This window comes from Burkholderia sp. BCC0397, assembly GCF_902832865.1.
Taxonomy (GTDB): Bacteria; Pseudomonadota; Gammaproteobacteria; order Burkholderiales; family Burkholderiaceae; genus Burkholderia.
In genome coordinates this window covers 1-57,047 of the sequence record NZ_CADFDL010000021.1, presented here as the reverse complement: position 1 = coordinate 57,047, position 57,047 = coordinate 1, and the positions used below count along the sequence as shown (strand labels likewise).

Below are 57,047 nucleotides of genomic sequence, written 5' to 3'. Positions count from 1 at the left end.
ACGCTATGGGCGACGATCGCCGAGGAAATGGTGCTCGGCGCGCGCGCACTGACCGGCCGCACGCCGCGGCGCGGCGAATTCGAGGCCGCGACGTGGGCGATGGCCGTGGTCGGCCGCCGCCTCGCGCGCACACGGCTGCCCGACGTGCTCGAATGGCAGCGCCAGCTCACCGTGCAGGTCGCCGGTCTCGTGTCGCGCTACGACGCGATCCTGTGCGCGTCGCTCGCGGGGCCGCCGGTGAAGATCGGCGAATTGCAGCCGACGCCGTTCGAATCCGCGCAGATGAAGCTGGTCGCCGCGCTGCCGGTGAAGCCGCTGCTGAAGGAAATGCTCGCGAAATCGTCGGAGAAGGCGTTCGCGTGGGCCGGCTGCACCGAGCTGTTCAACCTGACCGGCCAGCCGGCGATGTCGGTGCCGCTGTACTGGAATGCGCGCGGGCTGCCGATTGGCGTGCAGTTCGCCGCGCGCCACGCCGACGAAGCGTTGCTGCTCAGGCTCGCGCGGCAGCTCGAACAGGCGCGGCCGTGGTTCGACCGCCGCCCGCCGCTGATGCAGGCGCAGCGCTGACGCGCGCGCACGTTTCCGCCACGCGTCACGCTTCACGCTTCAGGCTTCACGATAAAAAAGCCCCGCCGGCGCAAACCGGCGGGGCTTTCACGCATGCAACCGCGTGACGGCGCTTGCTTACATCGCGAGCCGTTCGCAGATCGTCCGCGTCGCGGTCGCTGCGTTCAGCGTGTAGAAGTGCAGCCCCGGCACGCCCGCGTCGATCAGGCGCTGGCACAGGCCCGTGACGACGTCCGCGCCGAACGCGCGGATCGACTCGCGATCGTCGCCGAAGCTCTCGAGACGGCGCGCGACCCAGCGCGGCACTTCGGCGCCGCACATCTCGGAGAAGCGCATCAGCTGCGAGAAGTTCGTGATCGGCATGATGCCCGGCACGATCGGCACGTCCACGCCCAGCTTGCGCGCATCGTCGACGAAGCGGAAATACGCATCCGCGTTGAAGAAGTACTGCGTGATCGCGGAATTCGCGCCGGCTTTCACCTTGCGCGCGAAATTCTCGAGATCGGCCTTCGGCGAGCGCGATTGCGGGTGGTACTCCGGGTAGCCCGCGACCTCGATGTGGAACCAGTCGCCATGCTCGGCGCGGATGAAGCTGACGAGCTCGGACGCATAGCGCAGCTCGCCGACCTCGCCCATCCCCGACGGCAGGTCGCCGCGCAGCGCGACGATGTGCCGGATGCCGTGCGAGCGATACTGGTCGAGAATCGCGCGCAGGCTGTCGCGCGACGAGCCGATGCACGACAGGTGCGGCGCGGCCTCGAGGCCGTCCTTCTGCATGTCGAGCACGGTATCGAGCGTGCCCTGCTGCGTCGAGCCGCCGGCGCCGAACGTCACGGAGACGAATTTCGGCTTCAGCGGCAGCAGCTGCGCGCGCGTGGCGCGCAGCTTTTCGACGCCGTCCGCCGTCTTCGGCGGGAAGAATTCAAACGAGAGTTCGATCGGTTTCATGATTCTGAAGAGAGGGCGCGGCCGTCAGCCGATGTCGCGCTGCCCGAAGATCAGCGCGGACAGCAGCCACGACACGATGCTGTACAGGATCGAACCGAAGAACGCGGACCAGAAACCCGACACCTCGAAGCCCTTCAGCAGCGACGACGCGAACCAGAAGCACAGCGCGTTCACGACGAGGATGAACACCCCGAGCGTGACGATCGTGACCGGCAGCGTCAGCAGGATCAGCACCGGGCGGATCACCGTATTGATCAGGCCGAGCACGACCGCGATGATCAGTGCGGTGCCGAAGCTCTTGATGTGGATCGACGGCACGAGGTAGGTGATGATCAGCAGCGCGAGGGCGTTGATGACCCAGGTGAGGATAAGGCTCATGGAGGGCTCCGGTTCGGTTGTCGATCTGCGCGGTCAGCGGTCGCCGCCGCCACGCGTGCCCGCGTGAACGCGGACATGGCGCGACGGCCGGCGATCCGGCACCGTGCCGCCGTGCCGCGCGCGCCCGCAGCGGGGCGCGGCGGCACGGCGGCGGCGACGCATCAGTAGCGGTAGTGGTTCGGCTTGAACGGGCCGTCCTTCTGCACGCCGATGTACGAAGCCTGCTCGTCCGACAGCACCGACAGGTTCGCGCCGATGCGTGCGAGGTGCAGGCGCGCGACCTTTTCGTCGAGATGCTTCGGCAGCACGTACACCTTGTTCTCGTACTCGCCACCGCGCACGAACAACTCGATCTGCGCGAGCGTCTGGTTCGCGAACGAGTTCGACATCACGAACGACGGGTGGCCGGTCGCGCAGCCGAGGTTCACGAGGCGGCCTTCGGCCAGCAGGATCACGCGCTTGCCGTCCGGGAAGATGATGTGGTCGACCTGCGGCTTGATGTTTTCCCACTGGTACTGGCGGGTCGACGCGACGTCGATTTCCGAGTCGAAGTGACCGATGTTGCAGACGATCGCGTTGTGGCGCATCGCCTTCATGTGATCGTGGTTGATCACGTGGTAGTTGCCGGTCGCCGTCACGAAGATGTCGGCCTTGTCGGCCGCGTATTCCATCGTCACGACGCGGTAGCCTTCCATCGCCGCCTGCAGCGCGCAGATCGGATCGATTTCGGTGATCCACACGGTCGCGCCCAGGCCGCGCAGCGACTGCGCGCAACCCTTGCCCACGTCGCCGTAGCCCGCGACGACCGCGACCTTGCCCGCGATCATCACGTCGGTCGCGCGCTTGATGCCGTCGACGAGCGACTCGCGGCAGCCGTACAGGTTGTCGAACTTCGACTTCGTGACCGAATCGTTCACGTTGAACGCCGGGAACGGCAGGCGGCCGTCCTTTTCCATCTGGTACAGGCGGTGCACGCCGGTCGTCGTCTCTTCGGTGACGCCCTTGATGTGCGCGAGGCGCTTCGAGTACCAGTTCGCGTCGACGTCGAGGTGCGCCGCGATCGACTTGTACAGCGCGACTTCTTCCTCGTTGGTCGGCTTCGCGATCACCGAACGGTCCTTCTCGGCCTTCGAGCCGAGGATCAGCAGCAGCGTTGCGTCGCCGCCGTCGTCCAGGATCATGTTCGCGAATTCGCCGTTCGGCCATTCGAAGATGCGGTGCGAGAACTCCCAGTATTCGTCGAGCGACTCGCCCTTGAACGCGAACACCGGCGTGCCGGCTTCGACGATCGCGGCAGCGGCGTGGTCCTGGGTCGAGAAGATGTTGCACGATGCCCAGCGGACGTCCGCGCCGAGCGCCTTCAGCGTCTCGATCAGCACGCCCGTCTGGATCGTCATGTGCAAGGAACCGGCAATGCGCGCACCCTTCAGCGGCTGCTGCGCCTTGTATTCGTCGCGGATCTGCACGAGGCCCGGCATTTCGGTCTCGGCGATGTTCAGTTCCTTGCGGCCCCAGCCGGCCAGCGCCATGTCGGCGACGACGTAATCGTGGGAAGCCTTGGAATCGATAATGGCGTTCATCACGCCCTCCTTTCTAAAAAGTTTCTAGATTGGTGACGTGAGCGCCGTTCAGGAAGCGGGGCCGGCGCGAAAAAATCGCCGCACGGCTGCTTGGTGAAGCTTTCCGAGCCTGGCGGACGCAGATGGTCCGTCGCAACGCTCCTCGGAAAACGGAGGGGATTGTAGCAAATCGGCGCGCGAAATGCGCAAGCACCGAACAACCGCGGCACGGGCGCGCGGCCGTCGGCAAAGGGTCAGGACTCGGCGCCCACCCACGCCTGTTCGCGCAGCCGCGCGCGCAGGCGCGCGACGGCCTGGCTGTGCAGCTGGCACACGCGCGATTCGCTCACCTCGAGCACCGCGCCGATCTCGCGCAGATTCAGACCCCGTTCGTAGTACAGCGACATCAGCAGCTTCTCGCGCTCCGGGAGCCGCTCGATCGCCTCGACGAGCGCCTCGCGCAGATGGTCGTCGAGCAGCGCCGACAACGGATCGGCGTGATCGACGCGATAGCGGTCGAGGAACGGCTCGTCGTCGGCGGCGCGGTCGAAATCCTCGTAGTAGATGAGCTGGCTGCCGTGCAGGTCCTGCAGCATCCCCTGGTATTCGTCGAGCGGCATCTTCAGGTGCTCGGCGATCTCGGTCTCGCTCGCCGAGCGGCCGAGATGCTGCTCGACCTGGTGCACCGCGTGCTCGACCTCGCGCGACGTCTTGCGCAGGCTGCGCGGCAGCCAGTCGTTGCTGCGCAGCTCGTCGAGCATCGCGCCGCGGATGCGCTGCGTCGCGTAGGTCTCGAACTGCGCGCCCTGGTCTTCCTTGTAGCGGCCGGCGGCGTCCATCAGGCCGATCATGCCGGCCTGGATCAGGTCGTCGAGATCGACGCTCGCCGGCATCTTCGCGACGAGCTGCAGCCCGAGGCGGCGCACGAGCGGCGCGTATTGCGCGAGCACGTCGGCCTGGGACATCTTTCCTTGAGCGTTGTACATCATGGCTCCCTCCTTCGGGTGGCGCTCACGCGGCGTGTGCCGCGCCCGCCTCATACGACGGCTTGCCGCCGGCGTGGACCGCGCGGCCCGCACCCGGACGCGGGCGCATCGGCCAGTACAACAGGTCGGCGGCAATCTGCCGGTAGTCGCGCGCGGCGGCCGACGACGGGAACGCGTCGACCACCGCATGCATCAGTTCGCGGGCGTGCTCGACGAGCGGATCGGCGCTCACGCAGCCCGCGTCGGCGATCGACACGGTCAGGTAGCGGCTCGCGACGCCCGCGAGGTTGTCGAAGGCCGTCTTCGCATCCGCGTGGCTGCCGACCTGATTGGTCAGCACGCGGAACTGCGCGAACGCGTGCGCGAAATGCAGCCGCTTCATGCACGCATACGCCTCGGTGATCGCCTGCGCGGCGACCCGCGTGACGACCAGCACGTCGTGGGCTTCGCGCGCGAGCGCCGAGAACGACCCATCGGCGCCGAGCTGCGCGTCGACGAGCACGATATCGGCCGGGCCGTCGATGAAGTCGCTCAGTTGCGCGTCGCTGTAGCCGTCGCGCGCGAGCCGCGCGGCGCCGCACAGGCCGAAGCCGGCCGCCACCCGCGTGCGTTCGCCGTCGCGCAGCCACGCGCCGGCGAGCGTCGCGCTGGCCGAATGAACGTCGGCGCGTTCGTCGACGACGAGCACGTCCTTGCCGAGCGACGCGAGCGCCGCCGCGAGGTTCACCACGGTCGCCGTGCAGCCGACGCCCGCCGGCCCGCCCGTCACCGCGACGATGCGCGACGCGCGCCCGGCCAGCAGGCGCCGCAGCCCTTCGGCCTGATCGATGATCCGTTTATCCAAATCGCACCTCGTGCAGCTCGGCGGTGGAACGTGCGGTCAGTGCGGAAAGCAGCGTCGGCATGTCCTCGTCTTGCGGCACGAAGGGCGAGCCGTCGCGCGGCACACAGAACGCGCTCTTCAGCAGGAATTTGGTCGACGCGACGTACAGGTTCTCCGGCACCTTCTGGCCGGTCGACACGTAATGGACCGGCAGCTTGTAGCGGATCACCGTGTCGAGCACGCCGCCGAGGTGGGTCGCCTCGTCGAGCTTCGTGAGGATGCAGCCGGCCAGGTCAGGCCCGGCCAGGTCAGGATGTTCGCCCGCGCTGCGGTACGCCTGTACGACTTCGTTCAGCGTGTCGCCGTGGCTCGTCGCGTTGAGCAGCAGCAGGCGCTGCACCGGCGCGTTCGCGCCGTGCAGCATCGCGATCTGGTCGGACACCGCGCGGTCGCGCTGGCTCATGCCGATCGTGTCAATCAGCACGATGTGCTTGTTGCGCAGCTCGGACAGCGCGAGCGCGAGGTCGCCCGCATCCTTCACCGCGTGAACCGGCACGCCGAGGATCTTGCCGAAGATGCGCAGTTGCTCGTGGCCGCCGATCCGGTAGCTGTCGGTGGTCAGCAGCGCGACCTTGCTCGCACCGAAGCGCATCACGCAGCGCGCGGCCAGCTTCGCGGTGGTGGTCGTCTTGCCGACGCCCGTCGGCCCCATCAGCGCGAACACGCCGCCGCGCTCCATCAGCGCGTCCTCGCTGTCGAGCACCGGCAGGTTCGACGCGAGCACCGACTGCGCCCATTCGGCGGCCTGCTCGAAGGTCTGCGCGCCGTCGCCGGACGGCAGGTTGTCGACCAGCATCCGCACGAGCTGCGCGGAGAAGCCGGCTGCGAACAGGTGCTTCGTCAGCGCGCCGTGGACGGCGCTGCGACGCTGGCGGTCGTGCCACATCAGGCTGTCGAACTGCTCTTCCATCCTCCCGCGCAGCTCGCCGAGCTCCTGCATCACGGTGTCGTTGACGATCCGCTCGAGGCGCGACTTCACCGCATCGGCCACCGCGGCGGCCGCGTCGGCGGACAGGCGCGTGCGCTCCGTCGCCTTGGCGGCGTACGCGGCGCCCATGTCGGGGGCGCGCTTCGCGGCGGCCGGCGATCCGGCGGCCGGCGACCCGGTGGCCGGCAATCCGGCGGCCGGCATCCGGCGTTCGGCGTCGCGCACGATGTCGCGCGCCCAGTCGGGCGACGTCGCGCTGGCCGCGGCTTGCGGCGCGCTCGCCTGCGGCTCGGCAGGCGCCTGCGCACGGGCCATCAGCGCGTCGCGCTGCTGCGTCAGGCGTTTCGCGTGCTCGACCAGCCACGGCGCGGGTTCGGAAGTGGCGGCCGGCGATCCGGGGGCAGGCCATCCTGAGGCCGGCGTACCGGCGGCCGGCGCGGCGATCGACGGCGCTGCCGGTGCGGGCTCGTCTGCATCGATCGACGAAGCATGCACGTCGGCCTCTTGCGCGTCGGCGCTCGCGCCGAACACGGACGAGAACACGTCCGGCAGCCCACCCGCACCCGCCGCATACGGATTGACGGCCGGGCGCGGCGCAATGCCCGGGCGCGACACGATGCCCGGCATGGCGGCGGCCGGCACGGATTCCGGCAGGCGCGACGTCGCGAGGCGCGGACGCGCGGCCGGCGGCGCCACCGCGGCGAGATCCGAATCGGCGAGTGCAACGATTTCGACACTGCCGTCATCGAGCGTACGGTTCGACAGCACGACCGCGTCGGCGCCGAGCGCCTCGCGCACGAGACGAAGTGCGTCGCGGCTCGTTGCGCCGGTGAATTTGCGAATGTTCAAGCGGAACCCCCGATGACGTTAACGACTTTGATCGTGCGTGTGTCCGGCACTTCGGCATACGACAGCACTTTCAATTGCGGCAGGCTGCGGCGCAGGAAACGCGCGAGCATCGCGCGCAGCGCGTGCTGCACGAGCAGCACGGGCGGCAGCCCGAGATTCTGTTGACGCAGCATCGCTTGCTGCGTACCGGTCAGAAGGTTGTGCGCGAGGCCGGGTTCGAGGCCCGGGTTCGCGCCGGTGGCGAGCGCCTGCGACAGCACGCGCTCCAGATTCGCGTCGAGGCCCATCACCTGCATCTCGCCGGCGCCCGGATACCACTGCTGCGTGATCGCGCGGCCGAGCGAGAGCCGCACCGCGGCCGTGATCTCGAACGCGTCGCCGCGGCCTGCATGCTCGGACACGGCCTCGAGGATCGTGCGCATGTCGCGGATCGGCACGCCTTCCTCGAGCAGGTTCTGCAGCACCTTCTGCAGCGTGGTGAGCGAGATCGTCTTCGGCACGAGGTCCTCGACGAGCGACGGCGCGTCCTTGCCGGTGCGCTCGACGAGCGCCTGCACTTCCTGGCGGCCGAGCAGCTCGGCCGCGTGCTGGACGACGAGATGGTTCAGGTGCGTCGCGACGACCGTGCTCGCGTCGACCACCGTGTAGCCGTACACCTGCGCCTGCTCGCGCAGCGCGACGTCGATCCACACAGCCGGCAGCCCGAACGCCGGATCCTGCGTGACGGCGCCCGGCAGCGCGGCCGTCACCTGGCCCGGGTTGATCGCGAGCCACTGGCCCGGGAACACTTCGCCGAAGCCGATCTCGACGCCCTTCAGCGCGATCCGGTACGCGTTCGGCCGCAGTTCGAGGTTGTCGCGGATATGGATCACCGGCGGCAGGAAGCCGATTTCCTGCGCGAATTTCTTGCGGATGCTCTTGATGCGCTTGAGCAGCTCGCCGTCGCTGTTCTTGTCGACGAGCGGGATCAGCCGGTAGCCGACCTCGAGGCCGAGCGGGTCGATCAGCTGCACGTCGTCCCAGGTCGCTTCGTGGCTGTCGGCCGGCAGCACCGCGGGCGGGGCGATGTCGGTCACGTCGCCGGCCGCCTTGCGGGCCGCCGCGCGCTTGGTCAGCGTGCGCGCCAGCCAGATCGCGCCGCCGCCGAGCGCGAGGAACGCGAAGTGCGGCATGCCCGGGATCAGCCCCATCAGCACGATGATCGCGCCGGTGATGTTCAGCACGCGCGGGTTCGTGAACAGCTGGCCGGTGATCTGCGTGCCGATGTCCTCGTCGGTCGCGACGCGCGACACGATCACGCCGGCCGCGGTCGAGATCACGAGCGACGGGATCTGCGCGACGAGGCCGTCGCCGATCGTCAGCAGCGTGTAGTTGGTGCCGGCCGCGGCGAACGACATGTCGTGCTGGACCATCCCGACGATCAGCCCGCCGATCACGTTGATCGCCATGATGATCAGGCCGGCGATCGCGTCGCCGCGCACGAACTTCGACGCGCCGTCCATCGACCCGTAGAACTCGGCTTCCTGCGAGACGGCCAGCCGGCGCTTTCTCGCCTGATCTTCGTTGATGAGGCCCGCGTTCAGATCGGCGTCGATCGCCATCTGCTTGCCGGGCATCGCGTCGAGCGTGAAGCGCGCGGACACTTCGGCGATCCGCCCCGCGCCCTTCGTGATCACCATGAAGTTGATGATCATCAGGATCACGAACACGACGATGCCGACCGCGAAGTTGCCGCCGACGAGGAAGTGGCCGAACGCCTCGATCACCTGGCCGGCCGCGTCCGGCCCGGTATGGCCTTCGAGCAGCACGACGCGGGTCGACGCGACGTTCAGCGACAGGCGCAACAGCGTCGAGAACAGCAGCACGCTCGGGAACGCCGCGAAGTCGAGCGGCTTCATCGTGTACATGCTGACGAGCAGCACCATCACGGACAGCGCGATGTTGAACGTGAACAGCAGATCCAGCAGCATCGGCGGCAGCGGCAGGATCATCATCCCCAGGATCATGCAGATGAGGATCGGGCCCGCGAGCGAGCGCAGGTTCGTGCCGGCGAACGGGTTCCCGCGCTTCGCGAACAGGCCGGTGGTCGGGGTGCTCATGCTGCGTTCCCTTGCTTGCCGAGGGTGTCTTCGGCTTCTTCACGTTCGTCGTCGGCGGACACCGACGCGCCCTTGTCGAGTTCGACCGGCACCTCGAGATCGACCGGCACCGCCGGGAACGCGCCGCCTTCCGAACGGAAGCGCTTGAGCTGATAGACCCACGCGAGCACTTCGGCGACCGCCGAGTACAGCGAACCGGGAATCTCGCGCTCGATTTCGACGTTGTGATACAGCGCCCGCGCGAGCGGCGGCGCTTCGAGCAGCGGCACGTTGTGTTCGGCCGCGAGATCGCGGATGCGCGCGGCGACGAGGTTCACGCCCTTCGCGACGACCTTCGGCGCGCGCATCTCGCCATCCGTGTATTGCAGCGCGACCGCGAAGTGCGTCGGGTTCGTGACGACCACGTCGGCCTTCGGCACGGCCGCCATCATCCGGCGGCGCGCGATCGCGCGCTGCTGCTGGCGGATCCGCCCCTTCACGTGCGGATCGCCTTCGTTCTCGCGATGCTCGCGCTTCACTTCTTCCTTCGTCATGCGCAACTTCTTGTTGTACTGCCAGATTTGGTAAGGCACATCGAGCCCGGCGACCACCAGCATCCCGGCGACCGTCGTACCGCAGCACACGGCGACCAGATGCAGCGCATCGGGCAGCGCGGCGCCGAGCGGCTGCGTCGCGAGGCCGAGCAGTTCGTCCTTGCTGCGCCAGATCGCGATGCCGCCGATCCCGCCGACGACCAGCGTCTTCGCGACCGACATCCCGAGCTGGATCGGCCCCTGGATCGAGAAGATCCGGCCGAGGCCCGAGATCGGGTTCAGGCGGTCGAACTTCAGCTCGAACGTCTTTTGCGAAATCAGCCAGCCGCCGAGCGCCATCGGCGCGAGCAGCGCGGCGACGCCGGTGAGCGCGAGAAGCGGCAGCAGCGCGGCGAAGCCTTCGAGGCTCGCGCTGCCGGCCGCCGACAGCATCCGGTTGGTGTCGAACGCGGTCGCGCGATCGAACGCGAACGCGCCGCGCAGCATCGCCTGCAGATGCGCGCCCGACGGGCCCGCGAGCAGCCATGCGCCGTAGAACCCCGCCGCGAGCAGTGCGAACGAAGCCAGTTCGCGCGAACGCGCGACCTGCCCCTCCTCGCGCGCCTTCTCGCGGCGCCTGGGAGTGGCGGCTTCGGTCTTGTCGAGATCGCTCTCGTCTGCCACGGGGCCTCCAGTCGGGTACGGCGGAATGCCGCTTTCCAGTGACACCGATTATTCATGGAGGCGTCAAACGCCGATCGGTCGAGCAAAGCCGGGAAAGGGGGGTATTTCGGGGAATCGGGCGAGCCGCCGCGAACACGGCTGGATCGGGGGCGGAACGACGCGCGGCGCGGCGGAAAAACGGGGCGGCAGGCGCATGGGGGAAGCGGCGGCTGCAAGCGGGACGGCAGCGGTGTAATGCGGGGGAACGGTGAAACGACGGGCGGGAAAGACGCGGGGGAAAGGCGGGGGAACGACGAAGCGACAGCGGGAAAGACGAGGGGGAAAGGCGGGGAAATCGGGCCCCGACGCCACGGCGTCGTGCGTCGGGGCAGGCGTCGGTCAGACCGCCGGGATCGGGTCCGCGCCGAAACGGTTCGGGCCTTCAGTGCCGCGCGAGCACATCCACACGAGCAGCAGGATGCTGCCGACGATCGGAATCAGCGCGAGCAGCAGGAACCAGCCCGAGCGGCCAGTATCGTGCAGGCGGCGCACGCTGACCGCGATGCCCGGAATGATCAGCGCGAGCGACACCAGGAAGATCACGCCGAGCAGCAGCAGCGTGATCAACCCCGCATCGCGGCCCGCCGCGCCGATGATCTGGCCGACGACCGACAGCACGCAGCTCAGCAGCGCGAAATACCAGTATTCGGCGCGACGCGCACGGCCTTCGAATGTCGCGTATTTATTCAGTGCGGTACGAACGGCTTCGGAAAAATTCATTTTATTACCCTCCTGTTTTATATTGGCACCCCGGAAACAACGCCGGCATTATAGGTTTGAATGTCGGCGGATTCCATCTCTTTTCGCAGGTCGGGCAATACATACCGCTGCATCGCATGCCCATCGGGCACGGGAATGGCTGCAATAGCGCGTTCCGGCCCGCCGGGCTTGCATGTCGCGTCATTTTAATAATCCTGAAGACCTGACAAAAATGACAGCCGCGGATAATCCAGTATTTTGATTACAGCTCAATGAAACCACACACGCCCGATAATCGATGCGAGTATCCGGCATTCGATTAACCGGCCGGCCGGCAATACTCAGGCGCGCCGGTCGCGGTACCCGTCGCGATTGCCCGTCCGGCCCGAATCGCCCCATACGACGGCGGTACGAGACAGCCGGCCCCGGCCTGAACGGCCGACCGAAGCGACCTAGCCGGCCGCCGCCCGCTGCAGCGCGTCGAGATCGAGCTTCTTCATCGTCATCACCTGCGCCATCACGCGCTCGGCGCGGGCCGGGTCGCCCGCCATCAGTTCGGCCATCTGCACGGGCACGACCTGCCACGACACGCCGAAGCGGTCGCGCAGCCAGCCGCATTGCTGCGCGCGCGCGTCGCCGCCTTCGGACAGGCGCGCCCAGTAATGGTCGATCTCGTCCTGGTCGCGGCAGTTGACGACGAACGACACGGCCGGCGTCATCTGGAACACCGGGCCGCCGTTCAGCGCGACGAACGCCTGCCCGTCGAGTTCGAACGCAACGGTCATCACCGCGCCCTCGGCGTTGCCGGACGCATGCGCGCCGGCCTTGCCGTAGCGCGCGACGTGCACGATGCGCGCGTTGTCGAACACCGATACGTAGAAACCGGCCGCCGCCTCGGCGTCGCGGTCGAACCACAGGAACGGCGTGATGCGCTGGATACGCGAATTCATGGCGCTGTCTCCTCGATGTCGTGCCGGCACCGGTGCCGGTCTTACATCGTAGGCGCTATGCCGGCGCCTGGCGGCGTGCCGGTCCGTAGCGCGCGCACGGCGCGCCGGATAAAAAAAGGGGGCGATCGCTCGCCCCCCTTCGCTCCTGCGTCCGCCGTGCCGCGTCAGAACGCGACGAACGGCTGCGCGCCGCCGCTCGCGGTCTTGTCCATCCCGAAGTAGATCGTCTTGCCGTAGAAGTGCGGCATGCCGATGTCGAGCCAGTTGGACGAGCCGAACGGGCCCCCGATGTCGTTGAACGCGAACGTGGACGGGTTCGCGAACAGCGAATCCGCGTTCGCGACCGGCATCGACACGGTGCCCGACGCGCCGTTCTGGCCGCTCAGCGTGGCCGAGTAGGTAGTCGTGGTCGCCGGGCAGTAGAACTCCGTATTCCGCGAGCACGGCGTCGAAGTCGACGTCGAATCGTTGAAGAAATACGCGTTCGAGCCCGTATCGAAGAACGCGGTCACGTTGCGCCCCTGGAACGTCGCGCTGACGTCGCCCGTCGTGGTCGATGTCATCACCGTCTTGCCGCTCAGGTTCGGCAGGCCGAACGTCAGCGTGCCGGTCGCACTCGCCTGCCCATTGGGCGAGATGTCAGGCATCTGCACGCTGACGCCGTCGTTGTTCGCGAACCGATGCACCGGGTTGGCCACCTGCTGCGCGAGCGGCACGAGCGCGACCGTGCAGCTCGCGTTGTCGCCGTTCGGGCACGCGTAGTAGTTGTTGTTCGTCGACGTCGACGTCGCGCAGGTCGTGCCGCAGTCGTACGGCGCCGGCCCGATGCCGAGGATCCCGTTCGCGCCGAGCGCGCCGGTCGAGTTGGCCGACGCGCCGCCGTTCGTGCACGAGCTCGGCACGTTCGTCGTGCCGAGGTCGCCGATGATCTGCACGGGCAGCGAGCTCGCCTGCTCGGTGCCGATCGACAGGTCGACGGTGCGCACCGATCCCCACGTGTAGCTCGACACGAACTTGCCGCATTCGGCGACCGGCGCGCCGCCGCTCGTCACCTGCGGCAGGCTGTCGCGCACGCCGGCCACCGCGCTGCCTACGAGCCGCAGCCCGTAGGACGCGGTATCGACGAGCACGTTGTTGACGATCTGACAGTTCGACGTGCCCGGCACGCAGACCTTCACGCTGATGGTCGGGATGTTGATCACGTTCGCGGCGCCCGCGCCGACCGTGATGACGGCCGTGTTGCCGCTGTTGCCGTCGGACCCGCCCGAGCCGTTGCCGCCCGTGTTGCCGTTGTTGCCCGAACTGCCGCCGCCATCGCCACCGCCGCATGCCGTCACGAGCACGGCCGTTGCGGCCAGGAGGCCCAGCACGCCGAGCCAGCGCTTGAATGTACGAGGAATGCTCAAGATCGCTCTCCCGCTGTCACTGGATATCGGTGCCGGCCACGCCGGCAGGCAGCGCCGACGGCAGCCATGCCTGGCCGGAGAAGGCGCCCATGTGGCCGCCCGTCCGGATCACGAGACCGCTCGTCTCGACGGCCACCGGCGCACGCCAGCCGCGCGCCTGGTGCGCCGCCTGGACGCCGGCGGTGTACTGCGGGAAATAGCTGCCGAGCAGCGACGCGAGATCCGGCATCGTCGGCCCGCGCCAGGCGAGGCCGAACACGCTGCCGGCGGCCGACGTGTATTCGTGGATGACGGTGCCCGATCCGAGCGTGATCTCGCGGACGGTATAGGCGGCCGTGCTCGTCTGCACGCCGTCCGCCGAGCGCATGGCGCGCTGCAGCGCGCGCACGGTGGCGGCCTGATCGTCCGCCGGCGGCGACATCGGCGCGCCGCCCAGTTCCGCGTGTGCGTGGACGGCCCACAGCACACCCATTGCAGCCGTCGCATGCGCGACGGTCCAGCCCAAGCGTTTCAGCTTCACGTTCCCCCCCACGGGACTGGCTTCGTTGTCGACGGCGCCGCCATCGGCCCGCGCCGCCTGCCCACTTATGAATCTTACGAATGACGCGACGTTGCCGCTGACGCGTAGTATGCCTGCGGAGTGTGGCCAAGTGTCAATTCGACGCAGGATCACGCCGCGCCGTAGAAGGGCGGCGCGCACGGGAAAACGGCGTGGGGCGGGGAATGCGCGCATCGGGCAGCCCCGCGGAACGGGGCGCACGGCAACGGGGCGCGCGGATGCGCCGCGACAGGATCAGAAGCCGAGGCTCGCGAGCAGGTCGTCGACCTGCCCCTGGTCCTGAACGACGTCGGATTTGCCTTCCGGCGCGATCTGCGGGCCGTTCAGCAGCGATTCGGGGCTGCCGGTCGCGCTCATCTGCTCGGCCGCGAGCGCGGCCGCGGTGGCCGCGAACTGCTCGCGCCGCTCCGGCGCGATGTTCTCCACGAGCACGGTGAGGAGCTGCTGCTCGATCAGGTAGACCATGTCCATGATCTTCTTGATCACCTGCCCGGTCAGATCCTGGAAATCCTGCGCGAGCATGATCTCGAGCAGTTGCGCGCGGGTCGCCGACGTCGACTCGGGCAGCGTGCGCAGGAACGCGCGCGTATCGTCCATCAGCTCGCGCACCTCCGCGTGCTCGATCGGCGCGGCATACCACTGCGCCCAGCGCGCGTCGAGCGCCTCGGCCTCGTTCTGGATGCGCTCCTGCATCGGCTTCGCGACCTCGATCGCATTCAGCACGCGCTCCGCGGCCTGCTCGGTCATCGTCGCGACGTAGCGCAGCCGGTCGCGCGCATCGGGCACGGCTTCCGCCGCGCGCTCGACATGCTTGTCGAGCCCGAGCTCGCGCATCGAATCGCGCAGCGCGCGCGTGACGTGGCCGATGCGCGCGAGGATCCGGTCACTCGCGAAATCGGCGCCTTCTGGGTGGCTGTCGGCGCTGAACCCCGCGCCGGCGAGCGCCGCATGGATCGGCTCGTTCACGTCAGCTCCCGGTCTTCGCCATCTTGTCGATGATCTTGTTCAGCTTCTCGTCGAGCGTCGCGGCCGTGAACGGTTTCACGACGTAGCCGCTCGCCCCGGCCTGCGCGGCCGCGATGATGTTCTCCTTCTTCGACTCGGCCGTGACCATCAGCACCGGCAGGTGCGTGAGCGTCGCGTCCGCGCGGATTTCCTTCAGCATCGCGAGGCCGTCGAGGTTCGGCATGTTCCAGTCCGAGATCACGAAGTCGAAGCCGCCGCCGCGCAGCCGCGCGAGGCCGGCCAGGCCGTCCTCGGCCTCGTCGACGTTCGAATAGCCCAGTTCCTTGAGCAGGTTGCGGACGATCCGGCGCATCGTCGGGAAATCGTCCACCACCAGGATTTTCATGCTCTTGTCCATCGTCGTTCCTTTCCAGATTCGTTTCCGTCGGGACGCATATCGTGGCACGCGCCCCGTGACATTCCATTCACACGCGCTGCACGCGGTCGCCCATCGTCGCCAGGCGCGCCATCACGCGGCGGCTCATCTCGGCGAGCGGCGCGATCTCGTCCGCGCCGCCGAGCGCGATCGCCTCGCGCGGCATCCCGAACACGATGCAGCTCGCTTCGTCCTGCGCGAACGTGTGGGCGCCCGCGCGTTTCATTTCCAGCAGGCCGGCCGCGCCGTCGCGACCCATCCCGGTGAGGATCACGCCGATCGCGTTCTTGCCCGCGTGCGTCGCCGCCGAGCGGAACAGCACGTCGACCGACGGGCGGTGCCGGTTCACCGGCGGCTCGTCCGACAGTTGCGCAATATAGTTCGCGCCGCTTCTCGCGAGCAACAGGTGCGCGTGGCCCGGCGCGATGTACGCATGGCCCGGCAGCACGCGTTCGCCGTGCTCGGCTTCCTTCACCGCGATCCGGCACAGGCCGTTCAGCCGCTGCGCGAACGACTTCGTGAAGCCGGGCGGCATGTGCTGCGCGATCAGCACGGCCGGCGCATCCGGCGGCAGCGGCGTCAGCACTTCGCGGATCGCCTCGGTGCCGCCCGTCGACGCGCCGATGATGATCAGCTTCTCGGTACTGACGAGCGGGTTGTTGATCATCGGCGCTGCCGCGACGCTGTCCGCCGTGCGGGCGGCGGCCTGCGGCTGCGGCGCCTGGCGCACGCGCGCGCGCGACGCCGCGCGGATCTTGTCGGCGAGCTTTTCCGCGTAGTCGAGCATCCCGTCGCGAATCCCGACGCGCGGCTTCGTGACGAAATCCACCGCGCCGAGTTCGAGCGCGCGCAGCGTGATTTCCGAGCCGCGCTCGGTCAGCGACGACACCATCACGACCGGCATCGGCCGCAGGCGCATCAGCTTCTCGAGGAAGTCGAGCCCGTCCATGCGCGGCATTTCGACGTCGAGCGTGAGCACGTCGGGGTTGTGCTGCTTGATGAGATCGCGCGCGACGAGCGGATCGGGCGCGGTCGCGCACACCGTCATGTCGGGCTGGCTGTTGATGATCTCGGTCATCAGGCTGCGGATCAGCGCCGAATCGTCGACGCACAACACTTTGATCTTCTGCACTGCGGTCATGCCTCCTGCTTTCTTGATAGGGTCGCCGTCCGCACGCCGCCGACGCCGGCCGCGCCGCCGCTGCCGGCCGGCGCGGCGCCGCGCGCGCCGAACAGCTCGATGCGCGGACGCGCCGATTGCGGCGCGGCAGGCCGCTTCGCGGCGAACAGCTCGACGTGCGCGCGCGTGCGCGCGGCGCGGGCGCGATCGGCCTCGCGCGCGAGCGCGGCTTCGCGCTCGGTCACGCCCGGCACCTGCAGCCGCAGCTTCTTCACCATCGCGCGCCCGCTGTGCGGCATGAACGCGACCTTGCGCGGATGCACGCCCTGCAGGTCTTCCGCGGTGATGCGGATGCGCTCGAGCGCGAGATAGCGGCGCACGAAATCCGCGTTGCGATCGCCGATGTTGATCGTCGTCATCCCGGCCAGCACGGCCGCGCCGCCGAACACCTTCGCCTCGAAGCGCTCGCGGCGCCCGCCGGCCTTGATCAGCTCGTTGATCAGCACTTCCATCGCATACGCGCCGTAGCGCATCGATTCCGACGCGGCCGCGCCCGGATCGGCGCCGTCGTCCGGCAGCATGAAGTGGTTCATCCCGCCAATGCCCGCGTACGGGTCGTGCAGGCACGCGGCGACGCACGAACCGAGCACGGTCATCAGCACCATGTCCTCGGACGTCGTGTAGAACTCGTTCGGCAACAGCTTCACGCCGGGGCGCTCGAAGTGGTTGTCGAAGTAGCGATTGGTCGCGATCGGCAGTGCGCTCATCCGCGCTCTCCATAGGCGGGCGCGCCGCCCGCGGCCCGCGCACGCACGGGCGACGGCATCGCGGCCGCCGCACTCGCCGGCGCGCCGCGCGGCCGCGCGCCCTGCGCGGCGTCGCGCGTCAGTTCGTACACCGTCTGCCCGCGCAGCCGGAACGCCTGCGACACATACGTGAAGTTCTCCGAATGGCCGGCGAACAGCAGCCCGCCCGGCTTCACGAGCGGCTCGAAGCGCGACAGCACCTGCCCCTGCGTCGGCTTGTCGAAATAGATCATCACGTTGCGGCAGAAGATCGCGTCGAACGGCTTCGCGATCCCGTAGTCCGCATCGGTCAGGTTCAGTTGCTCGAAGCGGATCATCGCGCGCAGCTCGGGGCGCACCTTCACGCGGCCGGCCTGCGCGCCCGTGCCCTTCAGGAAGAAGCGCTTCAGCCGCTCCGGCGACAGGTGCTTGACCTGGTCGTACGTGTAGATGCCGGCTTCGGCCTTCGCGAGCACCTGCGTGTCGAGATCGGTCGCGAGGATCGACGCGCTGCGCGCAGCCGTTTCGCCGAGCGCCTCGATCAGCGTGATCGCGATCGAGTACGGCTCCTCGCCGGTCGACGCCGCCGAGCACCAGACCGATACCGGCGCCGGCCGCGATTTCACGAACTCAGACAGGATCGGGAAATGGTGCGACTCGCGGAAAAACGCGGTCAGGTTGGTCGTCAGCGCGTTGATGAACGCTTCCCACTCGAGCGGATCGTCTTCCTGCTCGAGCAGGTCGAGATAGTCGCGGAACGTGTCGAGGCCGCGCGCCCGCAGCCGTCGCGCGAGACGGCTGTAGGCCATGTCGCGCTTGTGCTCGGACAGCGAGATGCCCGCGCGTTGGTGGATCAGCGCACGGATGCGCGCGAAATCCGCGCCGGTGAACGCGAAGTCGCGCCCCGGCTCGCCCGCGCGAGGCGAGGCATCCGGTGCATCGGGTCGAAACGGCGCGCGCGCGTGCGACATGGTTTAGAAGGTCTCCCAGTCGTCGTCGGACGCGCCGGCGGCCGCCAGCGCCGGCTTCTCGCCGTTCAGCGCCGGGCGCACGAGCGCGGGCTTCGCGGCCGGCTTGTCCGCCGATGCGGCCGTCTTCGCGAGACGCGGGCCGTAGCCGCCTGCAGCGGTGCCGCCACGGGAAGCCGGTGCCTCCTTCTGCGTCCGCGCGGCGGCATCGGCCGCACGCTTCGGTTCGGGGGCCGCAACTGAGGAACCCGCGGCAGCCGCGCGCGATGCCGGCGCGGCGCGCCGTGCCGCCGGTTGCGCCGCAGCCTGCGGCGCCGGCAGCGCGGCGACCGGCGCATCGTGGCGCGCCGCCGACGGCAGCGCCGCCGGTTCGTGCGCGACCGGCCGCGCGACGCTGCGCGCCGGCGCGAGCGCGATGCCGCCCGCGACGCGCCAGCCCGACACGATCGCCTTCATCTGGCGCGTCTGCTCCTCGAGCGACGCGGCCGCGGCGGCCGCCTGCTCGACGAGCGCCGCGTTCTGCTGCGTGACCGCATCCATCTGGCCGACCGCGCGGTTGACCTGCTCGATGCCGGTCGACTGCTCGTCGGACGCGGCGCTGATCTCGCCCATGATGTCGGTCACGCGGCGCACGGCCTGCACGATCTCGTCCATCGTCGAGCCGGCGCGCGCGACGAGCGCCGAGCCGCTGTCGACCTTCTCGGCCGAATCGCCGATCAACTGCTTGATTTCCTTCGCGGCGCTCGCGCTGCGCTGCGCGAGCGAGCGCACCTCGCCCGCGACCACCGCGAAGCCGCGGCCCTGCTCGCCGGCCCGCGCCGCTTCGACGGCCGCGTTCAGCGCGAGGATGTTGGTCTGGAACGCGATGCCTTCGATCGTGCCGATGATGTCGACGACCTTGCCCGAGCTCGCCGCGATGTCCTGCATCGTCGACACGACCTGGCCGACCACGTCGCCGCCCTGCGTCGCGATGTCGGATGCGTTCACCGCGAGCTGGCTCGCCTGCCGCGCGTTCTCCGCGTTCTGCCGCACGGTGCCCGTCAGCTGCTCCATGCTCGACGCGGTTTCCTGCAGCGACGCGGCCTGCTCCTCGGTGCGCTGCGACAGGTCGATGTTGCCGGTCGCGATCTCGCGCGCGCCGACGTCGATCGACTCGGTGCCGCGATGCACGGCCTGCACCATCGTCGTGACGGCGTCCTGCATCTGCTTGATGCCGCCGAACAGGCGGCCGATCTCGTTGGTGCTGAACACGCTCACCGGCTGCGTGAGATCGCCGCCGGCGATGCGTTCGAAATGCGTGATCGCGTCCTCGATCGGCTTGACGATCAGCCCGCGCAGCACGAAGCGGATCGCGATCACGACGACGAACGCGATCGCGATGCCGGCCGCGATCAGCGCGACCATCATCGAGATCTGCGACTGCGTCGCGGCCTGACGTTCTTCCGCGCGCTTCTGCAGCGCGGCGATCACGGCCGACGCCGTCTGGTCGAACGCGACGAACATCGGGCTGATCTTCGTGTCGGCAATCGCGTGGTACCCGGCCATGTCGCCCGCGCGCGCCGCGGCAAATTCCGGCTCGACGCCTTCCTTCACGATCGTCGTGTACCGTGCGGTGAGCTCGTCGAGCAGCGCCTGCTCGACGCCGAGCTTCGGCGTCGACTGGAACGCCTGCCAGTTCTGGCTCGACTTCGTATACAGCGCCTGCGCGCGGTCGAGCACCTTCGCCGCCTCGTCCGCATTGCCGGCTTCGGTCAGCGTACGGAAGCGATCGAGCGCCACGCGCGAGCGCAGCAGCTGCGCGGCCGTGTCGTCGAGCGTGTGGATCGCCGGCAGGTCGACGTGCGCGATCTCGTCGAGCGAACGGCTCGCCTGATTCAGCGCGTAGAGGCCGAGCCCGCCGACCGCGGCGGTCAGGCACACGAGGATGAGTCCGACCGCCGTGAGCGTCGTGCGGATCGACCAGTTATGCAACATTGCAGATTCTCCCGAAATTACTGCGCGCGCGGCGCGCTTACCCGCCGAGCGTCTCGATCAGCGCCATTTCACGGCTCGACATCAGCTTCTCGATGTCCATCAGGATCAGCATCCGGCCGTCGACCGTGCCGAGGCCGGTCAGGTACTCGGTCGTCAGCGTCGCGCCGAATTCCGGCGCCGGCATGATCTGGTCGGTCTGCAGCGTCAGCACGTCCGACACGCCGTCGACCACCATCCCGACCACGCGGTTCGACACGTTCAGGATGATCACGACGGTCTGGTGGTCGTACTCGACGCGGCCGAGGTGGAACTTGATCCGCATGTCGACGATCGGCACGATGATCCCGCGCAGGTTGATCACGCCCTTGATGAACTCGGGCGCGTTCGCGATGCGCGTGACGCTGTCGTAGCCGCGGATTTCCTGCACTTTCAGGATGTCGATCCCGTATTCCTCGTCGCCGAGCGTGAACACGAGGAATTCCTGGCCCGTCGCATCGCCGTGTTCTGCGTCGCGGCGGCTGGTCGCCGCGTTCGCCGCGGCCGGATTGATCATTTGGACTTCAGCAGACACGTTTGCCCCCAATCGGTTGAATGGCGAGAGTCAGAAGATGGCGAGCTCGGCGCCGGCTCGGGCGCCGTGCATCGCACGGGTTTCGCGGTTCAGCGCCGCGACGTCGACGATCAGGGCGACGCTGCCGTCGCCGAGGATGGTCGCCGCCGAGATGCCGTGCACCTTGCGGTAGTTGGTTTCGAGGTTCTTCACGACCACCTGCTGCTGCCCGACCAGTTCGTCGATCAGCATCGCGAAGCGGCGCCCCTCGGTTTCCATGATCGTGACGATCCCCTGCGTCGGGTCGGTGCGCGCGTCCTCGACCGAGAACACCTCGTGCAGCGCGACCAGCGGCAGGTATTCGCCGCGCACGCGCACCACGCGCTCGCCGTTGCCGACCGTGTAGATGTCGTCGTTCGACGGCTGCAGCGACTCCATCACGAAGTTCAGCGGCAGGATGAAGATCTCGCTGCCGACCTTGACCGACATCCCGTCGAGGATCGCGAGCGTGAGCGGCAGCACGATCCGCGTGGTCGTGCCGCGGCCGGCCAGCGACGTGATCTCGACGTGGCCGCCCATCGACTGGATGTTGCGCTTCACGACGTCCATCCCGACGCCGCGGCCCGACACGTCGGTCACCGTCTCGGCGGTCGAGAAGCCCGGCGCGAAGATCAGCTGCCACACTTCGTCGTCGCTGATGTTCTCGGAGATCTGCATGCCCTGTTTCGCGGCCTTCGCGAGAATCCGCTCTCGGTTCAGGCCCGCGCCGTCGTCGCTCACCTCGATCACGATGTTGCCGCCGTGATGTGCGGCCGACAGCACGAGCTGGCCGACCGCGTCCTTGCCGGCGGCGACGCGCCGGTCGACGGTTTCGATCCCGTGGTCGAGGCTGTTGCGCACCAGGTGCGTGAGCGGATCGATGATCCGTTCGATCAGGCTCTTGTCGAGTTCGGTCGCCTGGCCGAACGTGACCAGTTCGACCTGCTTGCCGAGCTTGCCGGCGAGGTCGCGCACGAGCCGCGGGAAGCGGCTGAACACGTAGTCCATCGGCATCATGCGGATCGACATCACCGCTTCCTGCAGGTCGCGCGCATTGCGCTCGAGCTGCGCCATCCCGTTGAACAGGCGGTCGTGCAGCGCCGGATCGAACGCGGTCGCCGTTTCGGCCAGCATCGCCTGCGTGATCACCAGCTCGCCGACGAGGTTGATCAGCTGGTCGACCTTCTCGACGCCGACGCGGATCGAGCTGCCTTCGGCACCGGCCGCGGCCGCGGCGGCCGGCCGTGCGCGCTTGTCGTCGTGGTGCGCGGCGGCCGGCGCCGCGGGTTCGGCGGGTTGCGGTTGAGCGTGTTGTTGCGGCTGCGGCTGCGCTGCGGCCGCAGGCGGCTCGGCCGGGGCCGGGGCCGGAGCAGCCGGTTGCGGTGCGGCGGCTTGCGGTGCGGCGGCTTGCGGTGCGAACACCTCGACGCGCGCGGGCTGCGCGGCGGCGGCCGGTTCAGCCGGTTCGGCAACCACGGCGGCGTCCTGCGCGACGGCCGGTGCCGCCTGCGCGGCCGGCGCCGTGCCGTGCGCGACGCGGATCTGGCTTTCGTCGATCACGAAGCAGCACACCGCGACGATATCGTCGGACGGCACGTCCGATTCGACCCACAGCGACAGGTCGGCGCCCGCTGCCTCGCGACCGACGATCCGGCCGAGGTTGCCGAGTTCTTCGGTGAGCAGCGCCTGGTCCTTCGCGTCGACGCCGACCAGCGTGATCTTCAGGTGCGGGCCGCCGGCGTCGGCGTCAGCCGCCGGATGCGCGGCCGCGACGGCCTGCTCGACCACATGGTCGGGCGCACGGTCGTCGCCGACGGCGGGCTCGGCGGCCGGCGCCACGGCGGCGGCAACCGGCGCGGCCGGCGTAGGCGCGGCCGGCGTAGGCGCGGCCGGCGCAGGCTCGGCTGCGGCAGCAGGCGCACCGCTTTCCGCCTTCAGCCGTTCGAGCTTCGCGCAGATCGTCGCGGCGGCGGCCGCGTCCGGTTCGGCGCTCGCGCGGTAGTCGACGAGCTGGTCGGACAGCACGTCCTTGGTTTCCAGGAACGCGTCGACCATGTCCTTGGTCAGCGTCAGCTCATGGTTGCGTGCGCGGTCGAGCAGCGATTCGAGGATGTGCGTCGTATCGGTCAGCGCGGAAAAGCCGAACGTCGCCGCGCCGCCCTTGATCGAATGCGCGGCGCGGAAGATCGCCGCCAGATCCTCGGGATCGGGCGAATCGACGTCGAGATTCAGCAGCAGCTGCTCCATCTGCGCGAGCAGCTCGTCCGCTTCGTCGAAAAAGGTCTGGTAGAACTGAGTGATGTCGAGAGTCATGCCCGGTCACCGGTTGAATTCATCGCGTTCATGTCAGGAGGCAGCCGGCTCGGACAGCGTCGCGACCAGCTCGACCAGCACGCCCGGGTCGATCGGTTTTTCGATCCAGCCGGTCGCGCCCGCGTCGCGTGCGGCGTCCTTGAACGCATCGCTGCCCTCGGTCGTCAGGACGAGGATCGGCGTGTCAGCGTACGCGGTCAGCTTGCGCAGCGCGGCGATCACCTCGAGCCCGCTCTTGCGCGGCATGTTCTGGTCGGTCAGGACCAGGTCGTACGGCGCCGTCGCCGCCATGTCGAAGCCGGCTTCGCCGTCCGGCGCCACCGTCACGTCGTAGCCGGCCTGTGCAAGCGTGGCCTGCAGCAGCGCACGCATGGTCGCGGAGTCGTCGATGGCGAGAATGGTTCGGATCATGTCTGTCTCGGAAACGTCAGGGTTTCGGCGCCACGGCGACGGCGCTCGCCACGACCGGACGCACCGCCGGGGTCGGGCCGCCGAGCTGCTGCGCGAGCAGCTTCGAACCGGCCGCGTCGGCGGACAGCGTCGTCGTCGTCGCGTCGTCGCGCATCAGCGCTTCTTCGGATTTGCGATTCAGCACGATCACGCTGATCCGGCGGTTTTCCGGATCGAGCGGATCGGCCTTGTTCAGGTTCTGCGTCGATGCGAGGCCCAGCACGCGCAGCACTTTCGCCTCGTCCATGCCGCCGGAGATCAGCTCGCGGCGCGACGCGTTCGCGCGATCGGCCGACAGCTCCCAGTTGCTGTAGCCGCCCTCGCCGCCCGCGTACGGCACGGCGTCGGTGTGGCCCTGGACGATGATCCGGTTCGGCACGTCGTTCAGCGTCTTGCCGATCTCGCGCAGGATGTCGCGCATGTACGGCTCGACGTGGTCGCTCGACATCGCGAACATCGGCCGCTTCTGCGTATCGACGATCTCGATGCGCAGCCCCATCAGCGTCGAATCGATGCGGATCTGCTGCTTGAACTGGCGCAGTGTCGGATTGGCCTCGATCGCGGCCATCAGCTTGATCTGCAGGTCGTGCAGGCGCGTCTGTTCGAGCCGGTCCTGCGCGCCCTGCGCCTGCGACCGGGAATTCAGGTCGCCCGCCTTCGCGACGCGCTCGGCGAGCGACGTCGTGCCGTCGGTGCGGCGCAGCGTGCCGGCGTCGACGCTCGACAGGTCGCGGCCGCCGCCGTTGATGATGCTCGAGTCCTGCGAGCTGCGGTCGCCGCTGCCGAGAATCGCGGCCTTCAGCGGCATGTTGAAGTACTCGGCGATGCCCTTCAGCTGCACCGGCGTGACCGAACTCAGCAGCCACATCAGCAGGAAGAACGCCATCATCGCGGTCATGAAGTCCGCGTATGCGAGCTTCCATGCGCCGCCGTGGTGGCCCTTCTTCGCCGGGGCCACCCGCTTGACGACGATTGCGCGATCCTTGCTCTTGCTCATCGGTTGCTCCGCGTCACTTCGCCTTCACGCGGCGGACATGTTCTTCGAGCTCGGAGAACGACGGCCGCTCGGTCGAGAACAGCACCTTGCGGCCGAACTCGACCGCGATCGCCGGCGCATAGCCGTTCAGCGTCGCGAGGATCGTCACCTTGATGCACTGGAACATCTTGGTCGACTCGGCCACGCGCTGCTCCGCGAGGCTCGCGAGCGGCCCGATCAGCCCGTACGACAGCAGGATCCCGAGGAACGTGCCGACCAGCGCCTGCGCGATCATCGCGCCGAGCACCGCGGGCGGCTTGTCGGCCGAGGCCATCGTGTGCACGACGCCCATCACGGCCGCGACGATGCCGAACGCCGGCATCGCGTCGCCGACGCGCATCAGCGCGTGCGCCGGGCCTTCGCCTTCCGCGTGGTGCGTCTCGATCTCCTCGTCCATCAGGCTTTCGATCTCGAACGCGTTCATGTTGCCGCCCACCATCAGGCGCAGGTAGTCGGTCAGGAATTCGACGATGTGGTGATCGGCGAGAATCTTCGGGTATTGGGTGAAGATCGGGCTCTTTTGCGGATCGTCGATGTCGGCCTCGAGCGTCAGCGTGCCTTCCTTGCGTGCCTTCGCGAGCAGCACGTAAAGAAGCGCCATCAGCTCCATATAGACGTCCTTCGTGTATTTCGAGCCCTTGAAGAGCGTCGGCAGCACGCGCAGCGTGGCCTTGATGGTCTTGCCGCCGTTGCCGAGGATGAACGCACCGACGCCGGCGCCCACGATCATCAGGATCTCGACCGGCTGGATCAAGGCGCCCAGATGCCCGCCTGCCAGCGCATAACCGCCGAAGACGGACAACAGCGTCACGAGTGTTCCCACGATAATCAGCACTGCCTGTCCCTCACGAAAGACCGGCGGGGAGACCGCCGTTAAACAGGTTTACGGCAGTCGGCAGGAAAACTTTCGCGGCCGCCCGGCGGCGGCCCGACGGTGTTTACCAGCAATGCGCAGACGATTCGCGCGACCCGCGGGCGTCGCTCGCGCCCCGTCCGGCCCTGCCCGGCCCGGCGCTCAGGCCGCGGCGGCAGCCAGTTCGGCGCGCGCGGCGGCGGCCTTGCGGGTCTTGCCGGCGCGCGACGGCGGCTGGCAGAGGCCGCACACGAAACCTTGATGCGGATCATGCGCATGCGCGACGAAGTGGCCGCCGCAGCGCGTGCACGGGGTCGTCTGCAGCATCCCCGAATCGAAGAAACGCACCAGCGTCCATGCCCGCGTGAGGCTCAGCGCGGCCTCGTCGCCGGACAGGTTCACGTGCTCCAGATAAAGCCGGTACGCCTTCACGATCGACTGGATCGGCTCGCAGCGGCCGTGGTCCTGCATGAACCGGTAGATGTTGTAGAACAGCGACGAGTGGATGTTCGGCTGCCACGTCATGAACCAGTCGGTCGAGAACGGCAGCATCCCCTTCGGCGGCGACACGCCCTTCAATTCCTTGTACAGCTTGATCAGACGGTCCCGCGACAGGCTCGTCTCCGCCTCCAGCAGCTGCAGCCGGGCGCCCAGTTCGATCAGTTCGATAGCGAGGGTGATTTCCTTCACCTCGATCACGACGCTTTTGCTTGCCATGGTGATAACCGTCCGCTTGACGTTGTTCGAATGAATGGCCAATACGCTGCCGGCCGGCGCGGCACGCCGGGACAGACGCAAGGCGGGATGGATCAGCGGACGCCTTCGACCTGCTGCCCGGCCATCAGGATGGCCGAGTGGGCGTGCGCGACGACATCGCTGCGGCCCTTGTCGGCGAGCGACGACAGCAGCGCGTGATCATCGAAGCGGAAGCGGCACAGCATCTGGTTCGACGCGGCCAGCTTCACGGTCTGGGCGAGCGTGAGGTTGGCGAGCACGTCGGCGAGTTCCTGGGAAATGCCCATGCGGAACATGCCCATCGCCTTGTCTTCCCGCAGCAGTCGCTGCGCGAGGAGGAGGTACGACAGGTTGACCTCTTTGATCTCACTGAGCATTTCGCTGGTAGCGCTCATGATTCCCCCGTTAAAAAGCTTTGCTTTGGCCATTCATGTTATGAAAACGTTTGCTCGATCAGCGCGCACCGGGCGCTCAGTCGGCTCGTTTATAGTCTTACAGGGCGAATTTTGGCCAAACGGGATTTATGTCGGTATCAGCGAAGTGGCGTATGCCGTGCAGGATTTGTCTGTAAACCGTGTAGGAATTTTTCCGACAAGGCGAATTGAAAGGGACGGTCGGAAAAACGGGTTGCAACGCGAATTCGGTTGCGAGGAGCCCGATGGCCGCCGCGCGCGTGGCGGAAGGGCTTGCCGGCAAGGCTGCCGACAATCGGATCGGTAAAAATTATAGTGCTTTTTCACGATAGCGCAACAATAGTTGTGGCTATCTCGATTCACGATTCCGCGCCCTTTTTCTCGGGGTTTTCGCGTATTTCATCGTGTAACAAGCCTTAAGTGTTTGAAAAAACACTCGAACCCCGCAGGGCGATATCGATAATGGACTCCAATGGGCGGCGGCGCGAGCCGTGCCGGCCCGCCCCGCAGCTTGCCGTCCGGCGCCCCGCGCACCCCGCCCAGGGCCCGGCCACGTACCGCGAACCGCGTGCGTCGGCAAGTTCCGCAACCTTGTACGGGGTCCGCATCGACGCCGTCGCGCCGTCGGATCGACACAGGAGAACACCCATGCGAATTGCCCAGATCGCGCCGCTTTACGAAGCCGTCCCGCCGAAACTCTACGGCGGTACCGAGCGTGTCGTGTCCTACCTCACCGAGGCGCTCGTCGAACTCGGCCACGACGTGACGCTGTTCGCCAGTGGCGACTCCGTCACGTCGGCCCGTCTCGAGGCGGCGTGGCCGCGCGCGCTGCGACTCGATCCGTCGGTCCGCGATTCGATGGCGCCCCATATGCGGCTCCTCGAGCAGGTCGCCCGGGTCGCGCACGAATTCGACGTGCTGCATTTCCACCTCGACTACCTGCCGTTCCCGCTGATGTCGCGCCTCGACACGCCGTACGTGACGACGCTGCACGGCCGCCTCGACCTGCCGGAACTGCAGCCGGTGTTCGACGCGTTCCCGGATTCGCCGGTCGTGTCGATCTCGAACAACCAGCGCAAGCCGCTGCCGCAGGCCGCATGGGCCGGCACCGTGTACCACGGGCTGCCCGACACGCTGCTCACGCCGCAGCCGGACGTGAAGCCCGAGTATCTCGCGTTCCTCGGCCGGATCTGTCCCGAAAAGCGTGTCGACACCGCGATCCGGATCGCCGCGCAAAGCGGACTGCCGCTGAAGATCGCCGCGAAGGTCGACAAGGCCGACGCCGACTACTTCAAGGAAGTGATCGAGCCGCTGCTCGACCAGGCGCATGTCGAATTCATCGGCGAGATCAACGAAGCGCAAAAGCCCGCGTTCCTGTCCGGCGCGAAGGCGCTGCTGTTCCCGATCGACTGGCCGGAGCCGTTCGGCCTGGTGATGATCGAGGCGATGGCCTGCGGCACGCCGGTCGTCGCGTTCAACCGCGGCTCGGTGCCGGAAGTGATCGAGGACGGCGTGACCGGCTTCATCGTCGAAGACGTGCAGGGCGCGGTCGGCGCGCTGCACCGGATCGACAGCCTGTCGCGCACCGCGATCCGCGAACGTTTCGACACGCGTTTCAGCTCGAAGGCAATGGCGCGGCGTTACGTCGAAACTTACGAATCGCTTTGCGCGGCAACCAAGCAACCGGCATTGCGCCGGGTCGCGGGCGCCTGACACGGAAATCCGCACGGAAAATATTCCGGAAAATCCGCGCCGAAATCGGCGCGCAAAACATGCAAAACAAAAGAGCCGCATCGTCGATGCGGCTCTTTCTATTTGGCTTTCGGTCACTCGATCAGGAAACGATCGCGGTTTTTGCCGACGATCCAATTCGGCGGCTTGCCGCGCCCGCTCCAGGTTGCACCCGACTTTGGATCGCGGTATTTCGGCGGCAGCGGCGCCTTCTTCGGCGGACGCCCGCGCCGTGCCCGCTCCGCGAAGCCCAGGTCCTGGGCCGTCAGGCCATATTCGGCAATCATTCGCTGGACATCGGCGATCACCGCTGCCACTTCCTGGCGGCGCACGTCGTCCGCCTGGGCCTGCAGATCGGCGATCTGCGCCTTGAGTTTCGCGTATTGAGACATTTTTTCGACTCCCCTTTTCGATGATGCGGCCCCGGCGAATCCGGCCGGGACACCAACATCCGTTTACGTCATCCGCACTGCCGCCCTGCCCTTCGAAATAAGTGCTGCCATCTTTAACCGAATCGCCTATATCGAGAATGCGGACTTATTCTAATAAAAGGCATTCGTCAGCCATTCAAATTTAACAATCGTTTACCCTCCCGGGCCCGATTCATTTCCTATAATCCAGACCAATTCCCGGTAGCGCAATAAATTCGCTGCGTCGTCCGGGGTCTCCAATCGACTTGAACGAGGTCTCCTTAGATGAATCTTTCTCAGCGTCTCGCTGCAGAGGTATTCGGCACGTTCTGGCTGGTGCTCGGCGGGTGCGGAAGCGCCGTGCTGGCCGCCGCCTTTCCGGGCCTCGGCATCGGCTTTGCCGGCGTCGCACTCGCCTTCGGCCTGACCGTGCTGACGATGGCATTCGCAATCGGCCACATCTCGGGTTGCCACCTGAATCCGGCGGTGAGCGTCGGCCTGACGGTCGCCGGCCGCTTCCCGGCACGCGATCTCGCACCGTACGTCGTCGCGCAGGTCGTCGGCGCCACGCTCGGCGCATTCGTGCTGTACCTGATCGCCACCGGCAAGCCGGGTTTCGACCTCGTCGGCAGCGGCTTTGCGACGAACGGCTTCGGCGACCGCTCGCCCGGCCACTACTCGCTCGCCGCATCGTTCATCTGCGAAGTCGTGATGACGGGCTTCTTCCTGTTCGTGATCCTTGGCGCGACCGACAAGCGCGGTGTGCCGGCCGGCTTCGCGCCGATCGCGATCGGCCTGTGCCTGACGCTGATTCACCTGATCTCGATTCCGGTCACCAACACGTCGGTGAACCCGGCGCGCTCGACCGGCCCGGCGCTGTTCGTCGGCGGCGACGCGATCGGCCAGCTCTGGCTGTTCTGGGTCGCGCCGCTGATCGGCGCGGTGCTCGCAGGGATCATCTACCCGCTGGTCGCCGGGCGTGACGACGCCGTCGACCTGCTGCCCGCATCCGCTCGCACAAGCGAATAAAACACTACGGGGTCAAGCGAGCAGAGCAGCGAGCCTCACGCTGTCGAAGAACATCGAGGCAGGTAATTTCGACGGGCGCCCCTGGCGCCCGTTTTTCATTTCCGCATGGGAAATGCGCCCCGGGACGGGCGCTCAGGACGCGACGACGTCGCCTTCGAGCGAGAACAGCGTGCGCAGGTGACGGGCGACGCCCGCGTCGAAGTTGTTGCCGATCCGCGGGATGTGCGGCAGCCGCGCCACCAGGTCGGGGTTCGCGTTGTTCATCATGAATGCATGACCGGCGGTTTCGAGCAGGTCGATGTCGTTCATGTTGTCGCCGAACGCGATGCAGTGGCCGGTGTCGATGCCGAGCCGCGCGAGCACCGTGCGCAGCGCGCGCCCCTTCGACACGTTCGCGGTCATCACTTCGAGGCAGTCGGGCAGCGAGTACGTGACGTACAGCGTATCGCCGAACTGCACGCGCATCTGCTCCGCGACGACCGCCAGATCGGCCGGCTCGCCGATATACAGCACCTTCGCGATAGCCGCGCCGTCGTGCGCGGTCATGTCGATCACGTCGTAGCGGAAGCCCGAATCCTGGTGGAATTCGAGCAGGTGCGGCGCTTCGCGGTCGATCAGCCAGCCGTCGTTGGTGAACAGGTTGACGATCACGCGACCGTGCGCGCCGACGACTTCCGGCTGCACGAGGCTGCGAACGACCGCTGCGTCGATGTCCTGCGCGTGGATCGTCGTGTCGTCCGGCGCATGCACGCGCGCGCCGTTCGACGTGATCAGGTACGGTCGGATGCCGAGGACATCGCGAATGCCGGCGACGTCCGCATAGTGGCGCCCCGTGGCGATCACGAACTGCACGCCGTCGCGGTCGAGCCGGCGAACGGTGTCGATCGTGTACGGGTCGAGCTGGTGGTCGCTGTTCAGCAGCGTACCGTCGAGATCGGTGGCGATGACTTTGTACATGAGACGGGAGAGGGGCGCTCGGGGCACGAAGGAAGCGTCATTTTAACGTCGTGCCCGGTAGCGCGCCGCGCGGTTGCCGGCCGGGCGCCGCCGGAGGTGCTGCTGCGGCGCGGCATCCACCGCGCGCGCCCCGCTCAGCCTAGCCGCCGTCCGTCGCCCGCAGCGCCTGCAGCGCGAGCCGCAGCGCGCCATGCGCCGAATCGTCGAGCGGCGCGCGCAGCCGTGCGACGTGCCGTGCCGGCACGGCCGGCGCGAGCGCGTCCGCCAGCCCGCCGCACAGCGCGACCGGCAGCGCCTGCTGCGGATCGAGCGCGTCGATCATCTTGCCGATCTCATCGCCGGCCTGCGCGATCAGCGCACTCGCGACCGGATGCGCGCGGTGCGCGAACACGATCGGCGCGAGACGCGCGTAGATCGTCTGGTTCGCGTCGCACGACCACTGGACGAGCGCGTCGCGATCCTGCGCGCCCGTTTCCGCGAGCAGTGCCATGGCGAACGCGTCGCGCGGCACGCGGCCGTCGAGCGCCTGCTGCGCATAGGCGAGCGCGCGCACGCCGAGCCACGCGCCGCTCGCCTCGTCGCCGGACGGAAAGCCGAAGCCGCCCGCGATCCGGCACGCGCCGGCCGCGTCGAGCGCCGCCGCGATGCTGCCGGTGCCGAGCGCGACGATGAGCCCCGGCGCGCCGCCGTGCGCGCCGACGACGGTCGTGTACGCGTCGCTCTCGATCGCAAGCGCGCCGAGCGGCGCCTGCGCGCGGAATGCGGCGAGCCACGCCGCGTTGTTGACGCCGGCGAGCCCGCAGCCGAGCGCGCACTGCGACCAGTCGAACGCGAGACCGGCCTGCGTGAATGCGTCCGCGCAGGCCGCGCCGATCGACGCCCATGCGCGCTCGATACCGAGACCGAGCCCCGACGGGCCGCCGCGCCCCTGCGCCAGCTCGCGCCCGTGTCGGTCGGCCAGCACCGCGCGCGTGCCCGTGCCGCCGCCGTCGATGCCGATCGCAAAAAGTAGTGCCGCCATGCCTTCATCCCGCTGATTCGAACAGGCGCCAAGCTTAACCGGATCGGCGCCGCGCGCCCATCTGCCGTTCGGCCGGCTATCCCGCGAAAAGGGCTTCCGCTATGCTGGCGCGATCGAATCGACACTGAAAACGAGGCAGACGATGTCGCAGCGGTGCAACTGGGTGAAAACGGAAGCGGACGCTCACTATCATGATACCGAGTGGGGCGTGCCGTCGCACGACGATCGCCACCTGTTCGAAATGCTGATCCTGGAAGGCGCACAGGCCGGGCTGTCGTGGTCGACGATCCTGAACAAGCGCGCGGGCTATCGCGAAGCGTTCGCCGATTTCGACGTCGATGCCGTCGCGCGCTTCACGCCCAAGCGCATCGAGAAATTGCTGGAGAACCCGGGCATCGTGCGCAACCGCGCGAAGGTCGAATCGGCGGTGACCAACGCGCGCGCGGTGCAGCGCATCCGCGAAGAGCATGGGTCGCTCGCCGCGTTCCTGTGGTCGTTCGTCGGCGACGCGCCGGTCCAGAATGCGTGGCAGTCGTACCGTGACGCGCCCGCGTCGACCGGGCAGTCCGACGCGCTCAGCAAGGCGCTGAAGGCGTACGGCTGCAAGTTCGTCGGCTCGACGATCTGCTATGCGCTGATGCAGGCGACCGGCATGGTCAACGATCACGAAGCCGGCTGCCCTTGCCACGCGCAATGCGCGGCGCTCGGCGGCAAACAGCCGGCACGTCGGCGCAAGGCAGGCTGATGGCGCCGGCGCCAGGCGTGGCGGCGGTGCCGCGCCGCTGACCCGCGGCGGTTGCATCGTCCGCTTGCCGATTGTTACTTGCCGCTTGTTACTTGCCGCTTGGCCCTTACCGCGCGGCGCGCGACGACGCCGGCACGACCGGCCGCGCGCTCCGCGCAGCCCGCACGCGTGCGCTGCGCTTCTTCACCCAGATGCAGACGCCCGTCACGCTGAGCATCGCGATCACGATGCCGAGCACGCTCACGGCGACACGTCCGGCGACACCGGCGATCCGCCCCGAGTGCAGCGGAAACTGCGCCTGCATGAACAGGTCGCCGGCCGAACCGCGGCCCGGCACCTGCGCCGCGACGGGCTTGCCGGTCACCGCATTCCAGTACAGCCACGCATTGCCGAGCCCGACGTCGCCATGGTCGTTGCCCGGCGTGAAGAACCCGACCGCATAGGCGTTCATCGCCGGCGCGAACAGCAGCGCACCCGGCGGCGCGGCAATCTCCGCGTCGCGGCCGGCCGAGCGCGCGATCTCGACGATCCGTTCGCGCGGCAGCACCTGGCTGCCCGGCGGGGCCGGCGGGAAATGTTCGGGATTCGTGTACGGCGTTTCGGCGAGCGGCGACACCAGCGAGACCAGCGGGCGCACGACGGGAACGGCAAGGTTCATCGAGATCGACGTGATCGCAACGACGAGCAGCAGCCCCCACACCCACACGCCACCCGAGCGGTGCAGGTCGAACACGAGCGGATAGCCGCCGCGCCGCACGCGGAACGCGAACGACTTGCGCCAGCTTTTCAGGTTCGGAAACGCGAGCACGAGCGCGATCAGGCTGTCGATCGCCCACACGATGCCGACGACGCCCATCACCCAGAACCCGAAGTTGATCCCGCCGTACACGGGCAGGAACAGCGAGTAGTGCAGCCGGTAGATGAACGGCATCAGGTCGAGCCGCGCGAGCGACGGCGCGCCCCATTCGCGACGGCCCTGCACCGCGCCGGTCGCGGGATCGACGGCGATCTGGCTGAAACCGAGTGCGTACGGCTGGCCGGTTGCCGGATCGGTACGCGGCATCACGCCCGCCTGCAGCGTGTGCCCCGGTTCGACCGCGAGCGGCAGATAGGTCACCTGCACGCGCGGATCGGCGGCCTCGATGCGCGCCGCGAGTTCGAGCGGCGCAAGCGGCGCCGCGCCGCTGCGCGCGGTATAGAAATCCGGGTTCAGCGCCGCGTCGAGCTCGTGGTCCCACGCAATCAGCGCGCCGGTGAGCCCCGCGACGAACAGGAACAGCGCGATGGCGAGCCCGAACCAGCGGTGCAGGCGCACGAGAAACGGTCGCAGGAACGCGTTCATCGCGTGCGCAGCGAACGGAAGGCGGGCCGGCACGAGCGGCGGCCCCGATTCGACGGAATGCGGTTCATTTGATGTCGGGCGCCGCGCAACGGTCGGCCGGCCAGGTCAGGCGAGGCCGGATGCGCTAGTGCGCGGCATGGAATGGTTGCGCGGTCGGCGGGTTTTGACACGATGCGCGACATTTTAAATCAATGCGAATGATTCTTACTTGCATTTTTGCTCATTCGCCATGACCGCCGGCCTCGCCCGTCTTCCCGTGCGTCCACACCGCGTGGCCGCCGCCCTCGCCTACCTTGCCGCCTCGCTCGCGCATGCGGACGATTCGCCCGCACACCGCACACTGCCCGCCGCCTGGCCTCGGCAGTCGGCGGGAACAAACCCGCCGCAACGGCATCGGAATTTTCCCGGGCCCGCAAAAGCAAAACGGCGGAGCGGCCTCTTTCGAGGCACACTCCGCCGTTTCGCGGCGAACCGTCAGACGCTCTTAGTGGAGCTTCTTCGGCAGCATCTGGCTGCGCAGACGCTTGTGCAGGCGCTTGACGGCTGCTGCCTTCTTGCGCTTGCGGACTGCGGTCGGCTTTTCGTAAGACTGGCGCTCACGCAGTTCAGCGATCAGGCCATTTTTTTCGATAGCGCGACGAAAGCGGCGAATCGCCACTTCGAACGGCTCGTTTTCTTTCAGAAGAATCGTCGTCATGTCGTTCCTAAATTGCTTAAACGGTCAAAAACGTAGCGGCCAAGCGCCACGCACCGGCCATCCGAGCGTCCCCCACAACAGGCGAAACGAGCGGAAATACGGCCTCGGAGGCCGGAAAAGAGAGGCGGAAAGCACCGCGAGTACGCTTCACAACCGCGTGCAGCGCCGCGTTTGACTGCCAGCAGACATGCCGAAACCGGCAAAGGCGTGACAGAAAATCTCAATTCAGCCCGCCATCATAGCAGGGAATCACAGACAAAACCACCCTTTTGTCGCTCGCGGGCAAACGTTCCGCCCAACCGCGCGATTCTCGCGCTACGGCCGCCACGCCGCCGCCATGCCCCGTGTGCCTTCCCGGCGAAACCGGTCCTTCCGCCCCGAATTTCCTCAAACATCCCTCTAAAGTTTTCGCCGGGTGCCGCCGTCAACCAGGAAAGGCGGGCAGCGCCAGACGCAAAAAAGCGCCACGCCGAAATCAGAACCTGTCTGTATCTCAGGCATTTTCCAAAACGAGGAAGCAAATGCTGAACATCAACACCAACATCCTTTCGCTGACGACGCAGACGAATCTGTCGGGCTCGCAAAGCGCACTGTCGCAAGCAATCAACCGCCTGTCGTCGGGCAAGCGCATCAACACCGCTGCTGACGATGCAGCAGGCCTGGCGATCTCGACGTCGCAAACGGCGGCAATCAATGCGCTGACGCAAGGTGTTGCAAACGCGAACAACGGCATCTCGATGATCCAGACCGCCAACGGCGCGCTGCAATCGACGGTCGACAACCTGCAGCGTATCCGTACGCTGGCGCAACAAGCGGGCGACGGCTCGCTGGATTCGAGCGCTCGCGCAAACCTGCAAGCTGAAGTTTCGACGCGTCTCGGCGAAATCGACCGTGTCGCATCGCAAACGACGTTCAACAGCCAGACCATCCTGGGCGGCGCCGGCAGCGTCACGTTCCAGATCGGCGCAGCAGCGAACCAGGTCGTTACCGTCGACTTCGGCACGGCGAACTGGAACAGCACGGGTATGAGCGTGAACACCCTGAGCGTCTCCACCCAGTCGGGCGCGCAATCGGCGATCACGGCGATCGACGCGGCACTGAAGCAAGTCAACACGTTCCAGGCAACGCTGGGCGCAGCACAGAACACGTTCCAGGCTGCGATCTCGACGACGCAAACCCAGGCAACCAACATGAGCGCTGCTCGCTCGCAGATCACCGACGCGGACTTCGCGACGGAAACGGCGAACCTGAGCAAGGCGCAAGTGCTGCAACAAGCTGGTATCTCGGTTCTGGCGCAAGCGAACTCGCTGCCGCAGCAAGTCCTGAAGCTCCTCGGCTAATCGAGCAGCACCCGCGGCGGGCCACGTGCCCGCCCGCCTCCGGGCACGGCGGCGTCGCCATGCGACGCATCGCGACGCCGCCGAACCCGCACGGATCAGAATTCTCCAGGGAGGCACGCCTCCCTCTTTGCATTGAACCGCGGCGCCCCGCCGCATCGCGCACGTTGATTGCGCGGACGACCGGAGCAACGGCATGGCCACCACGACCCCCGTCAGCAGCACGGACATCAGCACCATCCTGGCGAATGCAGGTCAATCGATCATCAGCGGCGCGACCAATTCGTCGCTCGACGTCAATACGCTCGTCACGACGCTGGTGAACGCGAAGACGACCGGGCAATTGCAGGCCCTGCAGAGCCGGCAGACGAACGACAATACGCAACTGTCCGCGATCGGCCAACTGAAGGGCGCGCTGTCCGCGCTGCAGACCGCGCTCACCGGCCTCTCGGACGGCACCACGCTCAGCAGCCTGGCCGCGACGGCGAGCGGCACGGGCATCGCGACGACGGTCAAGAGCGGCAGCGGCGCGGTGGCCGGTTCGTATTCGGTCAATGTCACGCAGCTCGCGACCGCCAACAAGCTGTCGTCGGCCGGCGTGACGTCGGCGGACACGATCTCGGCCGGCTCGCTGAGCATCACCTTCGGCAGCAACCCCGCGTTCAACGTCAACGTGGCGGCCGGCGCGTCGCTGTCCGACATCGCGTCGTCGATCAACTCCGCGTCCGGCAATGCCGGCGTCACCGCATCGGTCATCACCGGTTCGGATGGCCAGCATCTCGTGATGCAGTCGAACGCCACCGGTGCAGCCAACACGATCTCGATCACGGGCACCGGCGTCAACTCGAAACTGACGTCGGGGTACACGACGGTCACGCCGGCCGCCGACGCGAAGCTGACGATCGACGGCACGCCGGTGTCGAGCGCGTCGAACAACGTGTCGGGCGCGCTGACGGGTGTCACGCTGGCGCTGTCGCAGGCCGCTGTCGGCACGACGCAAACCATCACGCTGTCGCAGGACACGGCCGCGGCGACGACCGCGATCAACAATTTCGCGACCGCGTATACCAACTTCGTGAATACCGCGAAATCGCTGTCGAGCTACGACTCGACCGCGAAGACCGCCGGCCCGCTGCTCGGCGACGCGATGCTGAACACGATCAGGAACACACTCGCGACGACGCTCAGCAGCGGCGTCACGACGGGCGGCACGACCTATGCGCTCGGCAGCATCGGCATCAACGTGGACGCGACCGGCGCGATGTCGGTCGACACCGCCGCGCTGACCACCGCGCTCAAGTCGAACAGTTCCGCGGTGGCGGCGATCTTCAACCAGACGAACGGCATCGCCCAGGCGCTCAATGCGAACATCAACTCGTACACGCAGACGTCCGGCGTGATCGACCAGCGCACCAACGCAATCAACGCCGATCTGAAGAGTGTGCAGGGTCAGGCGACGCAGCTGCAGAGCTACTCGGACCAGTTGACCAAGCAATACAATGCGCAGTTCACCGCGCTGAACACGCTGATGGCGACGATGGCGAACAACACCCGCTACCTGACCCAGCTGTTCGGCGGCCAGAGCAGCGCCGGCGCGCTGGCCAACAACAAGTAAGCCTTAGCCGCCCCCCCTTCGGAGCAGAACCATGACGAACGACACCCTGCCCCGCGCCTTCGACCTGACCCGTGCCATGCAGTCGGCGGCCGATGCGCGCGACTGGGTGCGCGTCGCGGCCCTCGCCGACGAGCGCTCGCCGCTGCTGATGAACCTGTCCGGCGAGCAGACCCCGGACGTGCTGGACCAGGTGCGGCAGATCATGGCGATCGACGCGTCGATCACGGAGCATGCGCAGACGGACCGTGACCGCCTGGCTGCGGAATTTGCGCAGTCCCAGGAGCGGATCAAGGCCGCGAGCCAGTACCAGAAAGCCGGCATGCTGTGACCGGCCGGGCGTCTCGCCCGCCGCGCATTTCGAATTAAAAGACGCCGCCAGTCGAGCGGTCCGTTGTCGCCGTACCGTCGAGCCGCTTCAATGCGGCTTTTTTTTCGCCTGCAGGCGGGAGCGCGAGCCGGATCGCGCCGGCTACGCCCGCGTCGCCCGCTCGACGGCCGCATCGATCATCTCGGGCGGCCGGCCCGACGATGCGCGAGCGCGGCTTCCAGCCGTGGCGCGATCCCGCTCGTCACGCGTCCCGGGGCGCCGTCTCGCCGGCCGCGTAGCGGGTCCACATGCCGTGCAGCGCGTCCTCGAGGTTGCGTGCGAAGCGCGACGCATCGCACAGCGGCGACGCCAGCGCGCGCTCGCGCAGCGTTGCACGCAGCGTCGCCAGCCCGTCGCGGTCGCGCGCGAACGCGACGGCCTTCGCGAGGTACGCATCCTCGTCTTCCGCGATCCAGTCGCCCATGCCCGCCGCGTGCAGCAGGCTTTCGCAAATGTGCGTGACAAACCGGCTGCCCTTCATCCCGAGCACCGGCACGCCCATCCACAGCGCTTCGGCCGTGGTCGTGCCGCCCGGGTACGGGAACGGGCTCAGCGCGATGTCGATGCGGTTATACGCGGCGAAGTACTCCGCACGCGGCGAACCGCCTTCGAGAATCAGCCGATCCGCGCCGATGCCGTGCCGCGCGAAGCGGTCGAGCGTCGCCTGGTTCACGTCGCCGGCGCCGAGCTCATGGGCCTTCAGCAGCAGGCGTGCGTCCGGCAGTGCGTGCAGGATGCGCGACCACAGCGCGACGACCTCGTCGCTGATCTTGATCAGCTTGCCGAAGCAGCCGAACGTGACGCCGCCATGAGCCACCATCGGCAGCGGGCCGACCGCGACATCGTACGGCGGCGGCGTGAAGCACAGGTAGCTGTCCGGCAGCCGCCACGGCCGTTCGGTGAAGTGATGCGCCTCGTCGGCCGGTAGCGTATGCGCATCGCCGATGAAATAGTCGATCGCGCGGCAACCGGTCGTCGCGAAGAAACCGAGCCAGCTCGCCTGCACCGGCGCGGGCTTGTGCCCGAAGATCGGCAGGCCGCTCCAGTTGGTATGGCCTGCCATATCGATCAGGATGTCGATGCCGTCGTCGCGAATCAGTTGCGCGGCCTCCTCGCGGCCCAGGCTGACCACCTTCTTCCAGCTCGCGAAGTTCGGCCTGAGCCGCGCGGTCACGTCGTCCTCGCCGACGAAGGTCACATAGGCATGCGGCTCGATGCGCGACCGGTCGATCCGCGCGAGCACGCTTTCCAGGAAAATGCCGACCGGGTGCTGCCGCAGGTCGCCCGACACGAAGCCGACGCGCAGCGGCCGCCCCTGCGCCTGCGCGACGCGCTGCGCGCGGTCGTGCTCGAACGGATGCGCGTCGCGCTCGAGATGCTCGCCGTAGCGGCGCGCTTCAGCGACCCACTCCTGCGGCTCGAACGCGGGCGAGCTCGACATGTTGAACAGCATCCGCGAGTACGCGCGATGCAGGTCGTGCCGGATCGCCGAGCGGAACGCATCCAGCGCGCCGGCGAGATCCCCTTTCGCCCACAGGATGTCGCCGAGCGTCATCTGGACCTTCAGCGGATCGATGCCGAGCTCCCTAGCGATCTCGGTGTGCTTCATCGCCTCGTCGAGCTTCTCGAGCCGAAACAGCGCGGCGGCGAGGTTGTGATGCGCGTCGGCATCGTCCGGGTTCAGGTCGATCGCATGCCGGTGGCTCAACTCCGCGGCGGCCAGCAAGTTGAGGTTGTGATACGCGAAGCCAAGGAAGTTGTATGCGTCGGCCAGTTCGGGATCGAGCTCGATCGCACGCCGGCACACCTGCACCGCCTGCCCGTATTCGCCCTGCTGGTTGCGCAAATCGCCGAGCCACGCCCATGCCTGTGCATGCGCGGGGTCGATCGCGACCGCCTGCTCGAGCAGTTCGAGCGCCTTGTCGAAATCGCCGATGCGCTGCAGCAACCTTGCCAGCACGCAGTGCGCGTCTGCGTCGCCCGGATCGAGCCCCTCGCGCGCATGGTCGATCGCGCCTTGCAGATCGCCGGCCGCGCGCAGCGTCGCGCTCAGCCCCCGGTGCGCGACACGGAAGCCCGGTTGCAGCGCGATGGCGCGACGATAGGCATCCGCAGCATCGTCGAATTTCTCCTGCGCATGCAGCGCGTTGCCGAGATTGCAGTACGCATCCGCGTACTGCGGCTGGTGCGCGACGGCCTTGGCGTAGCTCGCGGCCGCCGCTTCGTGCTCGCCCAGGTCCTGCAGCGCGTTGCCGAGATTGTTGTACGCCTCCGCGTAACCGGGGCGCAGCTCGATCGCGCGCGCGCAGCTCTGCATCGCGGCCGCCGGCTCGCGTGCGTCGCGCAACGCGTTGCCGAGGTTGTTGTGCGCCTCCGGATAGTCCGGTCGCAGCCCCACCGCGCGCCGGTAGTGCACGATCGCGTCGTCGAGCCGGCCGCTTTCGCGCAGCATGTTGCCCAGGTTGTTGAAGTACGACGCATCCGGCCGCTCGACGAGCGATTGCTCCATCAGCGCGAGCCCCGCGTCGTACTGCTTCAGCTGGCATGCCAGCAGCCCGAGGAAATGCAGTGCATCCGGCTGGCCCGGCTGCGCGGTGAGGATCGCGTCGTACAGCGTCTTCGCTTCCGCGAGACGCCCCGCCTGATGATGCGCCAGCGCGGACTGCAGCGCGTCGTGGATATCGTTCATGCTTCCTGCTCCGAGTTCGTATAGCGTTGCCACATGGCGAGGAACGCCGCTTCGAGATGCGCCGCGAACCGGCGCGCGTCGCACAACGGCGACGCGAGCAGCTGCGCACGCAGGCTCGCGCGCAGCGCCGCGAGGCGCTCGCGATCGCGCACCGCCGCGATCGCCTTCGCGACACAGCTGTCCTCGCCGTCAGCGACCCATTCGCCCATGCCCGCCGCGTGCAGCACGCTTTCGCAGATGTGCGTGACAAAGCGCCCGCCCTTCATGCCGAGCACCGGCACACCCATCCACAGCGCTTCGGCCGTGGTCGTGCCGCCCGGGTACGGGAACGGGCTCAGCGCGACGTCGATGCGGTTATATGCGCCGAAGTATTCCGCGCGCGGCGAACCGCCCTCGAGGATCAGCCGGTCCGCGTCGATGCCATGCCGCGCGAAGCGCGCGGCGGTCGCGTCGCGCACGCCCTCGCGACCGAGCTCGTGCGCCTTGAGCAGCAGCCGCGCGTTCGGCAGCGCGTGCAGGATGCGCGACCACGCGCGCACGACGTCGTCGCCGATCTTCACGAGCTGGCCGAAGCAACCGAACGTCGGATGGCCGCTCGCCGCCATCGGCAGCGGGCCGACCTCGACGTCGCAGGCCGGCGGCGTGAAGCACAGGAAGCTGTCCGGCAGCCGCCACGGCTTCTCGACGAAGTGATGCGCTTCGGCGTCCGGCAGCGTGTAGCGGTCGCCGATGAAGTAGTCGATCGCGTCGCAGCCGGTCGACGCGAAGAAACCGAGCCAGCTCGCCTGCACCGGCGCGGGTTTCCAGCCGAACACGGGGAGCCCGCTCGACTGCGTATGGCCCGCGAGGTCGACGAGGACGTCGATTTCGTCGTCGTGAATCATCCGCGCGGCCACGTCCGGACCCAGCGCGGCGATCGAGCGCCAGCCGTTCGCGTGCGGCTTCAGTTTCGCGGTGATCGCGTCCTCCTCGTCCGTGGTCACGTACACGCGCAGGTCGATGCGCGTGCGCTCGAGGTGCGCGAGCACGCTTTCCAGGAAGATCCCGACCGGGTGCAGGCGCAGGTCGCCGGACACGAAGCCGACGCGCAGCGGCCGCCCTTGCGCGCGCGCGTCCCGCTCGCGCGGATCGTGCGCATGGCGCGTCGAACGCGCGGCCAGGTGCCGGCCGTAGCGCCGCGCGTCGGCCAGATAGTCGGCGGGGTTCACGCAAGCGGACGCCGCCGCGCTGAACAGCAGCCGGTTCAGCACGGTCGCCGCGACGTCGTCGGCGTCGTCGCGCACCAGCGCAAGCGCATCGCGATACGCGTGGACCGCGGCATCGACGTTGCCCTGCGCGCGCAGGATGTCGCCGAGATTGACGTGCATCAACACGGCCGGCGGGCCGGCCTGCAACGCCTGCCGGCAATACACGAGCGCCTCGTCGAGCCGCTGCAGCTTCAGCAGCACGACGGACAGGTTGTGGCACGCGCCGGCGTCCGCCGGATTGAGCGTGACGGCCGTGCGATGGCACGCTTGCGCATCCTCGAGCCGGTTCAGTCCGTGATACGCGTTGCCCGCGTGGTTATGTGCGTCGCCGAGGTTCGGCGCGAGCCGGATCGCGTCCTGCGCATGCGCGAGCGCTTCCGCGCAGCGCAGTTGCTTGTGACGCACGGCGCTCAGGTTCGCGTGGGCCATCGCCATCGACGCATCCAGCTCGATCGCGCGGCCGTAATGCGTGGCGGCGCCATCGAGGTCGCCCAGATCCTGCAGCGCATTGCCGAGGTTGTTGTACGCCTGCGCGTAACCGGGACGCAGCTCGATCGCGCGCGCGCAGCTCTGCATCGCGGCCGCCGGCTCGCGTGCGTCGCGCAACGCGTTGCCGAGGTTGTTGTGCGCCTCCGGATAGTCCGGTCGCAGCCCCACCGCGCGCCGATAGTGCGCGATTGCGTCGTCGAGCCGGCCGCTTTCGCGCAGCATGTTGCCCAGGTTGTTGAAGTACGACGCATCCGGCCGCTCGACGAGCGATTGCTCCATCAGCGCGAGCCCCGCGTCGTACTGCTTCAGCTGGCACGCGAGCAGCCCGAGGAAATGCAGCGCATCCGGCTGGCCTGGCTGCGCAGTGAGGATCGCGTCGTACAGCGTCTTCGCTTCCGCGAGACGCCCCGCCTGATGATGCGCGAGCGCCGCCTGCAATGCCTGTCCTGTTCCGTCCATCTCGTCTGTCCTGCTCAATAGGGATGCGGTTCGCGTCGGAAGTCGATCAGCCTGCCGCCGTGCCCGATCATCACGGCCGGCGCCGCAATCCCATCGCGCGCCATCCCGACGACGGTGTCGCGCACGCGCCACCGGTCGGAATGACGATCACGTCGGCCGGCGCGGTGTTCAGCGCGAGAGGCGCCATGTTCCGCTTGCCGCCTACGTGGAAATGCCCACGCACGTCACGTCGTGAGCGGCCTCACACGGATGCGACCGGCGCGGCTTCGACGTGCTGCGCCCACATGCCGTGCAGTGCGTCCTCGAAGTGGCGCGCGAAGCGGGGCGCGTCGCACAGCGGCGACGCGAGCACCTGCGCGCGCAGCGTCGTGCGCAGCGCCGCCAGCTCGGCGGGCTGGCCGACCTGCGCGACGGCCTTCGCGACATACGCGGCGTCGTCGTCCGCGATCCACTCGGGCAGCCGCGCCGAATGCAGCAGGCTCTCGGCGATGTGCGACAGGAAGCGCTCGCCGCGCCGGCACAGCACGGGCACGCCCATCCACAGCGCTTCGGCGGTCGTCGTGCCGCCCGGATACGGGAACGGGCTCAGCATCAGGTCGACACGCCGGTACGCGGCCAGGTATTCGGCGCGCGGCGAGCGGCCTTCGAGGATCAGGCGCTGCGCGTCGATGCCGTGCGCCGCGAAGCGCGCGGCAAGCGCCTGCTGCTCGCGCGAATCGTCGAGATGCTCGGCCTTCACGAACAGCTTCGCGCCCGTGACCGATTGCAGCACGCGCGACCAGACCGCGACGACGTGATCGGTGATCTTCGCGAGCTTGCCGAAATAGCCGAAGGTTGGATGGCCGTTCGCGAGCATCGGCAGCGCGCCGACGTCGACAGGCTCGGCCGGCGGCGTGAAGCACAGATAGCTGTCCGGCAGATGCCACGGCCGCTCGGTGAAATGCGCGACCTCGGCGGGCGGCAGCACGTGACGGTCGCCGATCACGTAGTCGATCGCGCCCACGCCGGTGCTCGCGAAATAACCTGGCCAGCTCGCCTGCAGCGGCGCCGGCTTCCACGCGAACAGCGGCAGGCGGTTGTAGACCGTGTGGCCCGCCGCGTCGAGCAGCACGTCGATGCGGTCCGCGCGGACACGCGCAGCCGCCGCTTCGTCGCTCAGGCCGGCGATGCTGGTCCACGTCGCGAAGGCCGGCTTGATGCGTGCGGTCACGTCGTCCTCGACGTCGCGCGTCGGGTACGCATGCATCTCGATCCGGTTCGCGTCGAGATGCTTCAGCATGCTCTCGATGAAATAGCCGACCGGATGCGACTTCAGGTCGCCCGACACGATGCCGACCTTCAGCGGCCGCCCGACCCGGGGAGCCAGATCGACGAGCCAGTCCGTCCACGGCTTCGCGCACCGCGTGACGAGTTCGTCGTAGCGCGCGGCCTCGGCGAGATAGGCGTCGTGGTCGAACGCTTCGCTGCAGTGGCTCGCGAACAGCAGGTTGCTGCGCGGCTCCGGCAGTTCGGGGCGCAGCGCGACCGCGTGCCGGTAAGCCTCGAGCGCGGCCGGAATCTCGTTCAGGTCGAACAGCGCATTCGCAAGGTTGTTGTAGGCCTGGCCGTTGTCCGGCTTCAGCGCGATGGCCTGGCAGAACGCATCGACGGCCGCGCGGGCGTCGCCGGCGAGCCGCAGCGCGTTGCCGAGGTTGTTGTACGCATCGACGTAGTCGGGTCGCAGCTCGATTGCGAGACGGAAGCACTCGGCGGCGGCGGCGTGACGGTTGTCCGCCTGCATCACGTTGCCGAGGTTGTAGTAGTACATCGCGTCCGGCCGGATCTGGATCGCCGCCATGATCAGGTCGGATGCCTGCTGATAGCGCCCGTACTGATGGCCGATCAGGCCGAGGAGGTGAAGCGCGTCCGCGTGCCGGGGATCGGTGTCGAGGATCTGCCGGTACAGCGTCTCGGCCTCTTCCAGCCGTTCGGCCTGATGGTGCGCCAGCGCCTGTTCGATCGTGGCGGCGGCGGGGGAGGTGGGCATCATGAGCTATGTCGTCCTGGTAGCCAATACGGGATTCGAATCGCGGCCGGCGCCGCCGCGTCGGCACACGCCTTCGCCCGCGGACGCACGCACCGACGGTCTCCGACGTGTCCGAATTCTCCACGCGCACGCCGCGTTCCAATTTGGCGAGCAGGTGCTGGAATTGGTCGCTATTCCCGCGACTGCAAGCCGCACCCGCGGGCGCCCCGAATTCGCGCCGGACACCCGCGCATCCATCGAAATGCGGGGTGAAACCACCCGCTAATCCGACATTCGATCCTGGCGGCGCTCGCTAGACTTGATCGTAGAAAGATGTCCGACCTGCGACGCTCGGACGGTTGCGCATTCCGATGCCACCGCGCCGACACGCGCTCGTCCGGTCACACCCTTTGTGCCTGGAGCCCTGTGTATGCACGAATCAGCGATCATCACCAACGCAGATGGCGATCAGCTCGCGGCGCGCCGCGAACTGTTCGACCTGATGCAGACCTACCCCGCGACGCGCGAGGAACTGGAACGGTCGCTCGGCCTGTTCGTGCGCGGCTCGCTCCTCGCACGCATTCTCGCGACCTTCGAGATCTATCAAAAAATCGTGCCGCTGCCGGGCGCGATCCTCGATCTCGGCACGTGGCGCGGGCAGACCGCCGTGCTGTGCGAGAACTTCCGCGCGATTCTCGAGCCGCTGAACTTCCAGCGCCGCATCCACGCATTCGATACGTTCACGGGTTACACGGGCTTCGCCGAGCACGACACGCGCGACCGCAAGCTGTTCTCCGACGGCACGTACTCGCTGTCCGGCGAGTACGCCGACCTGCTGCGCAAGCTGCTGAACCTGCACGAGCGCAGCAACGCGATGGGACACGTGCATGACAAGCACCACGTGTGGGAAGGCGACTGCCGCGACACGCTGGCGGCGTTCGACGAAGCGCATCCCGGCGAGATGGTCGCGCTCGCGTGGTTCGACCTGAACGTGATCGAGCCGACCCGGCACGCGTTCGACGCGGTGATGGAGCGGCTGGTGCCCGGCGGCGTCGTCGCGTTCTGGCAGCTCACCCGCGGCGGCCAGCTGCCCGCGGAAGGCGTCCATTACCTGCGCGACCTGCTCGGCAACCGTCCGCACCAGATCCACAAGGCTGCGGCATATCCGTCGCTCTGCTACCTGTCATTCCCCGAAGGTGGGGGCACACGCAAATGAAAATCGCAATCCTCGGCAACGGCATTCTCGGCCTGATGACGGCCCGCGCATGGCAGCAGGCCGACGCGGGCGTCGAGCTCGTGATCGTCGGCCACGCGCATCGGCCCGGCTCGGCCACGCGCGCTGCGGCGGCGATGCTCAATTCGTTCACCGAGCTGGAAGGCGATTCGCTCGGCACGCCGATCGACCGCTTCAAGTTCGAGCTGAGCCGCGGCGCGACGGCGGCCTGGCCCGCCGTATTCGCTGAAATCTGCACGCCGGAGCGCGCGGTCGCGCACGGCTTCGGCACCTTCGTGCTGAACAACGCGGCGACCGACGCGCTCGACGACGAGAACTTCGCGGCCATGCAACGGTTCTGCCGCGAATTCGAGGAGCCCTGCGATGCGGTCGATCCGTCAGGTATCCCGAACTATCATCCGGACCCGCGCTATCGCGCGCTGAAGGCGGTCTTCCTGAAGCGCGAAGGCTGGGTCAATCCGAAACAGTTTCTCGACGCGCTGACCGCGTCGGTCGCGCAAGCCGGCAACGTGCGCTTCATCGACGCCGAGGTCGAGCGGCTCGACACCGCGGCCGGACGCGTCACCGGGGCGCGCCTGTCCGATGGCAGCGTGCTCGGCGCGGACCGCTTCATCCTCTGCAACGGCGCCAACGTGACGCGCGTGCTGCAGGCGAGCCTGCCCGAGCTGCCGGTGCAGCGGATGTTCTACGGCATCGGCATGTCGATCGAACTGCAGAGCACGGAGAACGTGCACACGCACTGCGTGCGCACGACCAACCGCGGCCTCGCGTGCGGTGTGTATTCGGCGCCGCACGGGCCTGACCGGACCCTCGTCGGCGCCAGCAACTACATCAGCCCGGTGCCGCACGAGCACGGCCACGCCGGCAGCGCGTACACGCTGCTCAAGTCCGCGATGGACCAGATCAACACCCGCTTCTCGCGCGCGAACCTGGTCAACGTCAACGTCGGCTGGCGGCCGACGACGTCCGACCTGTATCCGCTGTTCGGCGAAACCAGCGTGCGCGACCTGTGGATTCTCGGTGGCACCAAGCGCGACGGCTTCCACCTGTCGCCGGTGCTGTGCCGCGATCTCGTCGCGGCGATGCGCGGCGAGCCGATCGATCCGCGCTACGCGGAACTCGCGCCCGAACGCCCGCTGATCCGCAACATGACGCGCGAGGCCGCGATCGCGAAGACGGTACGCCATCAGATCAATGCCGCGTACCAGCACGACTTCGTGCCGGCGCGCAACCGCATGGTCGAACAGCTTCGGAACGCGATGCGCGCGGACCTGGAGGCGCTGCACGACAAGCTGGGCGCAACGGACTGGGGCATTCCGCCCGAGCTCGTCGACATGTACCGGTACGGCCACATTCCGGCATGAGCGGTGCGACCATGAACCGCGACGCGAAGCGGGTAGCGATCGTCCAGTCCAACTACATTCCGTGGAAGGGCTACTTCGACCTGATCGCCGCCAGCGACGAGTTCATCCTCTACGATGACGCGCAGTACACGCGCCGCGACTGGCGCAACCGCAACCAGATCAAGACGCCGCAGGGCGTGCAATGGCTGAGCGTGCCGGTGAAGGTGAAGGGCAAGTATCACCAGTCGATCCGCGAAACCGAGATCGACGGCGCCGACTGGGCGCCGCTGCACTGGAAGGCCCTGCAGCAGAACTACGCGCGCGCGCCGCACTTCGCGCGCTATGCGGACGAGCTCGAAGCGCTCTACACCGGTCGCACCTACGGGATGCTGAGCGAGCTGAATTTCGCGATGCTGACGTGGGTCCTCCGGCAACTGGAGATCGGCACGCGCGTGTCGTCGACGTCGGACTATGCGCTGCACGGCGACCGCACCGAGAAGCTGCTGAACCTGTGCGTGCAGGCTGGCGCGACCGAGTACCTGTCCGGCCCGGCCGCGCGCAGTTACCTCGACGAGAACCTGTTCGCCGATGCCGGCGTCGCGGTGCGCTGGTTCGACTATCCGACCTATCCCGAGTATCCGCAGCAGTGGGGCGACTTCGTCCACGGCGTGACGGTGCTCGACGTGCTGTTCAACTGCGGTCCCGAAGCGCGCCGGTACGCGCTGACCTCGAAAGACTGAGGCGATGTCCATGAGCGAATCCCGGCATGCGAGCCTGCTGGAAGAAGTGGCCGCGTACTACAGCGCGCGGCTGGCGGAGCACGGCGCGACCGCGCGCGGCGTCGACTGGAACGGCGAAACCGGCCAGTTCCTGCGCTTCGAACAACTAACGAAGATCCTGCCCGCGTCCGGCGGCCACTCGGTGAACGACATCGGCTGCGGCTACGGCGCGCTGGTCGATTTCCTGAACGCGCGCGCGCTGCCGGACGGCTTCGCGTATGCGGGCTACGACATCTCATCCGACATGGTCGACGCCGCGCGGCAGCGCTACCGCGATGACGCGAACGTCGCGTTTCATGTCGGCGCGGTGCCGCAGGCCGCGTCGGACTACGGGATCGCATCCGGCATCTTCAACGTCAGGCGCGGTCACGGCGACGACGCGTGGCTCGACTACATCCACGCGACGCTCGACACGCTGCACGCGACGAGCCGACTGGGCTTCGCGTTCAACTGCCTGACGTCGTATTCCGATCCGCCGTTCATGCGCCCGGACCTCCTGTACTACGCGGACCCGTGCGCGCTGTTCGATCGCTGCAAGCGCCGCTATTCGCGCCACGTCGCGCTGCTGCACGACTACGGCCTGTACGAATTCACGATTCTCGTCCGCAAGGACATCTGAGCGGTGCCGCGCGCAAGCCGCGCGGCCGAACGTCCCACCCTTACCGCGGAGCCTGACCATGTTCGGCCCACCCAACCTCGACTGCATTCCGTTCGGCCGCCCGTTCGTGGTCGGCAAGGAGCTCTACTACATCGCGAAAGCGGTCGAGCAGGGCGGCCTCGCCGGCGACCAGGCGTTCACGAAGCTCTGCCACCGCTGGCTGGAAGCGCGCATCGGCTGCCAGCGCGCGCTGCTCACGCACTCCTGCACGGCCGCGCTCGATATGGCCGCGATCCTCGCCGACGTGCAGCCCGGCGACGAAGTGATCATGCCGTCCTACACGTTCGTGTCGACCGCCAACGCGTTCGTGCTGCGCGGCGCGACGCCGGTGTTCGTCGACATCCGCCGCGACACACTGAATCTTGACGAGACGCAGATCGCCGCCGCGATCACCCAGCGCACGCGCGCGATCGTGCCGGTGCACTACGCGGGCGTCGCCTGCGACATGGACGTGATCGGGCAGCTCGCGGCGGACCACGACCTGTGGGTGATCGAGGACGCCGCTCAGGCGCTGCAGTCGTCGTGGAACGGCAAGCCGCTCGGTAGCCTCGGCCACCTCGCGTGCCTCAGCTTCCACGAGACCAAGAACGTGATCTCGGGCGAAGGCGGCGCACTGCTGGTCAACGACCCGCGCCTCGTCGAACGCGCGGAGATCATCCGCGAGAAGGGCACCAACCGCAGTCAGTTCTTCCGCGGGCAGGTGGACAAGTACACATGGGTCGACGTCGGCTCGTCGTTCCTGCCGGGCGAGCTGATCGCGGCGTTCCTGTACGCGCAGTTCGAGCACGCGGACGTGATCACCGCGCAGCGGCGCGCGACCGTGCAGCGCTACCAGGACGCACTGCAGCCGCTGCACGCGGACGGGCTGATCGAGCTGCCCGCGATTTCGCTCGCCGAGCGCGGCAACGGCCACATGTTCTATTTCCTCGCACGCGACCTCGCCGAACGCACCGATCTGCTGCAGCAGATCCGCGCGGTGGGCGTGAACGCGGTGTTCCACTACGTGCCGCTGCACAGTTCGCCGGCCGGCCAGCGCTACGGGCGCTGCGGGTCCGGCATGGCGGTGACGGACCTCGTCGCCGACCGGCTCGTCCGGCTGCCGCTGTACCACGATATGACCGAAGCCGAACAGGATCGCATCCTCGACGTGGTCTTCGATTTCTACCGCACCCGATAACGATGACGACTCCCAAACCTGGCTTGGCGCGCAGCGGTTCGCGCATCTTTACGCGACTCGACCACCCGTACTACATACACGCGCCGAATTTCCGGCAAACCTCCGGCGGGATCCGCGCGATGCACTACCTGTGCCACGTGCTGAACCTGCTCGGCCACGAAGCGTACGTCTGCACGCCGGTCGTGCATCCTGACCTGCGCACGCCGCCGCTGACCAACGACATCGTGCAGGCGCACGCCCGCGCGAATCGCAGCCCGATCGTCGTCTACCCGGATGTCGTCACCGGCAATCCGTTCAACGCGCGCTGCGTCGTGCGCTACCTGCTGGCCGAGCCCGGTCGCATCAACGGCGAACCGATCACCCTGCAGCCGAACGACCTCATCTTCACGTTCGGGCCGTCGCTGGTGCCCGAAGAATGGAAGGCGGACCTGCTGCGCATACCGCTGGTCGACACGCGCATCTTCAACAGCGACGGTGTCGACGACGCCCGCCGCAACGGCACGGCCGTCTTCATCAATCGCCACCTACGGCGCGGCGGCACGCTGCATCCGGTCACCGCCGAGTCGATCGAAATCTCGACCCGCGTGCCGGAACGTTCGGCGCACGAACTCGCGGCGCTGTTCCGACAGGTCGAGTGCGTGTACATGTACGAATGGTCCACCGCCGTGTTCGAAGCGCTGCTGTGCGGATGCCCGGTCGTGTGCATCATGAATGACGCGTCGCTGTCGGAGCCGACCCGGTGGGTGATGGACGGCAAGGGCATCGCGTGGGGGCTCGACGAACACGAGATCGCCCACGCGAAGGCCACCGTTCACGAAGCGCGCAGCGTCTACCTGAAGGAAGAGGAGGCGTTCTGGCAGCAGTTGCAGAACTTCGTCGAGCGGACCCAGGCACACGCGGACAAGCTGGATGCGCAGGCCGTCGCGACGGGCGCCGCCGCCCAGGGACAGCCCGCGTCCGCGCCGCGCTCGTGCATCGCGGTCGTCACCGCCGAACCGGCCGACCACGCGCGCACCAGCCTGCGCTTCGCGCAGCCGTTCGCGCGGCTGAACCGCGAATGGGCACTGACTTTCCCTGTCACGCAAGCCGGCATCGATCCCGACGCGCTGCAGCGCGCTGACCTGATCGTGCTGCAGGGCGACACGCCGGGCCTGCTGTCCCCCGCCACGCTGGAACACCTGTTCTCGCTCGGCAAGCCGGTCGTCCTCGAGATCGACGCGCCGCTCGACACGCTGCTCGCCGACATCCCCGGCGCGACCGACAACGCGCGCCGCAAGGCGGGCATCCGCAGCGCCGTGCAGCGCGCGCATGCGCTCGTCGTGCCGTCGGAAGCGCTGGTGCGGCAGTACCGTCATGTCAACGCGTCGGTCCACGTGCTGCCGACCGGCGTCGATCTCGAGCGCCTGCACCGCGCGGCGCCCGGCGTGCGCGACCACGTGAACCTCGCGGTTTCCGGCACCGGTCTCGACGGCGTGCGTCTCGAGCAGGTCCGCCAGGCGCTGGCCGAGCTCCGCCGCCGGTTTCCGGGGAAGCTCCGGGTGTCGTTTGTCGGCGCGGCGCTGCCGGCCGGCTGGGACCGCGAACCGGACGTCACGCTGATCGCGGAGCCTGCCCCTTACGACAGCTACGCCGACGCGCTGAAGCGTGCGGACCTCGACATCGCGCTGGTCGCGGCGCCGGTCACGTTGCGCGACGATGCGCCGCCGCGCGCATGGCTCGAATGCTCGGCGGCCGGCGCGGCCACGGTGCTCGTCGCCACGCCGGCGGAAGGCTGCTCGGTTGTCCACGGCCGCACGGGCTGGCTCGTCGCCGACACCGCCGACGCGTGGGTCGACGCGATCGCGCACCTGATCGAGCATCCGCAAACCCGCGCGCAACTCGCCGCGGCCGCGCAGGATGCGATCCGAGCGCAGCACGATATCGGCCGCAACGCCGCGCGCCACGGCGTGCTGTACGCGCGGCTGCTCGCGGAGAACCGGACGCTGGCGCCTGTCGCCGCGACTGCGGACGCCGCACCGCGCCGCAAGCGCCTGATCGTGTATTCGATCGATCCGGACGCGTGCGCGTCGTCGCGAATTCGCCTCACGCTGCCGTTCGGTCTGCTGAACGACGAATGGGAACTCGTCCCGGGCATCCGGGACGGCCAGATCGACAGCAGCGTGCTGGCCACGGCCGACGCCATCCTGCTGCACCGGCTGACGCCCGGCATCCTGACGGGCAACGACCTGTATACGATCTTCAAGCATGAAAAGCCGGTGATCTACGAGACCGACGACCTGCTGACCGACCTGCCGGCCGCGCACCCGCTCGCCGCGCCAGGCGGGATGGCCCGCGCGGGGATCGAGCTCGTGCTGCGCAACGCGGACGCCGTGATCGTATCCACGCCGTTCATCGCCAGCCGCTACCGGCTGTCGCACCCGCGCGTTCACGTGCTGCCCGACAGCGTGGACTTCGACCGGTTCTACCGCCCCGTGACGGCGCGCGGCGACGACTGCGTGACGATCGGCATCGCCGGCGCGTCGCTGCGCGCCGACAACTTCGCGCTCGTCGACGCGGCGCTGCAGGCGATCTGCGCGCGCCATCCCGGCAAGGTCAAGGTGAGTTTCGTCGGCGCGGACGTCCCGCCAGGCTGGGCCGGCCACCCGGACGCCGGGTGCGAGCCCGAGCTTCACGACTACGACGCGCACGCACAACGCCTGCCGGAACGGTGCTGGGACATCGCGCTGCTGCCGCTCGCCGACCACGACTACAACGCCGGCACGAGCACGATCCAGTGGCAGGAATACGCGGCGGCCGGCATCCCCTCGATCGTCAGCGACCGGCCAGCCTATCGCCTCGCGCTGCACGACGGCTGCGACGGCCTGCTGGTCCCGGATGCGCGGCAGGCCTGGGTCGACGCGCTCGACCGGCTGATCGCGAACCCGGCGCTGCGCCGCGGGCTCGCGCGCACGGCGCAGGCGAAGGTCCGCAAGCATCACGCGCTGCAGCAGGCGCTGCCGCGCTATCGCCATGTGTATCAGCAGTGCATCGACAAAGGCGCTGTCGGCAACCAGCCCGGCCGGCCGGATGCGCCGATCCCCGGCGCGCTGATCCTGGACGCCGAGGGCGACCTCGACAAGGTCCGGCTGAGCCTGCAGGAAATCGCAAGGCGGCCGGAACAGGATCTGCTGGCGGTCGTGCTGACCACGTCGCAGGCGCCGCTGCCCGAATGGACCGACAAGGTGCGCTACCTGCACGCGCCCGCGCACGAGTACACGGCCACCGTCGAGCAGCTCTGCGCACTGCCGGCGTTCGACTGGACGCTGATCGTCGAGGCGGGCGACGGGCGTGCTGCGCAGGCACGAACGCCCGCCGATGCCGCGATCGCGTAGTTCGGCGCGCGCCGTGCCGCTTGCCTGACGCTGGCGGCCCGGCGCGCTATCCCGGCAGCGCGCCCTGTGCTCAGTTGCTCGAACAGCCGCCGCAACTGCTCGAGCTGCATGAGCTCGACGAACTGCAAGAACTCGAACTGCTGCTGTCCCCGGCGTCGGAGTCGGACGAACCGCTCGACCCGCCGGTGTTCACGGCGACGGGCGGCGGCGCCATCAGCACTTTCGAATGCGCGGCCCACACGGTGCCGGCGAGCGCGCCGGCGCCGAACAGCGCGGCCGTCCACAAGAGCCCGTCCGGCGTCGCGCGGTCGCCCCGGCGTTCGTCGCGGTGCGCGTCGAGCGCCGCCTCGCCGCCGCGCGTCATGCCGCCGCGCCCCAAGCCGGGCAGGCGTCCGACCATGAAGTGGTACGCGACCATGAACGCCGTCATGATAATCATCAGCAGCAGCACGGGCCGGCCGCGGGTCAGGCCGACCGCGAGCTTCGCCGCGCCCGCGCCGAACACGAGCAGCAGGATCGCGCGCGCGGCCATCCGCGTCGCCCGCATCTCGCCCGGCGCCCAGAGCCAGCCTTTGCGCTGCAACGCTGCGGCGCAGTCGGCTTCGCGCCACGCGAGACGCTGACGAAACGCGTGGCAGCTCGTCTCGCCGCCAGGTTGCCTCTTCAGCCATTCCCAGTCGGCGCCATAAGCGCCTGCGTGTCGCGGATCGTCGATCCGCACCCGCGCGCCGTGGACCTTGCTCATCCGCAGCTCGATCGCACCGGCATGCGCGAGCGACAGCATCGCGACCTGCGCCATCCGCGCGCCGCCGCCCGCGAGACACGCCGCTTCCTCCGCGCTCAGGTCGGGCGACGATTCGGGGGCACGCGTTCCCCACGCACGGTGGCGGTATTCGATCCACTGCAGGCCGGCGATCAGCAGCAGCGCGGCGATGCAGAGCGGCACGTAGAACAACCCGAGAAAGTCCGGCCCAGAGAAGTCCAGCACATTGAAATCGCTCGCGCTCGCGCAGGTCGCCGCGACGCTGATCGCCGCCGTTGGCCACGCGAACTTCGCGAAGCGCCGCCAGCGTCGCGGGCGCGCGGCGGGCGCGCGGCGGGCGCGCTCGAAGGGCCGTCGCGCAGTTCTGCGCGCTGCACCGGGGCGTCGGCGGGCACGGCCGGCTCGGCCACGGGGCGCGGCCATATCGCTTCGGGCGGCTCGCAGCCGAACAGCCTGCGGTAGCTGTCGAGCGTCTGCCGGTAGTGCCGCGCGTACTGCGCGGCCTCGTCGGGCGCGCCCGCGCCCGGCACGTGATGCATCGGCGCGCGCAGCACGTCGGCGCAGAACACGTCCCAGTATTCGCGCGTGTATTGCAGGTGCAGGTGCCATGCGGCGTCGACCGCGTGCGACGGCGTGACCGGATGGCCGGCTACCTGCGCGAGGAACGCGAAGCGCTTGTATTCGTCGATCACGGCCAGCGCATGGTCGTGCGACCAGCCTTCGGCTTCGGCGAGGCGCCGGCTGTACGGCAGCGGTGCGTGAGGATCGTCGGAGGAATACGCGTGCAGACGCGCGAGCAGCGCCTGCTGCGCATCGGTCAGCGCGCAGGCATCGACTGCGGTCGAGGTAGGCGGAATGGCAGCCATCTGGAGTCGGCGCGATGCGCGGACGGCCGCCGCGATCGACGCTTGAGTTGTCGTTGCGGGGGATTCTCGCACAACGGAATGGCGGCGGAATAGCGCGGGAACGGTGCAGGAAATGACGATGCGATGCCGATACGTCCGTGCAGTGACGCGACGCTTGGATTACTTCAGGAAAACAGATCGGGAAATTCGACGCCTGGAATCAGGCCATTTGGCGCGCCCGGCTGGGATCGAACCAGCAACCCCTGCCTTCGGAGGGCGGGAAATCGAGTCCACGACGATCTAACGACATCCAAAACAACGACATAACTTCCTGATTTTATTTGAAAACAAGTGTATTGATGTCCAGCGATATCCAGCCTAAAATTTCCGTACCGTTTCCGTACGAAAATCATGGCCATCTCTATCGTCAGCAAAACCGCACGCGACAAACTGCCCCCACGCCGGGAACCCTACTTTGCTCGGGTTCAATCCGGTCTCTACGTCGGGTTCCGTAAGCTCGCTGAAGGCGACGGCACGTGGATTGCTCGCAGACGCAATGAGGCGGGCAAACAAGAATACAAAGCGCTCGGCACCCTCTCGAACTTCGATGACGCGGTGAAAGCTACCCTCGAATGGTCGAAGGCTGCGGATGCCGGCGTGTCCACCAAGACCACGAGCATCAAGAACGCCTGTGAGCACTACGTCAAGCATCTGGGGCTGCACAAGGGCGCCTCCAGCAAATCAGACGCAGAGGGCCGTTTCAAACGGCTCGTCTACGACAACAAAATCGGCCGCATCGATCTGTCAAAGCTGCGGACCTCACACGTGAAGGACTGGCTCGCCGAGCAAATCAGCGAGATCGAGGAGTCCGCCGAGGACGAAGACGACCTCCGGCGTGCCAAAGACTCGGCGAACCGCAACCTCGCGTCGTTGAAAGCCGCCCTGAATCTGGCACTACATGACCGTCTCGTTGCGAGCGACGCGGGATGGAAAACGGTCACGAAGTTCAAAGACGTCGGGCGTCGCAGGCAGTCGTTCCTTCCCGCAGAGCAGCGTAACGTATTGATCGAGGCGTGCGCCGAAGATATCCGGCAACTGGTCAAAGCCATGTTGTTCACCGCAGCTCGCCCCGGCGAACTCGCACGCGCCTGCGTCAAACATTTCGATCGGCAGCAAGGCACGCTCGTCCTCGACGGGAAGACCGGGCATCGCGTCGTTTCGCTGTCGTCGGCCGCCGTACGCTTCTTCGAGGATCAGACCAAGGGCAAAATTGCCAACGCGCCCGCTCTCTCAACGGCGTACGGTCAGTGTTGGAATAAGGATTCGTGGAAGAAGCCCTTCAAGGACGCTGTCAAATCCGCTCAGCTTCCCGCCTCCGTCGTTATGTACTCGCTTCGCCACACGGCGATTAGCGAAATGATTGCGAGCGGCATCGACAGCTTTGAGGTCGCCAGGATGGCCGGGACGTCGACAGAGATGATCGACAAGCATTACGGACATTTGCGGCATGACCGGATGCGGGCAAAACTCGATGCGATTGCGATCATCTAAGACGAAAGGGCCGGAAAGCGGACGGCGCGCCGCAGCGGAAGTGGCATCGTCACGAAACTTGGGCGTGCGTACCGCCGGAATTTGATTGACCGTAAGCGATCGATAAAGGGCGACCCTCGGTCATCGAACGTTTAGGAGCGTTCTGATACTCAACCCCGACCGCGCCTGACTATATCCGCGCGATACCGTTCCTTGATCTGCTTGACGACGCTCTCGACCAGAGGATTTCCACGGTAACCTGACGCCTTGCGATCGATCGCCGCTTCCATTTGCCGAATTGCCGCCTGGACACTAGCCGGATCGCCCGGAACGATATTTACCTTGGCAATATCACCATCGAGCGACTTAAAGGCGCGACCGGCCTCTTCCAATTGTCGCTTTAGCTTGTCAAGCCCATCGATCTTGATCTGCATTGTGACATCCTCTCATGAGAGGTGGCCTCGCTCATTCGGACAGTTTTCTGAGATTTTTAAGTGGAACGTCCGAGGCAATCATGCTGCCGATTTGATCGCAGGCAGCGTCG

General features: G+C 67.8%; 51 protein-coding genes and 1 riboswitch (1 of these 52 running past the window's edge). Of the genes, 15 read left to right on the top strand and 36 right to left on the bottom strand.

Translation table 11 applies throughout. From position 1 onward, the window contains the following. A protein-coding gene (locus HWX03_RS35375) for an amidase family protein (RefSeq protein WP_175874530.1) crosses the window boundary here: on the top strand, positions 1-567 show its end. It extends 912 nt beyond the left edge of the window; 567 of the gene's 1,479 nt are visible here — the last part of the coding sequence; its start codon lies beyond the left edge, outside the window; its stop codon occupies positions 565-567. A 117-nt stretch (positions 568-684) separates the two neighbouring features. On the opposite strand, the gene metF is transcribed toward HWX03_RS35375, so the two are convergent. From metF to flhD, 25 genes are all read right to left on the bottom strand, one after another. Then, entirely contained in the window at positions 685-1,515 is an 831-nt protein-coding gene (gene metF / locus HWX03_RS35370) for a methylenetetrahydrofolate reductase [NAD(P)H] (protein ID WP_175823314.1), read from the bottom strand. A 24-nt stretch (positions 1,516-1,539) separates the two neighbouring features. Then, positions 1,540-1,893, bottom strand: coding sequence for a phage holin family protein (locus HWX03_RS35365; RefSeq protein ID WP_027783248.1), 354 nt, complete (start codon positions 1,891-1,893; stop codon positions 1,540-1,542). A gap of 161 nt (positions 1,894-2,054) precedes the next feature. Further along, positions 2,055-3,473 carry an adenosylhomocysteinase gene (gene ahcY, locus HWX03_RS35360; protein ID WP_175823315.1) on the bottom strand — a complete coding sequence of 473 codons (1,419 nt, stop codon included), beginning with the start codon at positions 3,471-3,473 and terminating at the stop codon, positions 2,055-2,057. Positions 3,474-3,505: 32 nt separating this feature from the next. Next, a riboswitch (S-adenosyl-L-homocysteine riboswitch) is annotated at positions 3,506-3,623 on the bottom strand. Positions 3,624-3,706: 83 nt separating this feature from the next. Beyond that, positions 3,707-4,441, bottom strand: coding sequence for an RNA polymerase sigma factor FliA (locus tag HWX03_RS35355; protein ID WP_174432409.1), 735 nt, complete (start codon positions 4,439-4,441; stop codon positions 3,707-3,709). A 22-nt stretch (positions 4,442-4,463) separates the two neighbouring features. Further along, the gene (locus HWX03_RS35350; RefSeq protein ID WP_175874496.1) at positions 4,464-5,282 is read right to left on the bottom strand and encodes a MinD/ParA family protein; all 819 of its coding nucleotides are present in this window, start codon (positions 5,280-5,282) and stop codon (positions 4,464-4,466) included. Beyond that, positions 5,275-7,098 (bottom strand): flagellar biosynthesis protein FlhF, encoded by a 1,824-nt coding sequence (flhF, locus tag HWX03_RS35345; RefSeq protein ID WP_175874495.1) that lies wholly within the window; start codon positions 7,096-7,098, stop codon positions 5,275-5,277. The genes HWX03_RS35350 and flhF overlap by 8 nt, the downstream gene beginning before the upstream one ends. Beyond that, positions 7,095-9,197, bottom strand: coding sequence for a flagellar biosynthesis protein FlhA (flhA, locus tag HWX03_RS35340; RefSeq protein ID WP_175874494.1), 2,103 nt, complete (start codon positions 9,195-9,197; stop codon positions 7,095-7,097). Before flhA ends, flhF begins: the two co-directional genes overlap by 4 nt. Next, on the bottom strand, positions 9,194-10,393 hold the full coding sequence (gene flhB / locus HWX03_RS35335) for a flagellar biosynthesis protein FlhB (protein ID WP_175823319.1): 1,200 nt from the start codon (positions 10,391-10,393) through the stop codon (positions 9,194-9,196). The genes flhA and flhB overlap by 4 nt, the downstream gene beginning before the upstream one ends. Before the next feature lie 378 nt (positions 10,394-10,771). Continuing rightward, positions 10,772-11,152 carry a DUF805 domain-containing protein gene (locus HWX03_RS35330; protein WP_175823320.1) on the bottom strand — a complete coding sequence of 127 codons (381 nt, stop codon included), beginning with the start codon at positions 11,150-11,152 and terminating at the stop codon, positions 10,772-10,774. Positions 11,153-11,583: 431 nt separating this feature from the next. Then, entirely contained in the window at positions 11,584-12,081 is a 498-nt protein-coding gene (locus tag HWX03_RS35325; RefSeq protein WP_175874493.1) for a VOC family protein, read from the bottom strand. Between the two features lie 164 nt (positions 12,082-12,245). After that, positions 12,246-13,487 carry a DUF3443 family protein gene (locus tag HWX03_RS35320; protein WP_175874492.1) on the bottom strand — a complete coding sequence of 414 codons (1,242 nt, stop codon included), beginning with the start codon at positions 13,485-13,487 and terminating at the stop codon, positions 12,246-12,248. 16 nt (positions 13,488-13,503) lie between these two features. Beyond that, positions 13,504-14,007, bottom strand: coding sequence for a DUF2844 domain-containing protein (locus HWX03_RS35315; protein WP_174432401.1), 504 nt, complete (start codon positions 14,005-14,007; stop codon positions 13,504-13,506). A gap of 273 nt (positions 14,008-14,280) precedes the next feature. Beyond that, positions 14,281-15,012, bottom strand: a complete 732-nt coding sequence (cheZ, locus tag HWX03_RS35310) for a protein phosphatase CheZ (RefSeq protein WP_175874491.1) — start codon at positions 15,010-15,012, stop codon at positions 14,281-14,283. Position 15,013: 1 nt separating this feature from the next. Then, positions 15,014-15,409 carry a chemotaxis response regulator CheY gene (gene cheY, locus HWX03_RS35305; RefSeq protein ID WP_174389852.1) on the bottom strand — a complete coding sequence of 132 codons (396 nt, stop codon included), beginning with the start codon at positions 15,407-15,409 and terminating at the stop codon, positions 15,014-15,016. Between the two features lie 67 nt (positions 15,410-15,476). After that, a complete protein-coding gene (locus HWX03_RS35300) occupies positions 15,477-16,568 on the bottom strand; it encodes a chemotaxis response regulator protein-glutamate methylesterase (protein WP_175874490.1) in 1,092 nt (363 codons plus the stop codon). Next, positions 16,565-17,314 carry a chemoreceptor glutamine deamidase CheD gene (gene cheD / locus HWX03_RS35295; RefSeq protein WP_175874489.1) on the bottom strand — a complete coding sequence of 250 codons (750 nt, stop codon included), beginning with the start codon at positions 17,312-17,314 and terminating at the stop codon, positions 16,565-16,567. Before cheD ends, HWX03_RS35300 begins: the two co-directional genes overlap by 4 nt. Continuing rightward, positions 17,311-18,303, bottom strand: coding sequence for a CheR family methyltransferase (locus tag HWX03_RS35290; protein ID WP_175874488.1), 993 nt, complete (start codon positions 18,301-18,303; stop codon positions 17,311-17,313). Before HWX03_RS35290 ends, cheD begins: the two co-directional genes overlap by 4 nt. A gap of 3 nt (positions 18,304-18,306) precedes the next feature. Beyond that, positions 18,307-20,274 carry a methyl-accepting chemotaxis protein gene (locus HWX03_RS35285; protein WP_175874487.1) on the bottom strand — a complete coding sequence of 656 codons (1,968 nt, stop codon included), beginning with the start codon at positions 20,272-20,274 and terminating at the stop codon, positions 18,307-18,309. Positions 20,275-20,311: 37 nt separating this feature from the next. Next, positions 20,312-20,827: a chemotaxis protein CheW gene (gene cheW / locus HWX03_RS35280; RefSeq protein ID WP_059578098.1), complete on the bottom strand. Its 516-nt coding sequence runs from the start codon at positions 20,825-20,827 to the stop codon at positions 20,312-20,314. A gap of 48 nt (positions 20,828-20,875) precedes the next feature. Then, the gene (cheA, locus tag HWX03_RS35275; RefSeq protein ID WP_175874486.1) at positions 20,876-23,176 is read right to left on the bottom strand and encodes a chemotaxis protein CheA; all 2,301 of its coding nucleotides are present in this window, start codon (positions 23,174-23,176) and stop codon (positions 20,876-20,878) included. A 33-nt stretch (positions 23,177-23,209) separates the two neighbouring features. Further along, on the bottom strand, positions 23,210-23,587 hold the full coding sequence (locus HWX03_RS35270) for a response regulator (protein WP_006477352.1): 378 nt from the start codon (positions 23,585-23,587) through the stop codon (positions 23,210-23,212). 16 nt (positions 23,588-23,603) lie between these two features. Further along, entirely contained in the window at positions 23,604-24,623 is a 1,020-nt protein-coding gene (gene motB / locus HWX03_RS35265; protein ID WP_174389164.1) for a flagellar motor protein MotB, read from the bottom strand. A gap of 13 nt (positions 24,624-24,636) precedes the next feature. Beyond that, positions 24,637-25,497, bottom strand: coding sequence for a flagellar motor stator protein MotA (motA, locus tag HWX03_RS35260; RefSeq protein WP_034209583.1), 861 nt, complete (start codon positions 25,495-25,497; stop codon positions 24,637-24,639). Positions 25,498-25,677: 180 nt separating this feature from the next. Continuing rightward, entirely contained in the window at positions 25,678-26,232 is a 555-nt protein-coding gene (gene flhC, locus HWX03_RS35255; RefSeq protein ID WP_057930165.1) for a flagellar transcriptional regulator FlhC, read from the bottom strand. Between the two features lie 92 nt (positions 26,233-26,324). Next, the gene (gene flhD / locus HWX03_RS35250) at positions 26,325-26,645 is read right to left on the bottom strand and encodes a flagellar transcriptional regulator FlhD (protein ID WP_011350590.1); all 321 of its coding nucleotides are present in this window, start codon (positions 26,643-26,645) and stop codon (positions 26,325-26,327) included. 666 nt (positions 26,646-27,311) lie between these two features. Here flhD and HWX03_RS35245 point away from each other — a divergent pair. Next, positions 27,312-28,376 (top strand): glycosyltransferase family 4 protein, encoded by a 1,065-nt coding sequence (locus tag HWX03_RS35245; protein WP_174429810.1) that lies wholly within the window; start codon positions 27,312-27,314, stop codon positions 28,374-28,376. A gap of 113 nt (positions 28,377-28,489) precedes the next feature. On the opposite strand, the gene HWX03_RS35240 is transcribed toward HWX03_RS35245, so the two are convergent. After that, positions 28,490-28,786, bottom strand: coding sequence for an H-NS histone family protein (locus tag HWX03_RS35240; RefSeq protein ID WP_006489320.1), 297 nt, complete (start codon positions 28,784-28,786; stop codon positions 28,490-28,492). A gap of 303 nt (positions 28,787-29,089) precedes the next feature. On the opposite strand from HWX03_RS35240, the gene aqpZ reads away from it, so the two are divergent. Continuing rightward, positions 29,090-29,833, top strand: a complete 744-nt coding sequence (gene aqpZ / locus HWX03_RS35235) for an aquaporin Z (RefSeq protein ID WP_174389168.1) — start codon at positions 29,090-29,092, stop codon at positions 29,831-29,833. 132 nt (positions 29,834-29,965) lie between these two features. On the opposite strand, the gene HWX03_RS35230 is transcribed toward aqpZ, so the two are convergent. Both HWX03_RS35230 and HWX03_RS35225 read right to left on the bottom strand, forming a co-directional pair. Then, positions 29,966-30,790, bottom strand: a complete 825-nt coding sequence (locus HWX03_RS35230; RefSeq protein WP_175823330.1) for a Cof-type HAD-IIB family hydrolase — start codon at positions 30,788-30,790, stop codon at positions 29,966-29,968. A gap of 139 nt (positions 30,791-30,929) precedes the next feature. After that, entirely contained in the window at positions 30,930-31,811 is an 882-nt protein-coding gene (locus HWX03_RS35225; protein ID WP_175874485.1) for a BadF/BadG/BcrA/BcrD ATPase family protein, read from the bottom strand. 142 nt (positions 31,812-31,953) lie between these two features. Here HWX03_RS35225 and HWX03_RS35220 point away from each other — a divergent pair, with 142 nt between their 5' ends. Beyond that, positions 31,954-32,556: a DNA-3-methyladenine glycosylase I gene (locus HWX03_RS35220; protein ID WP_175874484.1), complete on the top strand. Its 603-nt coding sequence runs from the start codon at positions 31,954-31,956 to the stop codon at positions 32,554-32,556. Between the two features lie 106 nt (positions 32,557-32,662). Here HWX03_RS35220 and HWX03_RS35215 read toward each other — a convergent pair whose 3' ends face one another. Together HWX03_RS35215 and rpsU are read right to left on the bottom strand one after the other, a co-directional pair. Then, entirely contained in the window at positions 32,663-33,898 is a 1,236-nt protein-coding gene (locus HWX03_RS35215; protein ID WP_175874483.1) for a PepSY-associated TM helix domain-containing protein, read from the bottom strand. A gap of 484 nt (positions 33,899-34,382) precedes the next feature. Next, positions 34,383-34,595 (bottom strand): 30S ribosomal protein S21, encoded by a 213-nt coding sequence (gene rpsU, locus HWX03_RS35210; protein WP_006401410.1) that lies wholly within the window; start codon positions 34,593-34,595, stop codon positions 34,383-34,385. 521 nt (positions 34,596-35,116) lie between these two features. Here rpsU and HWX03_RS35205 point away from each other — a divergent pair. From HWX03_RS35205 to HWX03_RS35195, 3 genes are all read left to right on the top strand, one after another. After that, complete coding sequence (locus HWX03_RS35205; protein ID WP_175874482.1) at positions 35,117-35,935, top strand: flagellin domain-containing protein; 819 nt, start codon at positions 35,117-35,119, stop codon at positions 35,933-35,935. A gap of 193 nt (positions 35,936-36,128) precedes the next feature. After that, complete coding sequence (gene fliD, locus HWX03_RS35200; protein WP_175874481.1) at positions 36,129-37,547, top strand: flagellar filament capping protein FliD; 1,419 nt, start codon at positions 36,129-36,131, stop codon at positions 37,545-37,547. Between the two features lie 31 nt (positions 37,548-37,578). Beyond that, entirely contained in the window at positions 37,579-37,875 is a 297-nt protein-coding gene (locus HWX03_RS35195; protein WP_175874480.1) for a flagellar protein FliT, read from the top strand. A gap of 241 nt (positions 37,876-38,116) precedes the next feature. Here HWX03_RS35195 and HWX03_RS35190 read toward each other — a convergent pair whose 3' ends face one another. The 3 genes from HWX03_RS35190 to HWX03_RS35175 all read right to left on the bottom strand — a co-directional run bounded on the left by HWX03_RS35190 (position 38,117) and on the right by HWX03_RS35175 (position 44,827). Then, positions 38,117-40,603, bottom strand: coding sequence for a tetratricopeptide repeat protein (locus tag HWX03_RS35190; RefSeq protein ID WP_175874479.1), 2,487 nt, complete (start codon positions 40,601-40,603; stop codon positions 38,117-38,119). Next, positions 40,600-42,798, bottom strand: a complete 2,199-nt coding sequence (locus HWX03_RS35185) for a tetratricopeptide repeat protein (RefSeq protein ID WP_175874478.1) — start codon at positions 42,796-42,798, stop codon at positions 40,600-40,602. Before HWX03_RS35185 ends, HWX03_RS35190 begins: the two co-directional genes overlap by 4 nt. 241 nt (positions 42,799-43,039) lie before the next feature. Beyond that, complete coding sequence (locus HWX03_RS35175) at positions 43,040-44,827, bottom strand: tetratricopeptide repeat protein (protein WP_175874477.1); 1,788 nt, start codon at positions 44,825-44,827, stop codon at positions 43,040-43,042. Here HWX03_RS35175 and HWX03_RS35170 point away from each other — a divergent pair. The 7 genes from HWX03_RS35170 to HWX03_RS35140 all read left to right on the top strand — a co-directional run bounded on the left by HWX03_RS35170 (position 44,826) and on the right by HWX03_RS35140 (position 53,365). Continuing rightward, positions 44,826-45,089, top strand: a complete 264-nt coding sequence (locus HWX03_RS35170) for a hypothetical protein (RefSeq protein ID WP_175874476.1) — start codon at positions 44,826-44,828, stop codon at positions 45,087-45,089. The two genes, HWX03_RS35175 and HWX03_RS35170, sit on opposite strands and share 2 nt — an antisense overlap. Before the next feature lie 144 nt (positions 45,090-45,233). Further along, entirely contained in the window at positions 45,234-46,019 is a 786-nt protein-coding gene (locus tag HWX03_RS35165) for a class I SAM-dependent methyltransferase (RefSeq protein WP_014722216.1), read from the top strand. Beyond that, the gene (locus HWX03_RS35160; protein ID WP_175874475.1) at positions 46,016-47,401 is read left to right on the top strand and encodes an FAD-binding oxidoreductase; all 1,386 of its coding nucleotides are present in this window, start codon (positions 46,016-46,018) and stop codon (positions 47,399-47,401) included. Before HWX03_RS35165 ends, HWX03_RS35160 begins: the two co-directional genes overlap by 4 nt. Then, a complete protein-coding gene (locus HWX03_RS35155) occupies positions 47,398-48,120 on the top strand; it encodes a WbqC family protein (protein ID WP_157126703.1) in 723 nt (240 codons plus the stop codon). Before HWX03_RS35160 ends, HWX03_RS35155 begins: the two co-directional genes overlap by 4 nt. Positions 48,121-48,130: 10 nt before the next feature. Further along, the gene (locus HWX03_RS35150; RefSeq protein WP_175874474.1) at positions 48,131-48,778 is read left to right on the top strand and encodes a class I SAM-dependent methyltransferase; all 648 of its coding nucleotides are present in this window, start codon (positions 48,131-48,133) and stop codon (positions 48,776-48,778) included. 58 nt (positions 48,779-48,836) lie between these two features. Next, positions 48,837-49,994, top strand: a complete 1,158-nt coding sequence (gene rffA, locus HWX03_RS35145; protein WP_175874473.1) for a dTDP-4-amino-4,6-dideoxygalactose transaminase — start codon at positions 48,837-48,839, stop codon at positions 49,992-49,994. A 2-nt stretch (positions 49,995-49,996) separates the two neighbouring features. Then, positions 49,997-53,365 (top strand): glycosyltransferase, encoded by a 3,369-nt coding sequence (locus HWX03_RS35140; RefSeq protein ID WP_175874472.1) that lies wholly within the window; start codon positions 49,997-49,999, stop codon positions 53,363-53,365. Positions 53,366-53,435: 70 nt separating this feature from the next. On the opposite strand, the gene HWX03_RS37150 is transcribed toward HWX03_RS35140, so the two are convergent. Further along, positions 53,436-54,353, bottom strand: a complete 918-nt coding sequence (locus tag HWX03_RS37150; protein ID WP_244132865.1) for a TIGR04222 domain-containing membrane protein — start codon at positions 54,351-54,353, stop codon at positions 53,436-53,438. After that, entirely contained in the window at positions 54,281-54,994 is a 714-nt protein-coding gene (locus HWX03_RS37145; protein WP_244132864.1) for a hypothetical protein, read from the bottom strand. Before HWX03_RS37145 ends, HWX03_RS37150 begins: the two co-directional genes overlap by 73 nt. A 390-nt stretch (positions 54,995-55,384) precedes the next feature. Here HWX03_RS37145 and HWX03_RS35130 point away from each other — a divergent pair, with 390 nt between their 5' ends. Further along, entirely contained in the window at positions 55,385-56,524 is a 1,140-nt protein-coding gene (locus tag HWX03_RS35130) for a tyrosine-type recombinase/integrase (RefSeq protein WP_175874471.1), read from the top strand. 149 nt (positions 56,525-56,673) lie between these two features. On the opposite strand, the gene HWX03_RS35125 is transcribed toward HWX03_RS35130, so the two are convergent. Further along, complete coding sequence (locus HWX03_RS35125) at positions 56,674-56,937, bottom strand: hypothetical protein (protein WP_175874470.1); 264 nt, start codon at positions 56,935-56,937, stop codon at positions 56,674-56,676. Between the last annotated feature and the right edge of the window lie 110 nt (positions 56,938-57,047).

What these genes read in the sequence shown, in the direction of transcription:
- HWX03_RS35170 (WP_175874476.1), top strand. Translation starts at nt 44,826, where the DNA reads ATGAGCTATGTCGTCCTGGTAGCCAATACGGGATTCGAATCGCGGCCG.
- motB (WP_174389164.1), bottom strand. Translation starts at nt 24,623, where the DNA reads ATGAGCAAGAGCAAGGATCGCGCAATCGTCGTCAAGCGGGTGGCCCCG.
- cheW (WP_059578098.1), bottom strand. Translation starts at nt 20,827, where the DNA reads ATGATCAATCCGGCCGCGGCGAACGCGGCGACCAGCCGCCGCGACGCA.
- HWX03_RS35325 (WP_175874493.1), bottom strand. Translation starts at nt 12,081, where the DNA reads ATGAATTCGCGTATCCAGCGCATCACGCCGTTCCTGTGGTTCGACCGC.
- HWX03_RS35330 (WP_175823320.1), bottom strand. Translation starts at nt 11,152, where the DNA reads ATGAATTTTTCCGAAGCCGTTCGTACCGCACTGAATAAATACGCGACA.
- HWX03_RS35130 (WP_175874471.1), top strand. Translation starts at nt 55,385, where the DNA reads ATGGCCATCTCTATCGTCAGCAAAACCGCACGCGACAAACTGCCCCCA.
- HWX03_RS35190 (WP_175874479.1), bottom strand. Translation starts at nt 40,603, where the DNA reads ATGAACGATATCCACGACGCGCTGCAGTCCGCGCTGGCGCATCATCAG.
- HWX03_RS35225 (WP_175874485.1), bottom strand. Translation starts at nt 31,811, where the DNA reads ATGGCGGCACTACTTTTTGCGATCGGCATCGACGGCGGCGGCACGGGC.
- HWX03_RS35240 (WP_006489320.1), bottom strand. Translation starts at nt 28,786, where the DNA reads ATGTCTCAATACGCGAAACTCAAGGCGCAGATCGCCGATCTGCAGGCC.
- HWX03_RS35365 (WP_027783248.1), bottom strand. Translation starts at nt 1,893, where the DNA reads ATGAGCCTTATCCTCACCTGGGTCATCAACGCCCTCGCGCTGCTGATC.
- HWX03_RS35270 (WP_006477352.1), bottom strand. Translation starts at nt 23,587, where the DNA reads ATGATCCGAACCATTCTCGCCATCGACGACTCCGCGACCATGCGTGCG.
- HWX03_RS35160 (WP_175874475.1), top strand. Translation starts at nt 46,016, where the DNA reads ATGAAAATCGCAATCCTCGGCAACGGCATTCTCGGCCTGATGACGGCC.
- flhA (WP_175874494.1), bottom strand. Translation starts at nt 9,197, where the DNA reads ATGAGCACCCCGACCACCGGCCTGTTCGCGAAGCGCGGGAACCCGTTC.
- HWX03_RS37145 (WP_244132864.1), bottom strand. Translation starts at nt 54,994, where the DNA reads ATGGCTGCCATTCCGCCTACCTCGACCGCAGTCGATGCCTGCGCGCTG.
- HWX03_RS35165 (WP_014722216.1), top strand. Translation starts at nt 45,234, where the DNA reads ATGCACGAATCAGCGATCATCACCAACGCAGATGGCGATCAGCTCGCG.
- HWX03_RS35150 (WP_175874474.1), top strand. Translation starts at nt 48,131, where the DNA reads ATGAGCGAATCCCGGCATGCGAGCCTGCTGGAAGAAGTGGCCGCGTAC.
- metF (WP_175823314.1), bottom strand. Translation starts at nt 1,515, where the DNA reads ATGAAACCGATCGAACTCTCGTTTGAATTCTTCCCGCCGAAGACGGCG.
- cheD (WP_175874489.1), bottom strand. Translation starts at nt 17,314, where the DNA reads ATGAGCGCACTGCCGATCGCGACCAATCGCTACTTCGACAACCACTTC.
- HWX03_RS35175 (WP_175874477.1), bottom strand. Translation starts at nt 44,827, where the DNA reads ATGATGCCCACCTCCCCCGCCGCCGCCACGATCGAACAGGCGCTGGCG.
- HWX03_RS35185 (WP_175874478.1), bottom strand. Translation starts at nt 42,798, where the DNA reads ATGGACGGAACAGGACAGGCATTGCAGGCGGCGCTCGCGCATCATCAG.
- flhC (WP_057930165.1), bottom strand. Translation starts at nt 26,232, where the DNA reads ATGGCAAGCAAAAGCGTCGTGATCGAGGTGAAGGAAATCACCCTCGCT.
- cheY (WP_174389852.1), bottom strand. Translation starts at nt 15,409, where the DNA reads ATGGACAAGAGCATGAAAATCCTGGTGGTGGACGATTTCCCGACGATG.
- HWX03_RS35140 (WP_175874472.1), top strand. Translation starts at nt 49,997, where the DNA reads ATGACGACTCCCAAACCTGGCTTGGCGCGCAGCGGTTCGCGCATCTTT.
- HWX03_RS35290 (WP_175874488.1), bottom strand. Translation starts at nt 18,303, where the DNA reads ATGTCGCACGCGCGCGCGCCGTTTCGACCCGATGCACCGGATGCCTCG.
- HWX03_RS35245 (WP_174429810.1), top strand. Translation starts at nt 27,312, where the DNA reads ATGCGAATTGCCCAGATCGCGCCGCTTTACGAAGCCGTCCCGCCGAAA.
- HWX03_RS35300 (WP_175874490.1), bottom strand. Translation starts at nt 16,568, where the DNA reads ATGACCGCAGTGCAGAAGATCAAAGTGTTGTGCGTCGACGATTCGGCG.
- HWX03_RS35125 (WP_175874470.1), bottom strand. Translation starts at nt 56,937, where the DNA reads ATGCAGATCAAGATCGATGGGCTTGACAAGCTAAAGCGACAATTGGAA.
- HWX03_RS35215 (WP_175874483.1), bottom strand. Translation starts at nt 33,898, where the DNA reads ATGAACGCGTTCCTGCGACCGTTTCTCGTGCGCCTGCACCGCTGGTTC.
- cheA (WP_175874486.1), bottom strand. Translation starts at nt 23,176, where the DNA reads ATGACTCTCGACATCACTCAGTTCTACCAGACCTTTTTCGACGAAGCG.
- ahcY (WP_175823315.1), bottom strand. Translation starts at nt 3,473, where the DNA reads ATGAACGCCATTATCGATTCCAAGGCTTCCCACGATTACGTCGTCGCC.
- HWX03_RS35205 (WP_175874482.1), top strand. Translation starts at nt 35,117, where the DNA reads ATGCTGAACATCAACACCAACATCCTTTCGCTGACGACGCAGACGAAT.
- fliD (WP_175874481.1), top strand. Translation starts at nt 36,129, where the DNA reads ATGGCCACCACGACCCCCGTCAGCAGCACGGACATCAGCACCATCCTG.
- HWX03_RS35355 (WP_174432409.1), bottom strand. Translation starts at nt 4,441, where the DNA reads ATGATGTACAACGCTCAAGGAAAGATGTCCCAGGCCGACGTGCTCGCG.
- rffA (WP_175874473.1), top strand. Translation starts at nt 48,837, where the DNA reads ATGTTCGGCCCACCCAACCTCGACTGCATTCCGTTCGGCCGCCCGTTC.
- HWX03_RS35195 (WP_175874480.1), top strand. Translation starts at nt 37,579, where the DNA reads ATGACGAACGACACCCTGCCCCGCGCCTTCGACCTGACCCGTGCCATG.
- HWX03_RS35220 (WP_175874484.1), top strand. Translation starts at nt 31,954, where the DNA reads ATGTCGCAGCGGTGCAACTGGGTGAAAACGGAAGCGGACGCTCACTAT.
- HWX03_RS35285 (WP_175874487.1), bottom strand. Translation starts at nt 20,274, where the DNA reads ATGTTGCATAACTGGTCGATCCGCACGACGCTCACGGCGGTCGGACTC.
- flhD (WP_011350590.1), bottom strand. Translation starts at nt 26,645, where the DNA reads ATGAGCGCTACCAGCGAAATGCTCAGTGAGATCAAAGAGGTCAACCTG.
- aqpZ (WP_174389168.1), top strand. Translation starts at nt 29,090, where the DNA reads ATGAATCTTTCTCAGCGTCTCGCTGCAGAGGTATTCGGCACGTTCTGG.
- HWX03_RS35230 (WP_175823330.1), bottom strand. Translation starts at nt 30,790, where the DNA reads ATGTACAAAGTCATCGCCACCGATCTCGACGGTACGCTGCTGAACAGC.
- rpsU (WP_006401410.1), bottom strand. Translation starts at nt 34,595, where the DNA reads ATGACGACGATTCTTCTGAAAGAAAACGAGCCGTTCGAAGTGGCGATT.
- HWX03_RS35155 (WP_157126703.1), top strand. Translation starts at nt 47,398, where the DNA reads ATGAGCGGTGCGACCATGAACCGCGACGCGAAGCGGGTAGCGATCGTC.